Origin of the sequence: Sphingomonas sp. 7/4-4, from assembly GCF_027941955.1 — a bacterium.
Taxonomy (GTDB): Bacteria; Pseudomonadota; Alphaproteobacteria; order Sphingomonadales; family Sphingomonadaceae; genus Sphingomonas.
The window spans coordinates 2,228,277-2,285,511 of record NZ_CP115960.1; the positions used below are offsets into that span (position 1 = coordinate 2,228,277).

46 protein-coding genes, 1 tRNA gene and 11 pseudogenes (2 of these 58 only partly in view) are annotated in these 57,235 nt (G+C 65.8%); 34 read left to right on the forward strand and 24 right to left on the reverse strand.

Annotated features, from left to right (window positions below):
- Positions 1–232, forward strand: the 3' portion of a protein-coding gene (gene gshB, locus PIB19_RS11240; RefSeq protein ID WP_271237425.1) for a glutathione synthase. 728 nt of this gene lie to the left of the window's left edge; only the last 232 of its 960 coding nucleotides appear in the window; its start codon lies beyond the left edge, outside the window; its stop codon occupies positions 230–232.
- A gap of 4 nt (positions 233–236) precedes the next feature.
- Entirely contained in the window at positions 237–827 is a 591-nt protein-coding gene (locus tag PIB19_RS11245; protein WP_271237426.1) for a DedA family protein, read from the forward strand.
- On the opposite strand, the gene PIB19_RS11250 is transcribed toward PIB19_RS11245, so the two are convergent.
- The 3 genes from PIB19_RS11250 to PIB19_RS11260 form a co-directional block, all read right to left on the reverse strand.
- Positions 824–1,732: a tyrosine recombinase XerC gene (locus PIB19_RS11250; RefSeq protein WP_271237427.1), complete on the reverse strand. Its 909-nt coding sequence runs from the start codon at positions 1,730–1,732 to the stop codon at positions 824–826. The genes PIB19_RS11245 and PIB19_RS11250 overlap by 4 nt on opposite strands.
- Positions 1,733–1,868: 136 nt before the next feature.
- A complete protein-coding gene (gene fsa, locus PIB19_RS11255) occupies positions 1,869–2,525 on the reverse strand; it encodes a fructose-6-phosphate aldolase (RefSeq protein ID WP_271237428.1) in 657 nt (218 codons plus the stop codon).
- A 20-nt stretch (positions 2,526–2,545) separates the two neighbouring features.
- A complete protein-coding gene (locus tag PIB19_RS11260; protein WP_271237429.1) occupies positions 2,546–2,935 on the reverse strand; it encodes a hypothetical protein in 390 nt (129 codons plus the stop codon).
- Between the two features lie 160 nt (positions 2,936–3,095).
- Between PIB19_RS11260 and PIB19_RS11265 the strand changes: the two genes are divergently transcribed.
- The 7 genes and pseudogenes from PIB19_RS11265 (at position 3,096) to PIB19_RS11295 (ending at position 9,924) form a co-directional block, all read left to right on the forward strand.
- Positions 3,096–3,782 (forward strand): DUF2490 domain-containing protein, encoded by a 687-nt coding sequence (locus PIB19_RS11265; protein ID WP_271237430.1) that lies wholly within the window; start codon positions 3,096–3,098, stop codon positions 3,780–3,782.
- A 52-nt stretch (positions 3,783–3,834) separates the two neighbouring features.
- A pseudogene (locus PIB19_RS11270) lies at positions 3,835–5,996 on the forward strand (primosomal protein N').
- An 84-nt stretch (positions 5,997–6,080) separates the two neighbouring features.
- Positions 6,081–7,292: a hypothetical protein gene (locus PIB19_RS11275; RefSeq protein ID WP_271237431.1), complete on the forward strand. Its 1,212-nt coding sequence runs from the start codon at positions 6,081–6,083 to the stop codon at positions 7,290–7,292.
- Entirely contained in the window at positions 7,184–7,603 is a 420-nt protein-coding gene (locus PIB19_RS11280; protein WP_271237432.1) for a hypothetical protein, read from the forward strand. The genes PIB19_RS11275 and PIB19_RS11280 overlap by 109 nt, the downstream gene beginning before the upstream one ends.
- Positions 7,604–7,654: 51 nt before the next feature.
- Positions 7,655–7,819: pseudogene (locus PIB19_RS11285) on the forward strand (hypothetical protein); the annotation flags it as partial.
- A gap of 305 nt (positions 7,820–8,124) precedes the next feature.
- Positions 8,125–8,283 (forward strand): hypothetical protein, encoded by a 159-nt coding sequence (locus tag PIB19_RS11290; protein WP_271237434.1) that lies wholly within the window; start codon positions 8,125–8,127, stop codon positions 8,281–8,283.
- Between the two features lie 102 nt (positions 8,284–8,385).
- A complete protein-coding gene (locus PIB19_RS11295; RefSeq protein WP_271237435.1) occupies positions 8,386–9,924 on the forward strand; it encodes a S1C family serine protease in 1,539 nt (512 codons plus the stop codon).
- On the opposite strand, the gene PIB19_RS11300 is transcribed toward PIB19_RS11295, so the two are convergent.
- Together PIB19_RS11300 and ada are read right to left on the reverse strand one after the other, a co-directional pair.
- Positions 9,925–10,392, reverse strand: a complete 468-nt coding sequence (locus PIB19_RS11300; protein ID WP_271237436.1) for a DUF1203 domain-containing protein — start codon at positions 10,390–10,392, stop codon at positions 9,925–9,927. It lies immediately after the preceding gene.
- A complete protein-coding gene (gene ada, locus PIB19_RS11305) occupies positions 10,389–11,429 on the reverse strand; it encodes a bifunctional DNA-binding transcriptional regulator/O6-methylguanine-DNA methyltransferase Ada (protein ID WP_271237437.1) in 1,041 nt (346 codons plus the stop codon). Before ada ends, PIB19_RS11300 begins: the two co-directional genes overlap by 4 nt.
- Positions 11,430–11,568: 139 nt before the next feature.
- Between ada and PIB19_RS11310 the strand changes: the two genes are divergently transcribed.
- The 3 genes and pseudogenes from PIB19_RS11310 (at position 11,569) to PIB19_RS11320 (ending at position 15,113) form a co-directional block, all read left to right on the forward strand.
- On the forward strand, positions 11,569–13,056 hold the full coding sequence (locus tag PIB19_RS11310; protein WP_271237438.1) for an MFS transporter: 1,488 nt from the start codon (positions 11,569–11,571) through the stop codon (positions 13,054–13,056).
- Positions 13,053–14,705, forward strand: a pseudogene (locus PIB19_RS11315) (glycoside hydrolase family 43 protein). Before PIB19_RS11310 ends, PIB19_RS11315 begins: the two are co-directional and overlap by 4 nt.
- 162 nt (positions 14,706–14,867) lie before the next feature.
- The gene (locus tag PIB19_RS11320; RefSeq protein ID WP_271237439.1) at positions 14,868–15,113 is read left to right on the forward strand and encodes a hypothetical protein; all 246 of its coding nucleotides are present in this window, start codon (positions 14,868–14,870) and stop codon (positions 15,111–15,113) included.
- Between the two features lie 155 nt (positions 15,114–15,268).
- Here PIB19_RS11320 and PIB19_RS11325 read toward each other — a convergent pair whose 3' ends face one another.
- Positions 15,269–15,745: a PilZ domain-containing protein gene (locus PIB19_RS11325; protein WP_271237440.1), complete on the reverse strand. Its 477-nt coding sequence runs from the start codon at positions 15,743–15,745 to the stop codon at positions 15,269–15,271.
- A gap of 316 nt (positions 15,746–16,061) precedes the next feature.
- Between PIB19_RS11325 and PIB19_RS11330 the strand changes: the two genes are divergently transcribed.
- Positions 16,062–17,525, forward strand: a complete 1,464-nt coding sequence (locus PIB19_RS11330) for a DEAD/DEAH box helicase (protein WP_271237441.1) — start codon at positions 16,062–16,064, stop codon at positions 17,523–17,525.
- Between the two features lie 182 nt (positions 17,526–17,707).
- Here the strand turns inward: PIB19_RS11330 and PIB19_RS11335 are convergent, their stop codons facing one another.
- Entirely contained in the window at positions 17,708–18,616 is a 909-nt protein-coding gene (locus tag PIB19_RS11335; RefSeq protein ID WP_271237442.1) for a hypothetical protein, read from the reverse strand.
- Between the two features lie 182 nt (positions 18,617–18,798).
- Between PIB19_RS11335 and PIB19_RS11340 the strand changes: the two genes are divergently transcribed.
- The 5 genes and pseudogenes from PIB19_RS11340 to PIB19_RS11360 all read left to right on the forward strand — a co-directional run bounded on the left by PIB19_RS11340 (position 18,799) and on the right by PIB19_RS11360 (position 23,887).
- On the forward strand, positions 18,799–19,353 hold the full coding sequence (locus PIB19_RS11340; RefSeq protein ID WP_271237443.1) for a F0F1 ATP synthase subunit delta: 555 nt from the start codon (positions 18,799–18,801) through the stop codon (positions 19,351–19,353).
- An 11-nt stretch (positions 19,354–19,364) separates the two neighbouring features.
- On the forward strand, positions 19,365–20,894 hold the full coding sequence (atpA, locus tag PIB19_RS11345) for a F0F1 ATP synthase subunit alpha (protein WP_271237444.1): 1,530 nt from the start codon (positions 19,365–19,367) through the stop codon (positions 20,892–20,894).
- 224 nt (positions 20,895–21,118) lie between these two features.
- Positions 21,119–22,010 (forward strand): annotated as a pseudogene (locus tag PIB19_RS11350) (F0F1 ATP synthase subunit gamma).
- A 27-nt stretch (positions 22,011–22,037) separates the two neighbouring features.
- Positions 22,038–23,510, forward strand: coding sequence for a F0F1 ATP synthase subunit beta (gene atpD / locus PIB19_RS11355; protein WP_271237445.1), 1,473 nt, complete (start codon positions 22,038–22,040; stop codon positions 23,508–23,510).
- A 125-nt stretch (positions 23,511–23,635) separates the two neighbouring features.
- Positions 23,636–23,887 (forward strand): ATP synthase F1 subunit epsilon, encoded by a 252-nt coding sequence (locus tag PIB19_RS11360; protein ID WP_271237446.1) that lies wholly within the window; start codon positions 23,636–23,638, stop codon positions 23,885–23,887.
- Between the two features lie 69 nt (positions 23,888–23,956).
- Here the strand turns inward: PIB19_RS11360 and PIB19_RS11365 are convergent, their stop codons facing one another.
- Complete coding sequence (locus PIB19_RS11365) at positions 23,957–24,319, reverse strand: DUF6265 family protein (RefSeq protein ID WP_271237447.1); 363 nt, start codon at positions 24,317–24,319, stop codon at positions 23,957–23,959.
- Between the two features lie 144 nt (positions 24,320–24,463).
- Between PIB19_RS11365 and PIB19_RS11370 the strand changes: the two genes are divergently transcribed.
- Complete coding sequence (locus PIB19_RS11370) at positions 24,464–26,023, forward strand: CpaF family protein (protein WP_271237448.1); 1,560 nt, start codon at positions 24,464–24,466, stop codon at positions 26,021–26,023.
- Positions 26,024–26,078: 55 nt separating this feature from the next.
- Positions 26,079–27,221, forward strand: coding sequence for an aspartyl protease family protein (locus tag PIB19_RS11375; protein WP_271237449.1), 1,143 nt, complete (start codon positions 26,079–26,081; stop codon positions 27,219–27,221).
- Here PIB19_RS11375 and PIB19_RS11380 read toward each other — a convergent pair.
- Positions 27,218–27,427 (reverse strand): hypothetical protein, encoded by a 210-nt coding sequence (locus tag PIB19_RS11380; protein WP_271237450.1) that lies wholly within the window; start codon positions 27,425–27,427, stop codon positions 27,218–27,220. The genes PIB19_RS11375 and PIB19_RS11380 overlap by 4 nt on opposite strands.
- Before the next feature lie 29 nt (positions 27,428–27,456).
- Here PIB19_RS11380 and PIB19_RS11385 point away from each other — a divergent pair, with 29 nt between their 5' ends.
- Positions 27,457–28,275, forward strand: a complete 819-nt coding sequence (locus PIB19_RS11385; protein ID WP_271237451.1) for a class I SAM-dependent methyltransferase — start codon at positions 27,457–27,459, stop codon at positions 28,273–28,275.
- A 65-nt stretch (positions 28,276–28,340) separates the two neighbouring features.
- Positions 28,341–29,402, forward strand: a complete 1,062-nt coding sequence (locus PIB19_RS23660; RefSeq protein WP_271237452.1) for a methyl-accepting chemotaxis protein — start codon at positions 28,341–28,343, stop codon at positions 29,400–29,402.
- A gap of 146 nt (positions 29,403–29,548) precedes the next feature.
- Here PIB19_RS23660 and phaR read toward each other — a convergent pair whose 3' ends face one another.
- Positions 29,549–30,127 (reverse strand): polyhydroxyalkanoate synthesis repressor PhaR, encoded by a 579-nt coding sequence (gene phaR / locus PIB19_RS11395; protein ID WP_271237453.1) that lies wholly within the window; start codon positions 30,125–30,127, stop codon positions 29,549–29,551.
- Between the two features lie 74 nt (positions 30,128–30,201).
- Here phaR and PIB19_RS11400 point away from each other — a divergent pair.
- From PIB19_RS11400 to PIB19_RS11420, 5 genes and pseudogenes are all read left to right on the forward strand, one after another.
- Positions 30,202–31,202 (forward strand): annotated as a pseudogene (locus PIB19_RS11400) (alpha/beta hydrolase).
- A 36-nt stretch (positions 31,203–31,238) separates the two neighbouring features.
- Positions 31,239–32,411, forward strand: a complete 1,173-nt coding sequence (locus tag PIB19_RS11405; protein ID WP_271237454.1) for an acetyl-CoA C-acetyltransferase — start codon at positions 31,239–31,241, stop codon at positions 32,409–32,411.
- 46 nt (positions 32,412–32,457) lie between these two features.
- Positions 32,458–34,044, forward strand: a complete 1,587-nt coding sequence (locus PIB19_RS11410) for a TonB-dependent receptor plug domain-containing protein (protein WP_271237455.1) — start codon at positions 32,458–32,460, stop codon at positions 34,042–34,044.
- On the forward strand, positions 33,999–35,969 hold the full coding sequence (locus PIB19_RS11415; RefSeq protein WP_271237456.1) for a TonB-dependent receptor domain-containing protein: 1,971 nt from the start codon (positions 33,999–34,001) through the stop codon (positions 35,967–35,969). The genes PIB19_RS11410 and PIB19_RS11415 overlap by 46 nt, the downstream gene beginning before the upstream one ends.
- Positions 35,970–36,035: 66 nt before the next feature.
- Entirely contained in the window at positions 36,036–37,031 is a 996-nt protein-coding gene (locus PIB19_RS11420) for a 2OG-Fe(II) oxygenase (protein WP_271237457.1), read from the forward strand.
- A gap of 4 nt (positions 37,032–37,035) precedes the next feature.
- On the opposite strand, the pseudogene PIB19_RS11425 reads toward PIB19_RS11420, so the two are convergent.
- The 4 genes and pseudogenes from PIB19_RS11425 to PIB19_RS11440 all read right to left on the reverse strand — a co-directional run bounded on the left by PIB19_RS11425 (position 37,036) and on the right by PIB19_RS11440 (position 41,809).
- A pseudogene (locus tag PIB19_RS11425) lies at positions 37,036–37,988 on the reverse strand (alanine racemase).
- Between the two features lie 81 nt (positions 37,989–38,069).
- Positions 38,070–39,656: an MFS transporter gene (locus PIB19_RS11430; protein WP_271237458.1), complete on the reverse strand. Its 1,587-nt coding sequence runs from the start codon at positions 39,654–39,656 to the stop codon at positions 38,070–38,072.
- Between the two features lie 89 nt (positions 39,657–39,745).
- Positions 39,746–40,801, reverse strand: coding sequence for an NAD(P)-dependent alcohol dehydrogenase (locus PIB19_RS11435; RefSeq protein ID WP_271237459.1), 1,056 nt, complete (start codon positions 40,799–40,801; stop codon positions 39,746–39,748).
- A 24-nt stretch (positions 40,802–40,825) separates the two neighbouring features.
- Complete coding sequence (locus tag PIB19_RS11440) at positions 40,826–41,809, reverse strand: aldo/keto reductase (protein WP_271237460.1); 984 nt, start codon at positions 41,807–41,809, stop codon at positions 40,826–40,828.
- Between the two features lie 98 nt (positions 41,810–41,907).
- Here PIB19_RS11440 and PIB19_RS11445 point away from each other — a divergent pair, with 98 nt between their 5' ends.
- Complete coding sequence (locus tag PIB19_RS11445) at positions 41,908–42,801, forward strand: LysR family transcriptional regulator (RefSeq protein ID WP_271237461.1); 894 nt, start codon at positions 41,908–41,910, stop codon at positions 42,799–42,801.
- Positions 42,802–42,921: 120 nt separating this feature from the next.
- On the opposite strand, the gene PIB19_RS11450 is transcribed toward PIB19_RS11445, so the two are convergent.
- A complete protein-coding gene (locus PIB19_RS11450; protein ID WP_271237462.1) occupies positions 42,922–44,787 on the reverse strand; it encodes an ABC-F family ATP-binding cassette domain-containing protein in 1,866 nt (621 codons plus the stop codon).
- A gap of 139 nt (positions 44,788–44,926) precedes the next feature.
- Between PIB19_RS11450 and PIB19_RS11455 the strand changes: the two genes are divergently transcribed.
- Positions 44,927–45,853, forward strand: coding sequence for an alpha/beta fold hydrolase (locus PIB19_RS11455; RefSeq protein WP_271237463.1), 927 nt, complete (start codon positions 44,927–44,929; stop codon positions 45,851–45,853).
- A 168-nt stretch (positions 45,854–46,021) separates the two neighbouring features.
- Positions 46,022–46,282 (forward strand): hypothetical protein, encoded by a 261-nt coding sequence (locus tag PIB19_RS11460; RefSeq protein WP_271237464.1) that lies wholly within the window; start codon positions 46,022–46,024, stop codon positions 46,280–46,282.
- A 186-nt stretch (positions 46,283–46,468) separates the two neighbouring features.
- Here the strand turns inward: PIB19_RS11460 and metH are convergent.
- The 4 genes and pseudogenes from metH to PIB19_RS11480 all read right to left on the reverse strand — a co-directional run bounded on the left by metH (position 46,469) and on the right by PIB19_RS11480 (position 52,184).
- Positions 46,469–49,068, reverse strand: a pseudogene (gene metH, locus PIB19_RS11465) (methionine synthase).
- Positions 49,069–49,168: 100 nt separating this feature from the next.
- Positions 49,169–50,215 (reverse strand): homocysteine S-methyltransferase family protein, encoded by a 1,047-nt coding sequence (locus PIB19_RS11470; protein WP_271237465.1) that lies wholly within the window; start codon positions 50,213–50,215, stop codon positions 49,169–49,171.
- 101 nt (positions 50,216–50,316) lie between these two features.
- A pseudogene (metF, locus tag PIB19_RS11475) lies at positions 50,317–51,235 on the reverse strand (methylenetetrahydrofolate reductase).
- A pseudogene (locus tag PIB19_RS11480) lies at positions 51,232–52,184 on the reverse strand (ArsR/SmtB family transcription factor). Before PIB19_RS11480 ends, metF begins: the two co-directional pseudogenes overlap by 4 nt.
- A gap of 102 nt (positions 52,185–52,286) precedes the next feature.
- Between PIB19_RS11480 and PIB19_RS11485 the strand changes: the two are divergent.
- From PIB19_RS11485 to PIB19_RS11495, 3 genes and pseudogenes are all read left to right on the forward strand, one after another.
- A complete protein-coding gene (locus PIB19_RS11485) occupies positions 52,287–52,517 on the forward strand; it encodes a hypothetical protein (protein WP_271237466.1) in 231 nt (76 codons plus the stop codon).
- Positions 52,517–52,678, forward strand: coding sequence for a hypothetical protein (locus PIB19_RS11490; protein ID WP_271237467.1), 162 nt, complete (start codon positions 52,517–52,519; stop codon positions 52,676–52,678). Before PIB19_RS11485 ends, PIB19_RS11490 begins: the two co-directional genes overlap by 1 nt.
- A pseudogene (locus PIB19_RS11495) lies at positions 52,675–53,625 on the forward strand (aldo/keto reductase). Before PIB19_RS11490 ends, PIB19_RS11495 begins: the two are co-directional and overlap by 4 nt.
- 79 nt (positions 53,626–53,704) lie before the next feature.
- Here the strand turns inward: PIB19_RS11495 and PIB19_RS11500 are convergent.
- Positions 53,705–53,779 (reverse strand) — tRNA-Val (locus tag PIB19_RS11500).
- A 60-nt stretch (positions 53,780–53,839) separates the two neighbouring features.
- A complete protein-coding gene (gene cpdR, locus PIB19_RS11505) occupies positions 53,840–54,214 on the reverse strand; it encodes a cell cycle two-component system response regulator CpdR (RefSeq protein WP_025561237.1) in 375 nt (124 codons plus the stop codon).
- A gap of 135 nt (positions 54,215–54,349) precedes the next feature.
- Here cpdR and PIB19_RS11510 point away from each other — a divergent pair, with 135 nt between their 5' ends.
- Positions 54,350–55,174, forward strand: coding sequence for an N-formylglutamate amidohydrolase (locus PIB19_RS11510; RefSeq protein WP_271237468.1), 825 nt, complete (start codon positions 54,350–54,352; stop codon positions 55,172–55,174).
- A 189-nt stretch (positions 55,175–55,363) separates the two neighbouring features.
- Here PIB19_RS11510 and PIB19_RS11515 read toward each other — a convergent pair.
- The 3 genes and pseudogenes from PIB19_RS11515 to PIB19_RS11525 form a co-directional block, all read right to left on the reverse strand.
- Positions 55,364–55,881 (reverse strand): annotated as a pseudogene (locus PIB19_RS11515) (cytochrome b).
- 25 nt (positions 55,882–55,906) lie between these two features.
- Positions 55,907–56,686, reverse strand: coding sequence for a SapC family protein (locus PIB19_RS11520; protein ID WP_271237469.1), 780 nt, complete (start codon positions 56,684–56,686; stop codon positions 55,907–55,909).
- A 47-nt stretch (positions 56,687–56,733) separates the two neighbouring features.
- Positions 56,734–57,235, reverse strand: partial view of an FAD-binding oxidoreductase gene (locus PIB19_RS11525; protein WP_271237470.1) — the final stretch only. The gene runs 947 nt beyond the window's last position; the window shows 502 of its 1,449 coding nt (coding positions 948–1,449); its start codon lies off the right edge, out of view; it ends in the stop codon at positions 56,734–56,736.

The window sequence follows — 57,235 nt, forward strand, 5'->3', positions numbered from 1 at the left end:
GAAGACCGAATTGACCGAACGCGAGAAGCAGATCTGCGCCGCGCTCGGGCCCGAGCTCAAGAAGCGCGGGCTGCTGTTCGTCGGGATCGACGTGATCGGCGGCGAATGGCTGACCGAAATCAACGTCACTTCGCCCACGGGTATCGTCGCGATCGACAGGTTCAACGGCACCGACACCGCCGCATTGATCTGGCAGGCGATCGAACGCCGCGTCGCCGAACGCGCAGCCTGAGACGATGGGTGGCTGGCTGGACTGGGGATATCTCGGCGTTTTCCTGCTGATGGTGCTGGAGAATGTGATCCCACCTGTCCCGTCCGAAGTGATCATGGGCGTGGGCGGCATCGCCGCGGCGCAGGGCAAGATGAACTTCGCGCTGCTCGTGGCCGTAGGCACGCTCGGCTGCGCGATCGGCAATCTGTTCTGGTGGGAGATCGGCCGGCGCTACGGCTATGAACGGCTCAAGCCGATGGTCGACCGCTGGGGCCGCTGGCTGACGATGGAGTGGGAAGACGTCGAGAGGCTGCGCCGCTTCTTCGATCGCTGGGGCGGCGTGACGGTGTTCGTGTTCCGCTTCATGCCGCTCGGCCGGACAGTGATCTCGATTCCCGCCGGGCTGATGCACATGCCGTTCTGGCGCTTCCTTGCCTACACCACCGCCGGTAGCCTGGTGTGGAACACGATCCTCGTCGGCGTGGGCTTCTGGCTCGGCACCACCTTCGAGACCATCGATCACTGGATCGCGCCGGGTGTCACTGCGATCGTCGTGCTCGCGCTCGTCGCCTATGTCTGGCGCGTGCTCACCTGGAAGCCGCGCCAGCAGCGTTAGGCACGCGGATGGGCATTGCGATAGACGTCGAGCAGATGCGCGGCGTCGACCGCGGTGTAGATCTGGGTCGAGCTCAGGCTGGCATGGCCGAGCAATTCCTGCAGCGAACGCAGATCGGCGCCGCGCCCGAGCAGATGCGTGGCGAAGCTGTGGCGTAGGGCATGCGGCGTCGTCCGCTCGGACAGACCCAGCGAGGTGCGTGCCGAGCGCACCGCCTTGCGGATCATCCCCGGCGGCAGCGGCCCGCCCTTTGCCCCGCGGAACAAGGGCGCATCGCGCGACACGCCATAAGGGCAGAGCCTGGCATAGGCCTCGATCGCCGCGCGCACTTGCGGCAGCAGCGGCACGGTGCGCGTCTTGGCGCGCTTGCCGGTGACTCGCATCGTCGGCCCAAGCGGCAGTACCGCACCGGTCAGCCCGACCGCCTCGCCGATGCGCAGCCCCGCCCCGTAGAGGAGCAGCAGCACCGCCCAGTCGCGCGCGCCGATCCACGGCTCGCGCGCCTCCTCGGACACGGTCTCGGCGAGCGCCACTGCCTCGTGCGGCGCGATCGGGCGCGGAAGCCCCTTCTTGACGCGGGGACCCCGTAGCCGCGGCAGCTCGGTGCCGTCGCCGGCGGCAAATTTGAGAAAACCGCGCACCGCCGACAATTCGCGCGCGGCGGAGGCGTTGGACAGCCCGTCATTGCGGCGATGCGCCAGGAAGGCACGCAGGTCCGCGGTCTCGACCCGCGCCAGCCGCTCGCGCGTGATTTCCTCTCCCCAGTGCGACTGAAGGAATGCGATCAGCCGCACTGCGGTGGCCTCATAGGCACGCACCGTATGCACCGAGCGCCGCCGGTCGCGGGCAAGGTGCTGGCCGTAGAGGAGAGGCAGCGCGGGTTCGGTCACGCGATCAGCGTACACTTCCCTCTCCCCTTGTGGGAGAGGGAGGGAGCCGATGAAATCGGCGGAAGGGTGAGGGAGTGAGACTCAGTCCCCTCATCCTTCCCACCGCTGCGCGAGCGGGCCCCTTCCTTCTCCCACAAGGGAGAGGGAATATTCAGCCGATCTTCTGCCCGGTCTTCGCCCAATCGGCGAGGAAGCCCTCGATGCCCTTGTCGGTCAGCGGGTGCTTGACCAATTGGCGGATCACCGCGGGCGGCGCGGTCATCACGTCGGCGCCGATGCGCGCGGCCTCGAGCACGTGGATCGGATGCCGCACGCTGGCGACGAGGATCTCGGTGGTGAAATCGTAATTGTCGTAGATCAGCCGGATGTCGCTGATCAGCGCCATGCCGTCGAAGCCGTTGTCGTCGTGGCGGCCGACGAACGGCGAGACGAAGGTCGCGCCGGCCTTGGCGGCAAGCAATGCCTGATTCGCCGAGAAGCACAGGGTCACGTTGACCATCGTGCCGTCGTCGGTGAGCGCCTTGCAGGTCTTGAGCCCGTCGATCGTCAGCGGCACCTTGACTGCGATATTGTCGGCGATCTTCCGGACGATCTCGGCCTCGCGCATCATGCCCGCGTAGTCGAGCGCGACGACTTCGGCCGACACCGGCTTGCCGGGTACGATCTCGCAGATCTCGGCGACCACTTCGAGGAAATCGCGCCCCGCCTTGTGGATCAGCGACGGATTGGTGGTGACGCCGTCGAGCAGCCCCGCATCGGCAAGGTCGCGGATGTCGGCGGTGTCGGCGGTATCGGCGAAGAATTTCATGTGAGGCCCCTCAGGCGAGATCAGTAACGCACCAGCATCAGCCGTGCGCGGGTCGCCTTAAGCTTGTTGACCGAGACGCGATAGGTCCCCGGACGCAGCTTGTAGCGGACGATCTTGCGAATCGTCGAGCATTGGGGACCATGTCCGTGCGCTGCCGAGGCGAGCGGCTTGCCGCGGATCGGTGCGACATCGATCCAGCCCGGCTCGCTGAGCGCGACGCCGAAGGTTCCCGCCTTGCGGATGCGAATTGTTGTCTGGATGGAATCGCCGCTGCGGGAGAGCGTCACCGCATGACCGGTATCGAGGCCACGCCCCGATCGCTTCCATCCGATCAGCGGCGCGGGAAGCGCGGTATCGTAGGATCTGCACGTCTGCGTGGCGAGCGAGAGTGCGAGTGCGGTCAGCAACATGGCGAGTCCCCCTTGCGCCGACTCTCGCCGGCCGGGCGGAACATAAGCAGACCGGACGCCGTGTAGCAACCGCGGCAAATCCGACGAGACAGTGACACTGTTGCTAGTTTGTTGCTAGGAGCCGCCGGAGCAGGGTCCGCTGTTTCCGAGGATATCGATCGTGTTGCGCCTTCTCCTTCTATCGGCAGCCCTGCTGTTCGCCCCGGCTTTGGCCCATGCCCAGCAGGTCGATCACCAGCTGTGGCTGCAGACCAACGGCACGGTCACGATCGGCAGCCGCGAGAAAGTCACGCTGGAAGGAATCGGCCGCTTCAGCGATCGCGCTGAGGGCTTCTCGCACGCCGAGGCGGGCCTGTTGTTCACCCATACGATGGAAGGCGGCATCGAGCTGTCGATCGGCTATCGGCATGTCGAGGACTGGAATCGCGGCGTGGCTCTCCCGAACGAAGAGCGATTGCGGCAGATGATCCTGGTCCCGTTCGGCAGCGGCTTTTCGGGCAGGCTGCGGCTGGAAGAGCGGTTCAACAGCAGCGGCAGCGAAATCGGCGTGCGGCTGCGCCCGCGGCTCGGCTTCGATACGCCGCTGAATGACAAGGGCCTGAAGCTCTTCGTCACGCAGGAGCATTTCCTCAACCTCAACACCACGGCCTGGGGCCAAAACGGCGGCTATGAGCGAATGCGCAACGCAACCGGCCTTTCGTTCGGGCTCGGCGGCAAGTTGCGCGGCGAGGTCGGCTATCTCAATCAATACCGCTTCGGCCGCGACGGCCGCCGAGACCAGATGGATCACGCCGCCACCTTCACGCTTTCGTTTAACGTCGCGAGCATCGGCGACAGCGGCGATTAGGGCGCGACAAAGGGGATTCCGTTTCGCGCGGAAATGCCCATATGAGGGCGGCATGCGCGCCCGCATTCTCGTCCTTCACCCCGCGCTCGGCCCCTCGATTATCGCGTGCCGCAAGGCATGGTGGTCGAGCCCGGGTCGATCGTCGTCGTGCCGATCGGGCCGCGCCAATATGCCGGCGTGGTCTGGGAGCCCGAGCGGCTGCCCACCGAGGAGATCGGCGACAACCGCCTGCGCAACCTGATCGCGGTCGCCGACGCGCCGCCGATTCCCGAGCCGGTGCGCCGCCTCGTCGAATGGACCGCCGATTATTATCTGAGCCCACCCTCGGCGGTGCTCGCAATGGCGGTGCGCACCTCGGCGGCGTTCGAGAGCGCGCCGACAATCACCGAATATCGCGCGACGGGTGTGGTGCCCGACCGGCTGACCCCGCAGCGTGCGCAGGCGCTCGAACGGATCGGCGAGCGGCAAGGGCTGGTGCGCGAGCTCGCCACGATCGCCGATGTCTCCGAAGCCGTGATCCGCGGCCTGTGCAAGGTCGGCGCGATCGAGGCGGTGACAGTCGACACCGACAGTCCCTATCCGCTGCCCGATCCCGCTTTCGGCCCGCCCGATCTGAGCGCCGAGCAAGCGAAGGTGGCGGGCATCTTGCGGCGATCGGTCGAGGCGAAGCGGTTCCAGCCCTTCCTGCTCGACGGAGTCACCGGATCGGGCAAGACCGAAGTATATTTCGAGGCGATCGCGGCGGCGATTGCCGCGGGCCAGCAGGCGATCGTCTTGCTTCCCGAGATCGCGCTGACCGAGCCGTTCCTGACGCGCTTCACCCAGCGCTTCGGCTGCGAGCCCGTAGCCTGGCATTCCGGACTGCGCACCTCGCAGCGCCGCCGGGCATGGCGCGCGATCGCGAGCGGCGAGGCTCTGGTCACGGTCGGTGCGCGCTCGGCATTGTTCCTTCCTTATCCGAACCTCGGCCTGATCGTCGTCGACGAGGCGCACGAGACCAGCTTCAAGCAGGAGGAAGGCGTCCATTATCATGCGCGCGACGTCGCGGTGATGCGGGGCAAGTTCGAGGAATGCCCGGTGGTCCTCGCCTCGGCGACTCCGGCGATCGAGACGCGCCACCAGGTCGAGCTCGGCCGCTACGAGGAGCTCAAGCTGCCGGGCCGCTACGGCCTCGCCGAGCTTCCGGATATCGAGGCGATCGACCTGATCAAGGAACCGCCCGACCGCGGCCGCTGGCTAAGCCCCAGGCTGATCCTCGCGATCGACGCGGCGCTCGAGCGCGGCGAACAGTCCTTGCTGTTCCTCAATCGCCGCGGCTATGCCCCGCTCACGCTCTGCCGGCATTGCGGGCACCGCTTCCAATGCCCGAACTGCACGGCGTGGATGGTCGAGCACCGGCTGATCCGCCGCCTCGCCTGCCATCATTGCGGGCACATGATTCCCACGCCCGAGATCTGCCCCGAATGCGAGGAAGCCGACAGCCTCGTCGCCTGCGGTCCCGGCGTCGAGCGCATCGCCGACGAAGTGGCGGTGCTGTGGCCCGATGCCCGGACTGCGATCGTCACGTCGGACACGCTCTGGTCTCCCGCCAAGGCCGCCGAGTTCGTCCACCGCATGGAGCACGGCGACATCGACATCGTCGTCGGCACCCAATTGGTCACCAAGGGCTATCACTTCCCCAACCTCACCGTCGTCGGCGTGGTCGATGCCGATCTCGGGCTCGACGGCGGCGACCTGCGCGCGGCCGAACGCACCTTTCAGCAGATCATGCAGGTCTCGGGGCGCGCCGGGCGCGGCGAGAAACCGGGCCACGTCTATGTCCAGACGCATGCCCCCGAAGCGCAGGTGATGCAGGCACTGATCTCGGGCGACAGCGCCGCCTTCTACGCGGCCGAGACTGAGGCGCGGCGTGAGGCGGGCGCACCGCCTTATGGCCGCTATGCCGCGATCATCGTGTCCAGCGAGGACAAGGCCGCTGCGGAGGAAACCGCCCGGATGATCGGCCGCACCGCGCCGCGTCGCGACGAGATGCACGTCTACGGCCCCGCCCCCGCGCCGCTGGCGATGCTGCGCGGCCGCCACCGCTTCCGCCTGCTCGTCCACGCCCGCCGCGCCTTCGACGTGCAGGACATGATCCGCGACTGGCTGGGCGCGCTCGAATGGAGCGCCAAGGTGCGCGTGGCAGTGGACGTCGATCCCTACAGCTTCCTGTGAGCGGCGACCCTGATGTCGATTTTACTCTATTCGTGCCGCACGACCTGACTTAGCTTTCCTCCGGGGTAACTGGGGAAGATTCACATGTTTCGTAAGCTCCTGGTGCTGGTGTTGTCCTTCGTGGCGCCGTCTGCACATGCGACATGGCACGAAGCGAGCTCGAAGCACTTCATCGTCTATTCGGAGCAGAGACCGGAGAAGCTGCGTTCCTTTGCAGATAAGCTCGAGCGTTTCGACAAAGCGATGCGCGTGCTTTGGGCCAGACCGGATCCGGAGATCGGCCCGGCCAATCGAGTCACGGTCTACATCGTCAACGATGTCGCCGATGTCGGCCGGCTTTCGAACATTCGCAATGCCGCGGGCGCCTATCGGGGCCGCGCCACCGGCCCGATCGCCTTCGTTCCGCGCGCTGCCGGCACCGATGACACGGATCTCAGTGCAACTGCGATCCTGTTCCACGAATATGCGCATCATTTCATGTTCACGACCTGGCCACACGCCGCCTATCCGCTCTGGTTCGCCGAAGGCTTTGCCGAATTCCACGCGACGACGCGCTTCGAGAAGGACGGAAGCGTGGTCATCGGCTATCCGCCGCAATATCGGGCATCGGGAATATTCCAGGACAGCCTGCCGCTCGAGCGGATGCTCGCTCCCGATACGCGCAAGCTGCGCGAAGACCAGCAACAATCGCTCTACGGCCGCGGCTGGCTGCTCACCCACTATATCATGATCGAAGGCAGCCGCGGCGAACAGGGGATGGCCTATCTTAAGGCGATCAACGACGGCAAGCCGGCGCGCGAGGCCGCGAAAACCGCTTTCGGCGAGCTGCGAACGCTTGATCGCGAGCTTGATCGCTATGCCCGCGGCCGATTTGGCGCACGCAAGATCGCGGCGAAGGCCGTCGCGCCGGAGCCGATCACCCTGCGCCGACTGACTCCGGGCGAAGAAGCATTCATGGAAGTTCGGATCCGTTCCACCGCGGGTGTGAACCACGAGACCGCGCCGCGCGTCTATGCCGCCGCCAAGAAGGCTGCGGCTCCTTCCCCAACGACGCCCTGGCCCAGCGCTGGTTCGCCGAAACCGCCTTCGACGCGGGCGACTTCGCCGAAGCCGAAGCGGCCGCCGGGCGCGCCATCGCCGCCGATCCCAAGCTGGTCGAGGCCTATTGCTACAAAGCCCAGGCACAGATGGCGCAGGCGATCGGCAAGAAGGATTTCTCGGTCGAGACCTGGAAAGCGATTCGCAAGACGATCGTCGCCGCCAACAAGCTCGATCCCGAGGATCCCGAGCCGCTGATGCTCTATTTCCGAAGCTTCGTCGATTCTGGCGCTACCCCTCCCGCGAGTGCGCGCGAAGGGCTTTATAAGGCTTTCGAACTCGCGCCGCAGGATGAGGGGCTACGACTCAACGCCGCCCTTACCCGGCTGCGCGACGGCAAGATCGAGGATGCGCGCCTGACGATCCGGCCGCTGGCCTTCAATCCGCACGGCGGTGCAATGATGGAACATGCCTCCAAGATCCTGGCTGCGATCGACAGCGGCGACGCGGACGCGGCCCTCAAGGAAGCCGAGGGTTCGACCGAAGCGGAGAAGCCGGACGCAAAGTAGCGGTCCCGGCCCCACGCCCGTCCGGAACTTACCCGATCCGGGCCGCTCGAACCGCTGTCGCTTGCGATGCTACGCGGCCGCCACCGCTTCCGCCTGCTCGTCCACGCCCGCCGCGCCTTCGACGTGCAGGACATGATCCGCGACTGGCTGAGCGCACTCGAATGGAGCGCCAAGGTGCGGGTGGTAGTGGACGTCGATCCTTATAGTTTCATTTGATCTGTTCTTGCGATTGGCAGTTGACTTGGCAGTTGACAAGAACGACCGACTCACACAGATTTATTTTCTCGCGAATCTAGGAGGAATTTATGCCTTATGCCGTATATTGCATTGAATTCGACTACGGTTGCATAACCATGATTTGTAGCTACATGATGGCTGGATTTGATACTGTAACACTAGGCGGCTTTTGATAAACCCTTTGCTAATGTTGAAAAAATAACAAGCTTAGTCGTCTGTGGATTACTGAGCTTGTTTTATAAGTATGCCATATAAGTTTAGTCTTCAGCGCATCGGCGCGACAGATGCTGGCGCCGCTTGCCTATCAGCCGCATGGACGCGGCATCGCCGTCGTCGCCACTCAGCTGATCGCAATGATCGACAAGGGCGAGACCGAAAAGGCGCTCGCGACTCTCGATAAAAACCCGGACAGTGTCGACGACGAAAAGGACGACAAGAAATAGCGGCCGCTATCCTACCGGCGCCCCGATAACCCCTTTTCATCCGCGGGCGGCTGCGCCTATGCCGCGCTTGGCAATGATCGGTGCGGGCCGGAGAGCAGGTTGATGACGCGGTTTTGGCTGTTCCTCGCGCTGCTCGTCGCAACGATCCAGCCCGCGCGCGCCGACGACATCTCGGCCTCCGCCCGCGGGGTGGTGCGGATCGTCACCATCGCCGTGGTCGACGACGAAGTCGTCGGCTTCGGCCATGGCAGCGGCTTCGCGGTCGCGCCCAACCGCATCGTCACCAACGCGCATGTCGTCGAGCTGGCCGATCGCTACCCCGATAATGTCGTGATCGGCATCGTGCCTTCGGAAGGCGACAAGTCGTATCAGGGCAAGCTCATCGCGATCGATCAGCAGCGCGATCTGGCGTTGATCGAGTTCACCGGGGTCCGGCTGCCGCCGTTGACGCTCTACACCGGCGCGCCGGGCGACGGCGAGGCGCTGATCGCGCTCGGTTATCCCGGCAATGTCGATCTGGCCACCGCGCGCTCGGCCGCCGACTTCATCAACCCGCAATCGCCGGTCCGCTCGCAGGGCGGCTTCGCCGGCACGCGCTCGCTCCAGGGCACCAGCGTGCTGCTCCACACCGCCAGCATCGCGCGCGGCAATTCGGGTGGCCCGCTGCTCGACCGATGCGGCCGCGTGCTGGGCGTCAATTCGGCGATCACGCGCGCCGACGAAGGCGATTCGACCTTCGCGTTCGCAATCGCGGGCAATGAGCTCGCGGCGTTCCTGCAAGGCGCTAAGCAACCCTTCGCCACCGTCAGCGTGCCCTGCACCAGCGTCGAGGAGCAGCTGGCGCAGGAGCGCAATGCCGACGAAAAGGCCCGGCTCGATGCCGAGGCGCGCGCGCGGGCGGACGCCGCAAAGAGCGCGACCGAACGCGAGGACACGCTTTCGCAGGCGCGGGCGCGCAACATCGTCGCCCGCGAGAATCATATGGCGGGCGCGGGCCTGCTGCTCGTCCTCGGCGCGCTGGCGCTGGGCGGCGCCGGGCTATTGCTCTCGCGCGACCGGCGGCGCGAGGCGATCTGGATCGCGGTGGGCGGCGGCGTACTGATGCTCGGCGCAGTGGTGCTTTTCCTCACGCGTCCCGACTTCGACGAATCGCGCATGCTTTCAATGCCCAAGGCCAGTGCGGGCGCCGCTGTGCCCAATCAGGCTGCGGGGGGACGGATGACTTGCTCGCTTGTGCCGGAGCGGAGCCGGATCACGGTGTCGAACGCGGACAAAGTAGCGCTCGATGTTGGCACGGACGGGTGCATCAACGGACGCACGCAATATGCCGAATCGGGCACAACGTGGCAGCGCATCCTCGTGCCTGATGAGGACCAGACTGTCTCGATGCTGGTCTATGATCCGACAACCCGGACCTATACCAATACGCGCTATCTGCTCTCGTCCGATCAAATGGCGAAGGCCCGCCAGCTGCGCACCGGGGTCGAGCTCAAGACCTGCTCGTCCGATCAGGCCGCACGCGCCAATCTCGCCACCCGGCAGCAAGCGCTGCGCGCGGCGCTGCCGCCGGTCTATAACGAGAAGCTCGTCTATAGCTGCAGCGCTGCGCCTTCCAGCCCGTCCTCGGCAGCGGCCAAATAATCAGCCGCGATCCACCCGCGCGGCGAAGCAGCCGCGCTTGGCATTGTGGACGTGGAGGAACGCCACTGCCGGATCGGCGAACATCTTCTCGATCAACGGCTCGAGCGCATTTCCCTCCACCACCTCGGCGTCCGTCATCATCGCCTGCGCATCGAACGCCCGGACCGAGAGAAGCCGAATCGCGAGTTTCTCCGGTATCTCGTCCTCGAAGCGCGCCGGCGCATCGGCCCCTTCGCGCACGAAGATCGCATGGCGCGACCGGTAAGGGCTCGCATCGGGCAGGTGTTCGTAGTTGAGCAGCAGCAATGCTTCGCCCGGCTCGGCATCCTCCAGCGTCACCCGGCACGGAAAGCCGGGCTTGCTGTCCGCCGTCATCCGCACGACCTGCTCGGCGGCGAGCGCTTCGTCCGACAGGCCGTAGAAGCGCTGGAAGGGCGCGGGATCGAGCCCGGTGATGACGTAGCTCATTCCGTCACGCCTTCGCGTTTGCGCAGCACGCGCTTGCGATCGACGCCGTACGCGTAACCGCCCATGCTGCCGTCGGCTCGCTGGGCGCGGTGGCACGGGATCAGCACCGCGACATGATTGGCGCCGCACGCCGTCCCCGCCGCGCGCACCGCGCGTGGATTGCCCACCTCGGTGGCGAGCTGGGCATAGCTGCGCGTCTCGCCGGGCGGGATCGCGCGGAGCGCCTGCCACACTGCTTCCTGAAAGGCAGTGCCCTGCACGTCGAGCGGCAAGTCCATGTCGCGCCCCGGCGTCTCGACCTCGCGCACGACCCGCGCGGCGAGATTGGCCAGAGCCGCGCCGCCCGGCGCGATCTCGGCCGCCGGAAAGCGCCGCGCCAGCGCGAACTGGTCCTCGTCGAAGGCGACGCGGCACAGCCCCTTGTCGGTCGCCGCGATCAGCAGCGGGCCCAGGCTGGTCTCGGCCACCGTCCAGCGGATCGTCACCCCCGCGCCGCCGCGCTTCCACGCGCTGGGGGTCATGCCGAGCCGGGCGTTCGCGGTCTCGTAGAAGCGGCTGGGCGCGGCATAGCCCGCCTCGTAGATGGCGTCGGTCACGCGCTCCTCCTCGGTCAGCGCGGCGGCGGCGCGGCGCGCGCGCAGCCCGCGGGCATAAGCGGCCGGAGTCACGCCGGTTCCACGCTTGAACAGCCGCTGGAAATGATGCGGGGCATAGCCGACGCGGGCGGCGAGCTCCTCGAGCCCCATCGGCTCCTCGGCCGCCTCGATCAGCGCCACCGCCTCCGCCACCGCGATCCGATCACGCCCCACTTCGTCGGGCTTGCAGCGCAGGCAGGCGCGATAGCCGGCATTCCGAGCGGCATCGGCGTCGGGATAGAAGACGACATGCTCGCGCTTCGGCCGCCGCGCCGGGCAGGTCGGCTTGCAATAAATGCCGGTGGTGGTGACTGCGACGATGAAGCGGCCTTCATAGGCGCGGTCGCGCGCGTCGAAGGCCGCCCAGGCGGTATCGTCGCTGATGGTCTGCTGGTTGCTCATGCAGTCGATATAGGCCTGCCGGTCCCGCGCCACATCCCGCGACTTGCGCTCAAAGCGGATAGCGCTTGCCCTCCCGGTTTCCAGACGGCAACGTTAACGCTAACGGTCTCCGCACGCGCGGAAGGCGCGAGGAGAGATGATGGGCTTCTGGCAACGGACCCGCGCACTGCGCTGGTGGATCATCGCGATCGTGATGCTCGGCACGATCGTCAATTATCTCGTGCGCCAAACGCTAGGTGTGGTCGTCGCGACCGAAAGCTTCCAGGCCGACGTGCCGATGACCAAGGAGCAATATAGCTGGGTCACCGGCGTGTTCCAGGCGTTCATCATGCTCCAGCCGGTGGTCGGCTACATCCTCGATCGCATAGGCCTGCGCAACGGGATGGCAATCTTCGCCACCGCCTGGGCGCTGCTCACCTTCGCGCATGGCTGGGTGACGAGCTGGCAGGGGCTGGCGGTGTTGCGCGGCGCATTGGGATTCGCCGAGGGGACATCGCATACCGCGGGGCTCAAGGTCGTCTCCGAATGGTTTCCGGCACGCGAGCGCGGCATGGCCGGCGGCATCTACAATCTCGGCGCCTCGGCGGGAATCGCGCTGGCGGGGCCGATCGTCGCGATGGCGATCGTGTGGTGGAACTGGCGCGCCGCCTTCTACGTCGCCGGCGGGCTCGCTTTGCTCTGGGTGGTGCTGTGGCTGCTTTACTATCGCACGCCCGAGGAACACCCCACCGTCTCTCCGGAGGAACTGGCGCTGATCCGTTCCGGGCAGGAAGCGCATGTCCAGACGACCGGCGAGAAGCCGCGCGTGCTCTCATTGCTCGGGCGGCGGAATTTCTGGGGCATCGCCTTGCCGCGCTTCCTTGCAGATCCGACCTGGGCGACGCTCACCTTCTGGCTGCCGCTCTATCTCAGCGAAGTCCGCGGCTTCAATCTGGGCGAGCTGGCGATCGCAGTGGTGCTCCCCTTCGTCGCCGCCGATATCGGCTGCCTGTTCGGCCCGGCGCTGGCGCTGTGGCTCGAGCGGCGCGGCATCGCGCTGATCGATGCGCGGCGCTGGACCTTCACCATCGGCGCGCTGATGATGACGAGCATGATCTTCGTCGGCGGGGTCACCAGCCCCTATACCGCGGTGGCGCTGCTCAGCATCGGCGCCTTCGCGCACCAGATGCTTTCGGTCACGTGCCTCACCATGGCGAGCGACCTGTTCCGCAAGAACGAAGTCGGCACCGTTGCCGGGATGGCGGGCACGATGGCCAATCTCGGCGTACTGATCTTCACCTTGCTGATCGGCGCGCTCGTGGTCCGCATCGGCTATGATCCATTCTTCATCGCGCTGGGCGTGCTCGACCTCATCGCGGCCGCCCTGCTCTGGACGCTGGTCCGCAAGCCCGGCGAGGACCAGGGGCGCGAGAGCGGCTGGATCCCGATCCTGCTGGGCGCGATCCTGGCGGGCGGGCTGACGCTCTTTTACGCCACCAGCGCAGCCCCCGCGCCCTGCGCCCTGTTCACCAGCTTCAGCGCCTGCGACGTGCCGATCGCGATGCGCGGGATATGGGGCTTCGGGCTGGCGCTCGCATTGTTCGGCATCGTCATCGAAATTCGCGCACGGAGGAACCGCGCCGCATGATCCGCAATCCGATTATCCCCGGCTTCAATCCCGATCCCTCGATCTGCCGGGTGGGCGACGATTATTATATCGCCACCTCAACCTTCGAATGGTTTCCCGGTGTCCAGATCCATCATTCGCGCGATCTCGCCAACTGGCGGCTGATCTCTCGCCCGCTCGTCCGCGCGGCCCAGCTCGACATGCGCGGAGATCCCGACAGCTGCGGCGTCTGGGCCCCGGACATCAGCCATGACGGGACGCGCTTCTGGCTCACCTACACCGATGTGAAGCGCTATGGCCGCACCACTGTCGGCGGGGCATCGGGGGCGAGCCTGCGCGATTTCCACAATTATTTGGTGGCCTGCGACACCGTCGACGGAGACTGGTCCGATCCCGTCCATCTCAATTCGAGCGGGTTCGATCCCGCGCTGTTCCATGACAAGGATGGGCGGAAATATGTGGTCAACCAGCTCTGGGACCATCGCCCCGAACGCGATCGCTTCGCAGGCATCGTGCTGCAGGAATATTCGCCCGAAGAGCAACGGCTGGTCGGCGAACGGACCAACATCTTCGCGGGCACCCCGCTCGGCCTCACCGAGGCGCCGCATCTCTACAAAAGGAACGGCTGGTACTATCTGATCGTCGCGGAAGGCGGCACGGGCTGGAACCATGCCGTGACGATGGCGCGCTCGCGCGACCTGCGCGGCCCCTACGAGCTGCATCCCGACACCTATATCCTCAGCAGCCGCACTCCCGATGCGCCGCTCCAGCGCGCCGGCCATGCCGACCTGATCGAGACTCCCGACGGCCAGACCTTCATGGCCTATCTCTGCGGCCGTCCGCTGCCCAATCGCGGCCGCTGCGTGCTGGGCCGCGAGACTGCGATCCAGCCGATGCGCTGGGGCGAGGACGACTGGCTCTACACCGAAGACGGCAGCGACATGCCGGTGCTCGAAGCGCCCGCGCTTGATGTTACGCCCTCGCCATCGCGCGAGACCGAGGGCCGCGACGATTTCGACGGCGCCGAACTCCCGCTCGACCTGCAATGGCTCCGCACGCCCGAGCCCCACCGCATCTTCAGCCTGACCGCGCGGCCCGGCCATCTCCGCCTGTTCGGCCGCGAGACGATCGGCAGCCTGTTCACCCAGGCGCTGGTCGCGCGGCGCCAGCAGGATTTCTGCTACTCGGCGTCGTGCGCGATGGACTTCGCGCCCGAGCATTTCCAGCAGGCGGCGGGGTTGGTCGCTTATTACAACAGCGCCAAGTTCCATTACCTCCATGTCAGCCACGACGACGAAGTCGGCCGCCACATCCGGGTGATGTCGACGCTGCCCGATCTCGCCGCAGGCCGACGCCTTCACCGCATCGATCGCGATCCCCGAGGGCCGCATCGAGCTGCGCGTGGAAGTCGACTATGAACGTCTCCGCTTCGCCTACCGCGTCGAGGGGGTGACTGGGCGTGGCTGCCCGAGCAATTCGACGCGAGCATCCTCTCCGACGAAGCGACCAAGCCGGGCATGCCCAACTTCACCGGCGCGTTCGTGGGGATGGCGTGCCAGGATATGTCGGGTGCCGGACTAGCGGCCGATTTCGACTGGTTCGAATATCGCGAGCGACCGTATCGGGAAGATTCGACGCAGGAGTGCGCTGCCTCCACGCAATCGGAATGACCGAGATTGGTCGAAGGCAGTTGTTCCGATTGTGAGCACGCCCTCCTGAACGCCCCGGCAACGGCAAGTTGGGCCCGCCTTTTGATAAGGGCAACTCGTCGCGCTGCGATGGACAATATTATAAAGAGGCGACAACCTGTTCTGGGGAGGCCTTTGTAGTAATTGAAAGGGCTCAATATGCGCCTTCTTAAGCTCGTAACAGCATCGGTGCTGATGTTTGGCGTGACGACAGCACCCGTCGCTCAGGCGTCGGCATCAATGCTATCGCTGCAGCGCGCATCTACGATAAGCGAGAAATCGAGCAATCTCGACGGATCAGTGGCGATCATGCTCATCGCTGCTGCTGCTATCATCGGAACGGCTGTTTACGTGTCGACGAATGACGACGACGACCCTGACAGCCCCTAAGCGCACCCTCTGAACCTCCGGAGCCGGCGGTGCAGCCAATTGCGCCGTCGGCTTTCTCATTTTGGTTGCTGGATTGCTCTCGGCCCGCTCCCATTCCGGCGCAGTGTGCGGCGGGCGCGCCTCCTCGACGAGAGAGCGGTCAGAATAACGGAAGCCTAGTTGTCGAGGAACTGCCGGATCGCGTCGACGAGCTTCTGCTTGCGGTGGTGGCGCGATGGCGGGACCTCGGCCTTGGGCCGGTCCGGCGGCGTCGGTGCCGCGGGCTGGGTGCGCCCCAGACGCTCGCGAAGCGCGGCTTCGAGGTTGGCGAGCACTTCCTGATGGCCCTGGAACGCGCGCGCCATCTTCGATTGCGGCAGCGGCACGAGAAATTCGCAGCCGTGGCGGCCGCCGTCGCGCCAGATCACTTGCGCCTCGCGCGAGCCCGCGCCGGACAAGCCGATCGCGATCAGCGTCCCCGGCGGGAATTCGTCTTCCGAGACGAACAGGAAACCGGTGCGCGAGAAATTGTCGACCAGCACTTCGATCGGCTTGCCGTCGGCACCGCGCAAAATGCTCTCGCTCGCGACGTGGAAGCGGATCGCGCCGCGCGGATCGACTTCGCCAAGGACTTCCAGACGCGCGACGAGCACGGCGCATTCCCCAAAACTACAGGAGTGTCCGGGCTACGCGCCGAATGGTTAAGAGAGTCTTGCGATCTCGCGGTTCAGTGCGCGGAAACCAGCGCAAATGCGGGCGTGGATTGACTTAAGGCAGCTTTGCTACCATATAGCCGCCCAGCGAGGCATCATGCAGCGTGATCGGACGAAGCCTGTATTGGCCCCCGTCCCGGCTCTGCCTCGGTTATTTTCACGGCTTCCCTAGTCACGCGGGTCGTCAATTTTTTGACCCCGCCTTCGTGCGCCCATTTTCCGTGCGCGCCCGCTGGCCGTATTCGTAAGGTCCACAATGCAATTCAATCAACTCGGTCTCTCGCAGACCGTTCTCGCCGCGCTTGCCGCCAAGGGCTATACCGAGGCGACGCCGATCCAGGCACAGTCGATCCCGTCGTTGCTCGAAGGCCGCGACCTGCTCGGCATCGCCCAGACCGGCACCGGCAAGACCGCCGCGTTCATGCTTCCCTCGATCGATCGGCTGATCGCATCGGGCAAGCGCGCCCAGCCGCGCGGCTGCCGCATGCTCGTCCTCGCGCCGACGCGTGAGCTCGCCAGCCAGATCGCCGAGAGCGCCCGCGCTTATGCCAAGGGCACGCCGCTTTCGGTCGCCACCATCTTCGGCGGCACTTCCATTCACAAGAACAAGACCGATCTCGCCCGCGGCATCGACATCGTCGTCGCTACTCCGGGCCGCCTCGTCGACCTGATGGATCAGCATTACGCGATCCTGCTCGGCATCGAGATCCTCGTGCTCGACGAAGCCGACCAGATGATGGATCTGGGCTTCATCCACGCCTTGAAGCGGATCGTCCGCGACTTGCCGACCAAGCGCCAGACTCTGTTCTTCTCGGCGACGATGCCCAAGACGATCCGCGAGCTGGCCGGCCAGTTCATCAAGGACCCGGTCGAGGTCAAGGTCACCCCCGAGGCGACCACTGCCGAGCGCGTCGAGCAGCACGTCACGTTCGTGGCGCAGGCGGAGAAGCAGGCGCTGCTGACGATGGCGCTCAAGGATCCGAGCATCGACCGCGCGCTGATCTTCACCCGCACCAAGCACGGTGCCGACCGCGTCGTGCGGCTGCTCGCCGGCAACGGCATCGCGTCGAACGCGATCCACGGCAACAAGAGCCAGCCGCAGCGTGAGCGCGCGCTGGGCGAGTTCCGCAGCGGCAAGGTCAAGATCCTCATCGCGACCGACATCGCGGCGCGCGGCATCGACGTCTCGGGCGTCAGCCACGTGTTCAACTTCGAGCTGCCCAACGTGCCCGATCAGTACGTCCACCGCATCGGTCGCACCGCGCGCGCCGGGGCGACGGGCCTCGCGATCAGCTATTGCGCCGATGACGAGCGTCCGTACCTCAAGGACATCGAACGGCTGACTCGCCAGAAGCTGGTCATCCAGCCGCTGCCGGCCGACTTCATCAACGAAGCCAACAAGATCAAGTCGACGCGCTCGCCGATGCCGGTGAGCCGCGACGAGCAGAACGGGCGGAATGGCCGCGCGATGCAGCACGGCCGCCCCGGCGGCGGGCAGCGTCACGGCCAGGGTCAGGGCCAGCGCCGCGAGGGTCAGCCCCAGGGCGACAATCGCCGCCAGGGCCAGCCCGGCGAGCGCCAGGGCGAACAGCGCCAGGGCGGCGCCCCGCGCGGCGATCGGCCGGCCGGCGATGCCCCGCGGAATTATGCCCGTCCCAAGGGCAAGTTCCACGCCCGCCCGGCACGTCCCGCCAACGCCGGCGGCGGCCGCGGGCGCTGAGCTCGACTTAAGCAGACAGAGAGGGCGGCGACACGAACCGGTGTCGCCGCCCTTTCTCGTTTTGGCGGAGTACAGTGCCTCAAATCCGTTCGGGCTGAGCCCGTCGAAGCCCGGCCCTCCACAAGCCTGACGCTTTCCGAGAGCCGCCCTTCGACAAGCTCAGGGCGAACGGACTGGCAGAACTATCCCCGCCGGCGCTTCGCCCGCTCCTGCGCATCCTCGCGGCCGGCGATCAGCCGGGTCGCGCGCTCCACGCCCTCGCGGCCTTCGTTCGCACCGGCGCGTGCCGCGTCCTGATACAGCGCCACTGCCTTTTCGAATTCGCCGCGCTGCTCGGCGCAGAGGCCGAGGTTGAACAGCAGCGACGGATGGCTCGCCGCCTCCGCCTGCATCGACTCCCAGCCCGCGCATGCGCCTCTCGCATCGCGCTTGGTGAGCTTGACCATTTCCTTGAAGCGGTTCGCCGACTCCTTCGACAAGCCCTTGGTGTTCTCGCGCACGCGAATTTTGTAGGTGTCGACATGCGGCACGAGATCGCCGCGCAGCGATCCGGCGATATCGCCGATCGCGCTTTCGATCACGTCCTCCGCTGTGCGCGCAGGGCTACCCCCGCGGCACCATTCCACTTCCTCGCGGAACGGCTTGGGCTGCGAATAGAGAATGCGGCCGTCGGTGTTGCGGACGATGCGGATATCGGCCTTGATATCGATGATCCGGCGCTTGCACGAAACCTCGACCTGCTCCTCCTTGAGGCATTTGCCCTTGTCGTCCTTCGAGACGCACTGCTTCTCTTTCCTGCGAAAGTTGCTTTCGTCCACGCCCGAGGAGATGCTTCCCGAGATCGATCCTTCGGCGGTGTCGCGCCCGGCGCGGCCGCCGAGCAGTTCGAACTGGCTGCCGCCCAACGCCCGCTCGATCGCAATCTGCAGCGCCGATCCGTCGCTGCCGCCGAAGCGATCGACCGATACCGATTCGAGAAAGCTCGCCTCGCGATTGTTCGCGGGAAACTCGCCGGTGATTTCCAGCACTTCCGCCTGCGCGACGCCGGCCCAAGCCAGCACCGACGCCACGAGTAACGCCTTCCGCTTCATTTCTTCCCCCTGCTTGCATTCCCCGAACGCAAAGCAACATCTCTGCGGGCACTTGTCCAGAGGAGTCGGGTTGCATCCCTGTGACACCGATGCTAACCGCGCCGCGACCCATCGGGGCGCCCTCTGGCGTGCCCCTTTTTGCATGGGGCCAATTCCGAACCCTCCAAGAGGAACCGACACGCGTGGAGAATTCCGGCGGTATTCAGGCAAGTCTAAGCGGACGCTATGCAACCGCCCTGTTCGAGCTTGCGCGTGATTCGAAGGCTTTGCCCAAGGTCGAGGCCAGCCTTGCCACAGTGCAGCAGGCGCTCGACGAATCGGCTGATTTCAAGGCGCTGACCACCAGCCCGCTGATCGCCCGCGGCCCCGCCGCCAGGGCCGTCGCGGCGACCGCGGGCGTGCTCAAGCTCGATGCGACCACCACCAATTTCCTCGGCGTGCTCGCGCAGAACCGGCGTCTCAGCCAGCTGCCCGCGATCATCCGCGCGTTCCGCCAGCTGGCCGCAGCGCATCGCGGCGAGACGACCGCCGAAGTGATCTCCGCGCATCCGCTCGATGCCGAACAGGTCGATGCGCTCAAGGCGCAGCTGCGCACCCAGCTCGGCCGTGAAGTCACCGTCGACCTCTCGGTCGATCCCTCGCTCCTCGGCGGGCTGGTCGTGAAGATCGGCAGCCAGATGATCGATTCGTCGATCAAGACCCGTTTGAACTCCCTCGCGCACGCGATGAAAGGCTGAAGGCTAACACCATGGATATCCGCGCCGCAGAAATCTCCAAGGTCATCAAGGATCAGATCTCGAGCTTCGGCACCGACGCCGAGGTCTCCGAGATCGGTCAGGTGCTCAGCGTCGGTGACGGCATCGCGCGCATCCACGGGCTGGACAATGTCCAGGCCGGCGAGATGGTCGAATTCGCCAACGGCATTCAGGGCATGGCGCTCAACCTCGAGGCCGACAATGTCGGCGTCGTGATCTTCGGCTCGGACGCCGAGATCAAGGAAGGCGACATCGTCAAGCGCACCGGCACCATCGTCGACGTGCCGATCGGCAAGGGCCTGCTCGGCCGCGTCGTGGACGGCCTCGGCAATCCGATCGACGGCAAGGGCCCGATCGTCACCGATCAGCGTTCGCGAGTGGAAGTGAAGGCGCCCGGCATCATCCCGCGCCAGTCGGTCAGCGAGCCGATGCAGACCGGCCTCAAGGCGATCGACGCGCTCGTCCCCGTCGGTCGCGGCCAGCGCGAGCTGATCATCGGCGATCGCCAGACCGGTAAGTCCGCCGTCGCGATCGACACCTTCATCAACCAGCGCGAAGTCAACAAGGGCGACGACGAGAAGAAGAAGCTCTATTGCGTCTATGTCGCGGTCGGCCAGAAGCGCTCGACCGTCGCGCAGCTCGTCAAGACGCTCGAGGAGAATGGCGCGATGGAATATTCCATCGTCGTCGCTGCCACTGCGTCGGAGCCCGCCCCGCTGCAGTTCCTCGCGCCGTACACCGGCACCGCGATGGGCGAGTATTTCCGCGACAACGGTATGCACGCGCTGATCGTGTTCGACGATCTCTCGAAGCAGGCAGTCGCTTATCGCCAGATGTCGCTGCTGCTGCGCCGCCCGCCGGGCCGCGAAGCCTATCCGGGCGACGTCTTCTATCTCCACTCGCGCCTGCTCGAGCGCGCCGCCAAGATGTCGGACGCCAATGGCGGCGGATCGCTGACCGCGCTGCCGATCATCGAGACCCAGGCGGGCGACGTTTCGGCGTACATCCCGACCAATGTGATTTCGATCACCGACGGCCAGATCTTCCTCGAGACCGACCTGTTCTTCGCGGGCATCCGCCCGGCGATCAACGTCGGCCTGTCGGTGTCGCGCGTCGGCTCGGCCGCGCAGACCAAGGCGATGAAGAAGGTCGCCGGCTCGATCAAGCTCGAGCTCGCCCAGTATCGCGAGATGGCGGCGTTCGCGCAGTTCGGCTCGGACCTCGATGCCTCGACTCAGCGCCTGCTCAATCGCGGCGCGCGCCTGACGGAGCTGCTCAAGCAGCCGCAGTTCAGTCCGCTGCCGTTCGAGGAGCAGACCGTTTCCATCTTCGCGGGCACGCAGGGCTTCCTCGACTCGGTCGCGACGCAGGACGTAGTGCGCTACGAGGCGGCGATGCTCACCGAGATGCGCTCGAAGCATGCCGGCATCCTGACCGCGATCCGCGACAGCAAGGATCTCAAGGACGACGTCCGCGACCAGCTCAAGGCCGCGCTGACCGAGTTCGGCAAGACGTTCGCTTAAGGAGCCGAAGGGTGCGGTCGATGTCCTTCCAGGTCGCAATCGTAGCGCTTTTGGGCGCGGCGGTTGCGGGCTGCTCGAAGGAGCCTGCCGCACCAGCCCCCGTCGCGACGCAGGCCGTTGAGGTCGACATCGCGAACGACACGATGGGCTGCGGAAATCTGGACGGCAATGTCGCGACGCAAGTTGCGGATAGTGGCAATGCTACACGGGAATATTGTTAGACGATGGCAAGCCTCAAGGCACTCAAGGTACGGATCAACTCGGTCAAATCGACCCAGAAGATCACCAAGGCGATGAAGATGGTCGCCGCCGCCAAGCTGCGCCGCGCGCAGGAAGCGGCGGAAGCCGGCCGTCCCTATGCCCAGCGCCTCGAGAGCGTGGTCGCCAGCCTCGCCTCGAAGGTGACGGTGAGCGAGATCCTCGCATAAGCTCCTCGCCGGCTCCGGCAAGGATCAGGTCCATCTGTTCGTCGTCGCGACTTCGGACAAGGGCCTTGCCGGCGCATTCAACACCAATATCGCCCGTCTCGCCCGCCGCCGCGCGCAGGAGATGATCGCCGAGGGCAAGACAGTGAAGTTCTACACCGTCGGCCGCAAGGGCCGCGCGGTGCTCAACCGGCTGTTTCCGAAGAGCTTCGTGCATTCGATCGAGCCCGGCGATCTCGGCAAGCTGAAGTTCGCCGATGCCCGCGGCTATGCCGACGATCTGATCGCACGCTACGAAGCCGGCGAGTTCGACGTCGCGCATCTCTTTTATTCGCACTTCAAGTCGGTGCTGACCCAGGAGCCGACCGAGCAGCAGATCATCCCGGTCGCGCCGAGCTCGGTTCCCGAGGGCACGCCGGCCAGCACCGCGGCCCCCGCCGCCGTGATCTACGAGCCGGACGAGGAAGCGATCCTCGCCGATCTGCTACCGCGCAACGTCGCGATCCAGCTCTACCGGGCGATGCGCGAGAACGCCGCCTCCGAGCAGGGCAGCAAGATGACCGCGATGGACAACGCCACGCGCAATGCGGGCGATCTCATCAAGCGGCTGTCGATCCAGTATAACCGTGCCCGCCAGGCCGCGATCACTACCGAGCTGGTGGAAATCATTTCGGGCGCCGAAGCGCTCTAAGACCGATCAGAAGCAAGGAAGCAGACGATGGCAACCGCCGCACTCGACCGCCCCGCCACGGGCACCAATAACGTAGGCCGCATCTCGCAGGTCATCGGCGCCGTCGTCGACGTGTCGTTCGATGGCGGCGTTCTGCCCGCCATTCTCTCGGCGCTCGAGACCGATAACAACGGCAACCGCCTCGTCCTCGAGGTCGCGCAGCACCTCGGCGAGAACACCGTCCGTACGATCGCGATGGACGCCACCGAGGGCCTGACCCGCGGCCAGAAGGTCACCGACACCGGCTCGCAGATCCGCGTCCCCGTCGGCCCGAAGACGCTCGGCCGCATCCTCAACGTGATCGGCGAGCCGATCGACGAGCGCGGCCCGGTCAATGCCGAGATCACTTCGCCGATCCACGCGCCCGCTCCGCTCTTCGTCGACCAGTCGACCGAGAGCAGCATCCTCGTCACCGGCATCAAGGTCATCGACCTGCTCGCGCCGTATGCGAAGGGCGGCAAGATCGGCCTGTTCGGCGGCGCCGGCGTGGGCAAGACCGTGCTCATCCAGGAACTGATCAACAACATCGCCAAGGGCCATGGCGGCACTTCGGTGTTCGCGGGCGTCGGCGAGCGCACCCGTGAGGGCAACGATCTCTATCACGAGTTCCTCGACGCAGGCGTCATCGCCAAGGATGCCGACGGCAATGCGCAGTCGGAGGGCTCGAAGGTCGCATTGGTCTATGGCCAGATGAACGAGCCGCCGGGCGCCCGCGCCCGCGTCGCGCTGTCGGGCCTGACGATCGCCGAATATTTCCGCGACGTCGAAGGCCAGGACGTTCTGTTCTTCGTCGACAACATCTTCCGCTTCACCCAGGCGGGCGCCGAAGTGTCGGCACTGCTCGGCCGTATCCCTTCGGCGGTGGGCTATCAGCCGACCCTGTCGACCGACATGGGCGCGCTGCAGGAGCGCATCACGTCGACCAACAAGGGCTCGATCACGTCGGTGCAGGCCGTGTACGTCCCCGCGGACGACCTTACCGATCCGGCGCCGGCAACCTCGTTCGCCCATTTGGACGCGACGACCGTGCTCAACCGCGCGATCTCGGAGCTCGGCATCTATCCGGCGGTGGATCCGCTCGATTCGACCAGCCGCGTTCTGGAACCCCGCATCGTCGGCCAGGAGCATTACGAGACGGCGCGCGCCGTCCAGTCGATCCTCCAGAAGTACAAGTCGCTGCAGGACATCATCGCGATCCTCGGCATGGACGAGCTTTCCGAAGAGGATAAGCTGACCGTGTCGCGCGCGCGCAAGATCCAGCGCTTCCTCAGCCAGCCGTTCCACGTCGCCGAAGTGTTCACCGGCATCCCCGGCGCATTCGTGCAGATCGAAGACACCATCAAGTCGTTCAAGGCGGTGGTGAACGGCGAGTACGACCATCTGCCCGAAGCCGCCTTCTACATGGTCGGCGGCATCGACCAGGCGGTCGAAAAGGCCAAGAAGCTCGCCGGCGAGGCGTAAGACTGCCTTAAGCCCCTCCCCTTCAGGGGAGGGGTTGGGGGTGGGGCAGTGCCACAAGCACCCCGCCCGCGGATAGGCCCCACCCCAACCCCTCCCTTGAAGGGGAGGGGCTAGGAACTGAGAAAATGCTGCACTTCGAACTCGTCACCCCCGAACGTCTCGTCCGCTCCGAGGACGTGCACATGGTCGTCGTCCCCGGCACCGAGGGCGATTTCGGCGTGCTCGAAGGGCATGCCCCGCTGATGTCGACGATCCGCGACGGCAATCTCGAAATCTACAAGACCGGCGCCACCGCGCCCGAGACGATCCGCATCGAAGGCGGCTTCGCCGAGGTCAACGAGCGCGGGCTGACCGTGCTGGCCGAAAAGGCGGACTGACGGCCTACTTCACGCGGCGATAGCTCCACCGCATCGCCTTGCTGCCGTCGAGCAGCGAGATCTCGGCCATCAGCGCTTCCCCTCGCGCCAGTAGCGCACGCGCTGCGGATAATCGTGCGTGGCATCCTCGAAAACGACGGATCGCGCCGCCGGATCGAATTTGCGCATGGGGAAATCTGCGGGCTTCTGACCGGCGGGCTCGGCGTGGAAGACCGTTCCGGATTCGTTGACGATGATCGTCATCGCCTCGTTGGTCTTCACGAACGTGCCCGCGCGCGTGGTGCCGACGCCGTGCATCTTGCCCTTGTCCATCGGCTTCCAGGTCTCGCACGTCGTCGCGCCGTTTTTGGGCTCGGTGCACCATTCGCCCACCAGCCAGCCGAGATCGGGCGTTTGCGCGTCGAGCAGCAACGGGGCCAGTATCAGCAGCATGGGAACCTCGCCGAGAAGAGGAGCCGCAAGCTCCCATAAACGCCGCCCGGAGGCAATCGCCAGCGCTCGTGCCGCCCTTGGTTAGTCAATTCTAAAGCCTTGATGGCTACGCCTTCCTCCCATGCGGGGATTACAGGTTAACCGATGAGCGCTTTCGGACGACGCAACGGAATGGGTGGCGGGGCGGCCGGCGGACGACCCGCTTTCGGCGTCGCGCGTCCGATGCAGGGCCCAGGGCCCGCACCGCGTCCCGCCGACGCCATGCCGGGCGGCGGCGAACAATTCCCGCCGATCAGCAGCGTTCCCCTCCCCGGCGCAGCCGCCGATCCGATGGCCGAGCGCGATCCCGCCGCCGGCAGCATCGCCAACAGCGACGCGATGCAACGCCTCGCCGATCGTCAGGCGGCATCGGGCGATGCCGGCAATTCGCGCGTCGAAGGCTTCGAAGCCTCGATCCACCGCATCAAGGAACAGGTGCTCCCGCGCCTGCTCGAGCGTGTCGATCCCGAGGCGGCGGCGACGCTGAGCAAGGACGAACTCGCCGAGGAATTCCGCCCGATCATCGGCGAAGTGCTCGCCGAGCTGAAGCTCACGCTCAACCGCCGCGAGCAATTCGCGCTAGAGAAGGTTCTCGTCGACGAGTTGCTCGGCCTCGGGCCGTTGGAAGAACTGCTCTCCGATCCGGCCATCTCGGACATCATGGTCAACGGCCCCGAGCAGACCTTCATCGAGCGCAAGGGCAAGCTCGAGCTCGCCAACATCCAGTTCCGCGACGAAGAGCATCTGTTTCAGATCGCCCAGCGCATCTGCAACTCGGTCGGCCGCCGCGTCGACCAGACCACGCCGCTCGCCGACGCGCGCCTCAAGGACGGCAGCCGCGTCAACGTGATCGTGCCGCCGCTCTCCTTGCGCGGCACTGCGATTTCGATTCGTAAATTCTCGGCCAAACCGATCACCCTCGACATGATGGCGAACGGCGGATCGATGAGCACGAAGATGGCGACGATGCTCAAGATCGCCGGCGCCTGCCGTTTCAACATCGTCATCTCGGGCGGCACCGGCTCGGGCAAGACGACCATGCTCAACGCCCTGTCCAAGATGATCGACCCGGGCGAGCGCGTGCTGACGATCGAGGACGCCGCCGAGCTCCGCTTGCAGCAGCCGCACTGGCTGCCGCTCGAAACGCGTCCGCCCAACCTCGAAGGCCAGGGCGAGATCACGATCCGCGATCTGGTGAAGAACTCGCTGCGTATGCGCCCGGATCGCATCATCCTCGGCGAAATCCGCGGCTCCGAGTGCTTCGACTTGCTCTCGGCGATGAACACCGGCCACGACGGCTCGATGTGCACGCTCCACTCCAATTCCCCACGCGAATGCCTCGGCCGCATGGAGAACATGGTGATGATGGGCGACATCAAGATGCCCAAGGAAGCCATCAGCCGCCAGATCGCCGACTCGGTCGATCTGATCGTCCAGGTGAAGCGCCTGCGCGATGGTTCGCGCCGCGTGACCAACATCACCGAAGTGATCGGCATGGAAGGCCCGGTGATCGTCACCCAGGAGCTGTTCAAGTTCGAGTATCTGGACGAATCCGCCGAGGGCAAGATCATCGGCGAATATCGCTCGATGGGCCTGCGCCCCTATACGCTCGACAAGGCCCGGCAATATGGCTTCGATCAGGCGATGCTCGAGGCGTGCCTCTGATCGCTGCCGCGGAGCAGTGATTCCTGTTCGGGCATTTGCGCGTTAGGCTATGCCCGTGCTCGCTCTCCTCGCCCCTATCATCGCGCTCGCCGAGCCACAGGCGACGACGGCGCTCGATATCGACACCGAAGCGCGCTGGGTCGATTTCGAGCTGACGCCCTATAACCAGCTCCGCTTCCCGATCGCGCTCAACGGCCATACCAGCTGGGCCATCCTCGATACCGGACTGAGCGACACCATCGTCACCAGCCGTTTCGCGCGGACCGCGGGCCTCGTCGCCGCGCGCCGCCAGCGCGCGCTCGCGATCGGCGGCGGCGTCGAAGTGGGCTGGGCCGACACGGCTTCGATCCGTTTCGGCGGACTGACCCGCAGCCATGGCCGTGTCGGCATCGCCGATCCCGCGGGGCAGATCCGCTTCGGCGCCGATGTGCTGGTCGGCGCGGACATCCTCAGCTGCTGCGCACTCGACATCGACTATGACGCGCGTCGCTTCCGCATCCTGTCGAGCGGGCGGATGCCCTTTCCCGGCACCACCGCGCCCTTGCGGCGCAGGAGCCCCAATGGCGTCTACCAATCCGAAGTCACGATCGCCGGCAAGCTATTGCGGCCGATCATCGTCGACACCGGCGACGGCGGATCGTTGACGCTGAGCCGCACCGCCTGGGCCTCGACGGGAGTACGCGACGCGCGCGTCACCACTACGCTGGGCTGGGGCATGGGCGGACCCGTGGTCACCGACACGCTCGTGGCCCCGTCCCTTTCGCTCGCCGGGATGGCGCCGGTGGAAGCCGAATTGCGGATCGAAGGCGAGGGCGGTTTCTCGGCCTCGGTCGGCGCCGCAGGGCGGCTGGGGACCGGCATGCTGCTGCGTTACCGTTTGCTGCTCGATCCGCGCGCCGGCCGGATGATCCTCCAGCCGGGAAAGGCACGCGCCGCCAGGGTGCCCCGCTCGACCAGCGGGCTGCTCGTCGAATTCACCGGCACCGCGTTGCGAGTCGTCCACGTCATGCGCGGCTCTCCCGCCGAGGCGGGCGGCTGGAAGGCGGGCGACCTGATCTGCTCGGCCGACGGGGTGTCGGTGGCTGAAGACGTCAAGGACGGGCTGGTCGAATGGACCGTCGGCACGCCCGGCCGCACCATCCGGATCGGCCTGTGCGACGGCACCGAACGCAGCCTGACGCTCGCGGACTTCTATTAGCGCAGGTTGAGCGCCAGGCTCGCGAGGATCACCGCAGCGAGCATCGCCAGCACCTGGACCAACGTCCAGGGCATGAATCCGACCCGGTCCATGTCGCGCCGCCGCCGCCTGCGGTGCTCGCCGAAACCACTGGCCACCGCGACCAGCACGGCAGCCGCCGCACCGCCCCATAATTGTTGTTGCATCGTTTCGAAAAACTCCCACATGCGCTCTGCCATTCAGGCAAGGAAATGTCATGCGCCAGACTCTGACCGTGCTCGGCCTCCTTACCACTGCGATCGCAGTGGCCAGCGTCGCCGCGGGTGAGCCGCGGACGCAGCGCCACGCGATCCAGGACGCGGTTTCCGCCACCACCCGCACGCCGGCGAATGTCGCGCGCGATAAATATCGCCACCCGGTGGAGACGCTGAGCTTCTTCGGAGTCAAGCCGGGGCAGACCGTAGTCGAGATCTGGCCGGGCGGCGGCTGGTACACCGAGATCCTCGCGCCGCTCACTAGCGCCAAGGGTACGCTCTACGCCGGCGTCTCGCCCTGGCCCGATGGCGGCAAGGGCGTGCAGGCGCTTCAGGCCAAGAATCCCGCGGTGTTCGGCCAGGTGAAGCTCGCCGCTTTCCCTTGGGCTGAGGGCCAGCCAAAGGTTCCCGACGGCAGCGCCGATGTCGTCCTCACTTTCCGCAACGTCCATAACTGGCGGATGGGCTATCAGCGGAATGGGCAGGATTATGCGGCCGAGGCATTCGCGCAGATGTTCGCGATGCTCAAGCCCGGCGGCGTGCTCGGCATCGAAGACCACCGCCTGCCCGAAAGCGCGAGTGACGAGCGCGAGAAGAACAGCGGCTATATGAAGGTATCGACCGTCCGCCGGCTCGCCGAGCAGGCCGGGTTCAAGTTCGTCGCCGCGTCCGAAGTCAACGCCAATCCGCGCGACACTGCGGACTGGCCCAAGGGCGTCTGGACCCTTCCGCCCAGCTACACGCTCAAGGATGTGGACCGCGCCAAATATGCGGCGATCGGCGAGAGCGACCGGATGACGCTGAAGTTCAGGAAGCCCTGATATTTTTGTTGCGGCGCCGCAATAGTCCATGCTCCGTTAACCAATAAGCCGTAGCAATCGGGTCCGTGCCACGCCGGATCCGCTCCCTGCTGTCCGTCCTTCGCGACGAGGTCGATACTTTCGCCAGCACGAGCGAACAGATCGCCGCGCGCACCAATTTGCTGGCGCTCAATGCCGCGATCGAGGCCGCCCGCTCGGGCGAAGCCGGCCGCGGCTTCTCGGTCGTCGCGCAGGAAGTGAAGGCGCTCGCCCAGCAGGCGCGCCACGCCAGCCTCGCATTCCGTTCCGAAGTCCGCGAACGCCTCGCCATGGGCGCGGGCATCGCCGACGAAATGGTCGGCGAGATCGAGGGCACGCGTCTCGTCGAGCTCGCCCAGGCGCTGATCCTCAACGTCACGCGCCATCTCTACGATCGCAGCGTCGATCTGCGCGTGATGGCGTCCGATGCCGAAGTCATCGCCGCGACGCTCGATCCGACGCCGGAGAAGATCGTCGCCGCGCAGGCGCGTCTCGCGGAATTCACGCGAACCTCGCCTTATTATCTCAATGTCTTCGTCGCCGATCGCGACGGCCGCATCATCATCTGCTCGGATCCCCATGCGCGCGTCCAGCAGACCAATGTCGGCAATGCGCCCCAGTTCCTGAAGGCGATGGGCAGCACCGATCGCGATGAATGGTTTACCGACGAGGTCTGGCAGAATCCCTGGTCCGATCACCGCGCGGTGCTCGTCTTCGTCACCGGCATTCGCCCGCGCGATACCGCCGGCAGGCCCGCCGGCGTCTTCTATGTCGAATTCGACTGGGAATCGCGCGTTCCCGCGATCATCTCCGATCGCTCGCTGTTCGGCGAAAAGGAATGGGCGCGCACGCGGATCTCGATCGTCGACGAGGCCGCACGCATCGTTGCCGATTCCTCGAGCACCCGCTTCGGCGAGACGATCCCGCTACCGGCCAAAGCGGTGCGCGGCGCAGAGGCACGCGCCGACACCACGATCGCCTTCGCTACCGCCGGCAGCTATCACGGCTTCGACGGGCTGGGCCTGCGCTGCGTCATCGAGCAGAAGATGATCAGTCTGGACGAGATCCAGGCGGCGCTGGGCGGCCTGGGGAGGCGGACGAACATCTAAATTCCCTCCCTGATAGGGAGGGGCAAGGAGTGGGTATAGAAAAGGCGGGCTCGATACCCGCCTTTTCTATTCTTCTCACCCGCGGGAAGGGCTCGCTGACGCTCGCACCCACCCCGGCCCCTCCCTTGCAGGGAGGGGAGCAATAGCTACTTGCCCAATTTCTCGATCTTGTCCTGCAGCCGCGCCAGCTCTGCCTTCAGCGCTGCGACATCGTCGCCGCCTTCGCCCGCGGCAGCCGGCTTGGCCGCCGTCGGCGTGGCTACGCCTGCGACTCCCGCGGCCCCCGGCTTGAACGCCTCGGCGGCCGCTTCGAACATCGCCATGTTGCGTTTGGCGATCTCGGCGAAGGGCGAGTTGGCGAACGCGCCCTCGACCGCCGACTTGAACTGTTCCTGGTTGCGCCGAAAGCTGTCCATCGACGCTTCCAGATAGCCCGGCACCATTGCCTGCATCGAATCGCCATAAAGCGAGATCAGCTGGCGGAGGAAATTGACCGGTAGCATCGAAGTGCCCCGCGCTTCCTCTTCCATGATGATCTGGGTCAGCACATTATGGGTGATGTCCTCGTCGGTCTTGGCGTCGACGACCTTGAAGTCGCGCCCCTCGCGCGTCATCGCGGCGAGATGGTCGAGCGTGATGTAGGACGAGGTTTCGGTGTTGTAGAGTCGGCGGTTCGCGTATTTCTTGATGATGACCGGACCCGAACCAGTAGCAGCCTTCTTCATGGATACCCCCACGCGTGAATGGTGATACCCTAACATCCTTTGCCGCATCGCAACAAGGGCCTCGGCCGCTCCCTCTGTTTCTCGCGCTGCTGCGCAGCGAAACTGCAGCATCGCCCGAACGGCGCGCTGCTGCACTTGCGGGCTTGCGCGCCTATCAGCAGGCCCCCGTCCCGCCCCGCCTGCACCGATGCCCGCCGTCGCCAGCGCAGGCCGCGCCAGGCTGCGCGACTATGGTGGCGAAGGCCTGCCGGTGGTGTTCGTGCCCTCGCTGATCAATCCGCCGCTGGTGCTCGATCTCGACGAGAATTCGCTGCTCCGCTGGCTCGCGCGGCAAGGCGTGCGCCCGCTCCTCGTCGATTGGGGAGCCCCCACGCCCGATGATCGCGCGCAGGACGTAACGGCGCATGTCGAAGAACTGCTGTTGCCGCTGCTCGCCACGCTCGATCGCCCGCCGGCGTTGGCCGGCTATTGCCTCGGCGGCACCATGGCGACCGCCGCGGCGTCGGCGATTCGCACCGCCGGCCTCGTCACCATCGCCACGCCGTGGCGTTTCGAGGCCTATGGCGACACGCTTCAGCCGATCTCGGCGCTATGGGACCAGGCCCATTCGACCTGCGAGCAGCTCGGGCTGGTGCCGATGGAGGTGCTGCAGTCCGGCTTTTGGCAGCTCGATCCGAAGCGCACGGTCGCCAAGTTCGAGCGCTTCGCCCGCCTCGCGCCTGACAGCGACGAGGCCCGCGCCTTCGTCGCGCTCGAGGATTGGGCCAATGGCGGCGCCCCGCTCAGCTTCGCTGCCGGTCGCCAATTGTTCGACGATTTCTTCGTGGCGGACCTGCCCGGCAGCGGCCGCTGGCAAGTCGCCGGCCGCAGCGTCGATCCCGACGCGCTCGACGTTCCCGTGCTTTCTTTCGTCTCGACCACCGACCGGATCGTTCCGGCCGCGAGCGCCGCGCGCATCGGCACGGTGCGCGAGCTGGCGATGGGGCATGTCGGGATGATCGTCGGCGGCCGCGCGAAGGACGCGCTGTGGCAGCCGCTTGCGGACTGGCTAACCGCGCTTGCCGCCACTAGATAGCCGCCAAACATTCGACACGCGCAGGAGCCCCATTACATGACCGACATCGTCATCACCGCCGCCAAGCGCACGCCGGTCGGCAGCTTCCTCGGCGCCTTCGCCGCGACGCCCGCGCACGAATTGGGCCGGATCGCGATCGAGGCGGCGCTCGAGCAGGCCGGCGTGAGGGGCGAGGAAGTCAGCGAAGTCATCCTGGGGCAGGTGCTCACCGCCGCGCAGGGCCAGAACCCCGCGCGCCAGGCATCGATGGCCGCCGGCGTTCCCAAGGAAGTCCCCGCCTGGGGCGTCCAGCAGGTCTGCGGCTCGGGCCTTCGTGCAGTCGCGCTCGCTTACCAGGCGATCAAGACCGGTGACGCGACGATCGTCGTCGCGGGCGGGCAAGAGAGCATGTCGATGAGCACGCACGCCCAGTCGCTGCGCCCCGGCACCAAGATGGGCGATCTCAGCCTGGTCGACACGATGATCAAGGACGGCCTGACCGACGTGTTCAACGGCTATCACATGGGCATCACCGCCGAGAACCTCGCCGAGCAATATCAGGTCACGCGCGGCGAGCAGGACGCATTCGCGGTCCGCTCGCAGAACCTCGCCGAAGCCGCGCGCGCGGCGGGCAGGTTCAAGGACGAGATCGCCCCCGTCACGATCAAGGGTCGCAAGGGCGACACCGTGGTCTCGGACGACGAATATATCCGCGCCGGCGCCACGGTGGAGAGCGTGTCGGGCCTGCGCCCCGCCTTCAAGAAGGACGGCACCGTCACTGCCGCCAACGCCTCGGGCCTCAACGACGGCGCCGCCGCGCTCGTCGTGATGAGCCGCGAGGAGGCCGAGAAGCGCGGCGCGCCGATCCTCGCCACCATCAAGAGCTGGGCAAGCGTCGGCGTCGACCCGTCGATCATGGGCATCGGCCCCGTTCCCGCCTCGAGGAAGGCGCTGGAGAAGGCCGGCTGGACGATCGCCGATCTCGACCTGATCGAAGCAAACGAGGCCTTCGCCGCGCAGGCTTTGTCGGTCGGCAAGGAGCTCGGCTGGGATGCCGACAAGGTCAACGTCAACGGCGGCGCGATCGCGATCGGCCACCCGATCGGCGCCTCGGGCGCACGCGTGCTCACCACCCTGATCTACGAGATGCAGAAGCGCGACGCCAAGAAGGGCCTCGCCACTTTGTGCATCGGTGGGGGCATGGGCATTGCGATGTGCATCGAGCGGTAATCGCTGGCCGCAATAATCCGGGCATTGGTCGTAAAAGCGCCACATATTGGCGCAGTGCCGTACTATAACAGCGACGCACTCACCTTACATTATTGCGTTATGCTGCAACACAGCGCAACAACCCGAAAACTCCTGTAGCATATCTGCAACAGGCGGGTGGCTAATTAATCTGCAGTTCATAAACGGCCTTGCGCGGCAAGGCTCGAATAAGGCGTCATGGGGCAAATCGGGCATCAAGCCCGAGGGGGCCCCGAACATGAAAATCAGCCGACTTCTCGGCGCGACCGCCTTGGCGAGCGCCGCGTTCCTCTTTCCGCACGTTGCGCTCGCGCAGGCCGCGGACCCGCAATGCGTTGATTCGGATCCACAAACCGAGGGCTGTCAGGAAGAGGCGACGGGAGACACCGTCGTCGTCACCGGTTCGCGCATTCGTCGTCCGAACCTCGAATCGACGGTTCCGATCACCTCAATCGCCGGTGAGCAGTTCTTCCAGCAGGGGCAGACCAGCGTCGGCGATATGCTGAACGACCTGCCGCAGCTTCGCAGCACCTTCGCCCAGCAAAATCCAGGTCTCGGCATCGGCATCGCGGGCCTCAACCTGCTCGATCTCCGCGGCCTCGGCACGCAGCGCACGCTCGTGCTGGTCAACGGCCGTCGCCACGTGCCGGCCGACATTCTCAACAACGCAGTGTCGGTGGACGTCAATACGATCCCCAACGATCTCATCGAGCGCGTCGACATCGTCACCGGCGGCAACTCGGCGATCTACGGTTCGGACGCGATCGCGGGCGTGGTCAATTTCGTGCTGCGCCGCGATTTCGACGGCATCCAGGTGCGCGGTCAGGCCGGCATCACCGGAGAGGGCTTTGGCGCCAGCCAGTATATCTCGGCGATGGCGGGCCGAAACTTCGACGGCGGTCGTGGCAACATCACGCTGCACGGCGAATATTCGCGTGCCGATCGCGTGTTCGCATCGGATGTCGATGCGTTCCGCACCAACCAGAACTTTGCGATTATCGACGCAGACTCCGGCACCGGTGTGGTCAACGGTGGAGACGGTTTCCCCGATCGCCAGTTTTTCAACAACCTCAGCAGCACAACGATCCACTATGCTGGCCTGGTTCCGATCAACCAGCGCAACGCGCCGAACGCCGGCGCCTGCGGCAATGCGACAGCAGCCAATTTCGGCCCGCCGAACACCGCCGGTCCGGCATTCAGCTGCACCTACATCTTCACCGACGCCGGCCGGCTGGTACAACAGACGGGCACGCGCTTCGGCACCGGTCTCAACAGCGGAATCATCGGCGGCAACGGCCAGACCGGCCGCGAAGGCAAGACCGTATCGGTCCTGCCGTTCAATGAGCGCTACAACTTCAACCTGCTGGCGCACTACGAATTCTCGCCCGCGATCGAAGCGTTCGTCGAGGCCAAGTGGAATCGAGTCAACGCGGTCGGCAACAATGCCGGCCCGTCGTTCAACCAGGGCACGGGCGGCACGAGCGACTTCCGCGAGCGGCCGCGGCTGGACAACCCGTTCCTGAACCCCGCCGATCGCACCACGCTGGCCAATCTCATCCTTGCATCTAATTGCAGATCCGATTTGCAGGTGACCTGCCCCTTACGACGAACATAGGCACTGCGGCGAACCCGATCCTCATCCCGGGAAACCTCACGGCTGCAGACCAGCTTGCAATCGCAAATGGCAGCTACCGCTTCGTCAATGCCCGCAACCTGCTCGACGTCGGGTTGCGCGACGAACATTTCCAGCGCGACACGTGGCGTGTCGTCGGCGGCCTTCGCGGGACGTTCAACGACGATTGGAGCTACGAACTTTCGGTCAATTACGGCAAGTTCCGCGAGAGCGTCACCAGCAACGGCTATATCGATCGGCAGCGCTTCGCACTGGCGATGGACGCCGGCCGCAACCCCGTTACCGGCGCGATCCAGTGCCGGTCGCAATTCGATCCTGCCTCGGCGGTGAAACTGGTCGGCTTCGGCCCATCGGACCCCACAGCCTTGGCGCAGTATAATGCCGCGCAGACGGCGCGGCTGGCAGCGGACATCGCCGCCTGCGTGCCCTACAATCCGTTCGGCACGGCGGACAACGGAGCTTCGGTCGACTATTTTGCGCGGACCTTCACGGTCAAGTCGGGGCTGACCCAGTTCGTGGCCTCAGGCTTCGTATCGGGCGACTCCAGCCAGATCTTCGAACTGCCCGGCGGCCCGGTCAGCTTCGCTCTGGGTGCCGAATATCGGAGCGAGACCGCGTTCTACGAGCAGGACAAGTTCGTCACCGACGGCTTCACGAACGGCGTCTCCATTCCTTCGTTCCAACCCGATCCGTTCCGGGTGAAGGAAGCGTACGGCGAAATCCGGCTTCCGCTGCTGAAGGACGTGCCCTTCTTCCATGAACTGACTCTCAGCGGCGCCGCTCGCGTCGCGGGATATCAGGGCAGCGTCGGCACGGTCTATTCGTACAACGCTGGTGGCGACTGGGCGCCGGTCCAGGATATCCGCTTCCGCGCCAATTACGGCCGGGCGGTTCGCGCACCCAACGTCTCGGAGACCGGATTCCCGCTGGTGCCGAACTTCTTCAACAACTTCACCGATCCGTGCAATCCGTCGGTCATCGGAAGCGGGGTACGCGCCGCCAATTGCGCTGCCGATCTGGGTTCGTTGCTCAGCAACCTGAACAACATCACCCAGTCGCTGCCGATCGTCAGCGGATCGAACCCGAACCTGAATGCCGAAACCTCGGATTCCTACACTTATGGTGTCGTTCTCCAGCCACGCTGGACGCCGGGCCTGAGCCTGTCGATCGACTATTACAACATCACGGTGAACGGGATCATCGCGACCGTTTCTCCGCAGACGATCGCCAATCAATGCTATGATTCACCGACGCTCAACAACATTTTCTGTTCTCAGTTCACTCGCTGGCGTGGGCCCGGTAACGGTCCGCTCGGAGAAGTTCCGGGCCGCATTCTGGGCAATTCGCTCATCAATGCCCCACTCAACTTCGCCAAGCGCACGCGGCGGGGCATCGATGTCAACTTCGCCTATCGCCACAGCTTTGGCGAGTTCGATTTCAACACCAACCTGATCTACACGCACAATCTGGAGATCAGCAACTTCCAGGATCCCACCAATCCGAACTTCGAGACCCGGGTCCTGGGGCAGCTGGGCGATCCGGAAGACGAGTTCCGGTGGGACTTCGACTTCGGCGTGGGGCCGGTGACGTTGGGATACCGGGCGCACTATATCGGGCCGCAATACTACAATACTTACGCCACGCTGTTCGCGCTCAATGGGCAAACCCCGACGGACGTCGACGCGTTTCCGAGCACGAAGTACCAGGCGATCACGTATCATGATCTCCGCATCGACCTCGACGTCGCCAAGGACGGCAACGGTCGCGCGATCAAATTCTACGTGGGCGTAGACAATGTGCTGAATCAAGGCGTGCCGCGCGGCGCAACCACCGCAACCGGTGCCGGCAGCGCGATCTACAGCTTCCGCGGCCGCAATTTCTACTCCGGCTTCCGCGCACGGTTCTGATCCGACGTGGCAAGTGTTAATCTGAGGGGCGGAGGAAACTCCGTCCCCTTTTTGATCGGAGCGGCGGTGTCGGATCCTCTGCAGGCTGCGGCGCGAAGTGTCGAGCAAGGGCGCGTCGAAGAGGCGCTTGCCACGCTTCACCGGGCCGGCGACGCCGGCAATGCGGACGCGCTGACGCGGCTGGCGACCTGGTATCTGAGCGGGACCATCGTCGCGCGGGATCTTCCCGCTGCCCGAACCTTGCTCAGGCGAGCGGCAGAACTCGGCCATGCAGACGCCGCATTGGTCGAAATCGCCCTCACCGCCAACGGCAGCGGCGCGGAGCCGGACTGGAAAGCGGCGGTGCAACGATTGGGGCATGCCGCGCTGAGCGATCCGCTGGCCGCCCAATATCTCCAGCTGCTGGAACAAATGTCGCTTCGCGAGGACGGCACGCCTGAGGATCTGCCGCGGCCGACGATGCTCCACCCGGAACCTCGCATCCAGCGCTTTGCGCAATTCTGCACGCCGGACGAGTGCGTCCATATCGCCTCGCTGGCAGCTGCCTCGCTGCAGCCGGCGACCGTATTCGACCCTGGTTCGGGCAAGATGATCGCCCACCCCGTGCGCAATTCGGATAATGCCGTGGTCGGTCCCACGCAGGAGACGCTCGTCGTGCAGGCGATCAACCAGCGCATCGCCACCGCTACCGCCACCCGGATAGCCCAAGGCGAGCCGCTCGCCGTGCTACGCTATGGCCCGGGCCAGCAATATCGTCCCCATCTCGACACGCTGACCGGCGAGCCGAACCAGCGGATCCGCACCGCGATCCTCTATCTCAACCATAATTATACCGGGGGTGAGACCGCATTCCCGCTGCTCGGCCTCAAGATCGTGCCACGTGTCGGCGATCTCCTCGTCTTCGACAATGTCGACGCGCGCGGCGCATCCGATCCGAACAGCCGCCATGCCGGGCTACCGATAACGAGCGGTACCAAATGGATCGCGACAAGGTGGCTCCGCGCCGAGCCGACCAGCCCCTGGTTGCTTTCCGCCCAGGCCCGCGCCGCCGCACAGGCCTGACCGATCAGCCCCACACCCGGTCGAATCGATCCCCCAGCCCCGTGATCAGCTCATATTGCGACAAGCCGCTCAGTGCCGAAGTCTCGGGCAGTGCATAGTCCAGCGTCACCCAGTCGCCCTCCGCCAGCTCGGGCGCGGCGTCGACTGCGATCGCGGTGAGGTCCATCGATACCCGCCCGATCACCGGCAGCACCGCGCCGCCCGCCCGCGCGCTGCCCTTGCCCGAGAAGCAGCGCAGATATCCGTCGGCATAGCCGAGGTTGAGGATCGCGACTTCCATGTCGGCAGGCGCGGTGAAGGTGGCATTGTATCCCACGATCCCGCCCGCCGGCACGCGCCGCCGCTGGAGGATCTGCGCCTCGGGTGTCACGACCTGCCGGATGCCGTCATGCCCGGCGTGCTGGCGGCCGCCATATAGCGCGATCCCCGGCCGCGTCAGATCGAAGGCATAATCGGCGCCCAGCGCGATTCCGGCCGAATTGGCGAGGCTCATGCGGCTGGCCGAAGTCCGCCCGGCAAGCGCCGCGAACGCCCCGCGCTGCTGCTCGTTGAGCGGCACATCCTCGTCGGCGCAGGCGAGATGGCTCATCAGCGTGTCGACCGAGAGCCCGTCGAGCAGGCCGCCCGCGACATCCTCGGGCGCGATGCCGAGCCGGTTCATGCCCGTATCGACCATCACGTCGCACAGGCCCCTCCGCTGTCGCGCCAGCGCCGCACCTGCTCCACTGTGTTGAGCACCGGCCGCGCAGTTGCGGGCCGATCGGCCATGTCGGCGTCGCGCACCCCGTGCAGCACCGAAACCGAAACGCCCAGATCGGCGACCGCCCGCGCCTCGCGCCACGTCGCGACGAAGAAGTCGCGGCATCCTGCCCCGGCCAGCCGCTGCACGACCTCGCGCGCGCCCAGACCATAGCCGTCGGCCTTGATCGCGGCGCCGCACGCCGCGCCGCCGCTCATCTCGCGCAGCAGCCGCCAGTTGGCGACCAATGCGTCGCCGTCGAGCCTCAGCCTGAGGGGGAGTGCGTCATGCCGTTGCGGTTAGCGTCTGGCGGCTCCCTGCGCCACCGTCTCCTTCAGGCCCCATGCCGTAACTGCCAGCGCCATCGCCACCACGGCGAAGGTATACCAGAGCCCGGCATAGGGATCGCCGGTCCGCGCGACGATATACTGGCTGATCAGCGGCAGGAATCCGCCGAAATAGCCGGTGCCGATATGATAGGGGATCGACATCGAGCTGTAGCGGATTTTCGACGGGAACATCTCCGACAACAATGCCGCCACCGGCCCATAGGTCGCCCCCGAAAGCCCCATCAGCGCGAGGATCGCGAGCACGATGATCGCGATATTGCCCACCGGGGGCACGGTCGGCGCGAGGTTCCACCCCGCTGCCGCCAGCGCCACGTCGAGGCCCGCCGGGCTGGTGTCGGCCACCGGCTGGCCGCCGATCGACACCGTCACCGCCGGTGCCGGAACGGTCCGGTACGCCACGCCCTTTTTCGAGAAATGATCGAGCAGCTTGCCGCACTCGTCGGCCTGTTTCGCCGCGAACGGATCATAACCGCAATGCGGGCCCGACACGATCACCGGCGCCCGCCGCGCCGCCTCGGCCAGCCCGGGATTGGCCGCGCTGCCGATCACCCAGAAGAGCGGAAACATCAGCACCAGCGTCAGCGCATAGCCTGCGACGATCGGGATCTTCCGCCCGATCCGGTCGGAGAGATGTCCGAAGAACAGGAAGAAGGACAAGCCGATGATCGCCGATCCGCCGGTGATCAATTGCGCCGCGGTGGGTTCGAGCCGCATCGGGCCCTGCAGGAACGACAGCACCGAGAACATCGACGTGTACCAGATCACCGTCAGCCCGGCCGAGATGCCGAACAAGGCGACGAACAGCCTCTTGCCGTTGCCGGGATAGGTGAAGCTTTCGAGGAACGGATTGGCCGCGGTCTCGCCCGATTCCTTCATCGCCTTGAACACCGGGCTCTCGGAGAGTTTCAATCGCATCCATAGCGACACTGCGAGCAGCAGGATCGAGAACAGGAACGGCACGCGCCAGCCCCAGCTCGCCCAGACATCGGCGAGCGCGAACTTGGAGAGCAGCACCACCGCAAGGCTGAGGATGAACCCGCCGACCACGCTCGCCTGGATGAAGCTGGTATGGAAGCCCGCGCGTCCCGGCGGCGAATGTTCGGCGACATAGATCGCTGCGCCGCCATATTCGCCGCCCAGCGCGAGCCCCTGGCAGATGCGCAGCAGGATGATCAGCACCGGCGCGGCCATGCCGATCGCGGCATAGCTGGGCACGAGGCCCACGCCCGCGGTCGCCACGCCCATCAGCGTGATCGTGACGAGGAAGGTGTATTTGCGCCCCAGCTTGTCGCCGAGATAGCCGAACAGCACCGCGCCCAGCGGCCGGAACCCGAACCCCACTGCGAACCCCGCCCAGGCGAGCAGGGTCTGCAGCACTTCGTTGCCGGCGGGAAAGAAGGTCCGCCCGATGATCCCCGAAGCGGCGAGCGTTCCGTAGATGAAGAAGTCGTACCATTCGAACACGGTGCCCAGCGACGATGCGCTGATCACCAGCCGCATGTCCTTCGCGCTCGGTTCGGCCGCTGCACTGGCCATCTTGCCCTCCCTGTTTGACGGGAAGGTGTAGCGTGCCCGCGCGCCGCGGCAAGGGCGCCGGGCCAGATCGGCCGGCGCCCCCGCTTGTGTCAGCCCGCCAGCGTCGAGTTGTCGATGACGAAGCGATACTTCACGTCGCTGCGCAGCATCCGCTCATAGGCCGTGTCGATGTCCTGCGCGGCGATCATCTCGATATCCGAGACGATGCCATGCTCGGCGCAGAAATCGAGCATCTCCTGCGTCTCGGCGATCCCGCCGATCAGCGAGCCCGCGATCGCGCGCCGCTTGAAGATCAGCGCCGACACGTCGGGCGAGGGATGCGCATGCTCGGGCACCCCGACGAGGCAGAGCGTCCCGTCGCGCTTGAGCAAGGCGGTGAACGCATCGAGATCATGGCTGGCCGCGACGGTGTTCAGGATGAAGTCGAAGCTGCCGGCATGCGCCGCCATTTCGTCCGCATTGCGCGACACGACGACTTCGTCCGCGCCCAGATCGAGCGCATCCTGCCGCTTGCTCTCCGACGTGGTGAACGCGACGACGTGCGCGCCCAATGCATGCGCGAGCTTGACGCCCATATGGCCGAGCCCGCCGATGCCGACGATCTCCACCTTCTTGCCCGGGCCCACATTCCAGTGGCGCAGCGGCGACCAGGTGGTGATCCCCGCGCACAGCAGCGGCGCCACGGCGGCGAGTTGCTCGGCCTTATGGTTGATCCGCAGCACGAACTTGTCGTCGACCACGATGCGCTGCGAATAGCCGCCCAGCGTGTGCCCCGGCGCGTCCGCGGTCGGCCCGTTATAGGTGCCGACGAACCCCGATCCGGTGCAATATTGCTCCAGCCCTTCGGCACATTCCGGGCAATGCTGGCAGCTGTCGACCATGCAGCCGACGCCCACGGTGTCGCCCACCGCGAACTTCGTCACGTCGCTGCCCACCGCCGAGACGTGCCCGACGATCTCGTGCCCCGGCACGCAAGGGTACAGCGTCCCGCCCCATTCGGAGCGGACGGTGTGCAGGTCCGAATGGCAGACGCCACAATAAGCGATGTCGATCTGCACGTCGTGCGGGCCGGGCGCGCGGCGCTCGATCGCGATCGGCTCGAGCGGCTTGTCGGCGGCGTAGGCGCCATAGGCCTGGACGGTCATAGGGGTTCCTTCAAAGTAGATGGTTCAGCGGTTCACTGCGGCCTGGAGGTTCGCCGGATAGCGGTCCCCCGCGACCGGGATCGCATCCAGCGCGGCACCGATCTCGTTCAGATCGTCGGCGGTCAGTTCGATCGCAGCGCCGCCGATATTCTCCTCCAGCCGATGGAGCTTCGTGGTGCCGGGGATCGGCACGATCCACGGGCGTTGCGCGAGCAGCCAGCCGATCGCGATCTGCGCAGGTGTCGCCTGCTTCGCCGCGGCGATCTCGCCGATCCGGTCGACCAGCGCCTGGTTCGCCGCGCGTGCCTCAGCGGCGAAGCGCGGGATCTTGTTGCGGAAGTCGTCGCTAGCGAGCTCGGTGTCGGCAGTGATCGCGCCGGTCAGGAAGCCGCGCCCCAGCGGGCTGAACGGCACGAAGCCGATCCCAAGTTCCTCGAGCGCCGGCAATATCTCGCGCTCGGGCTCGCGCCACCACAGCGAATATTCGCTCTGCAGCGCCGCCACCGGCTGGACGGCATGCGCGCGGCGGATCGTGTCGACGCCCGCCTCGGACATGCCGAAATGCTTAACCTTGCCCTCCGCGATCAGCGCCGCGACGGTGCCCGCGACCTCCTCGATCGGCACGTTCGGATCGACGCGATGCTGGTAGAGCAAGTCGATGCGGTCGGTCCGCAGCCGCTTGAGCGCCGCCTCGGTCACCGCCCGGATATTCTCGGGCCGGCTGTCCAAGCCGTCCGCCGGCACGCCGCCGGCGAAGCCGAACTTGGTGGCGATCACCACCTGGTCGCGAACCGGCGCCAGCGCTTCGCCGAGCAGATCCTCATTGGCGAACGGGCCATAGGCCTCGGCCGTGTCGAAGAAGGTCACGCCGCGCTCGAACGCGCCGCGCAGCAGCCGGATCGCGTCCGCGCGCTCAGGGGCGGGACCATAAGCATAGCTCAGCCCCATGCAGCCCAAACCGATCGCCGAGACTTCGAGGCCGCTGCGGCCGAGTATGCACTTCTGCATGGGACTGCTCCGTTCATTGGGGAGCCTCCCAGATAGGCATTGGGTCCGCGCGCGATTAGGCACTAATAAGTACATGTAGTCATATCGGAGATTCATCAATGCGGCGCGAGGAACTGGCCGATCTGGCCGCCTTCATGGCGGTTGCCGAGGAGCGCAGCTTCACCCGCGCCGCCGCCAGGCTCGGCACGTCGCAATCGGCGCTGAGCCACACGGTCCGCCGGCTCGAGACGCGGCTGGGCGTCCGGCTGCTCGCCCGCACCACGCGCAGTGTCGTCGCCACGCAGGCAGGCGAGCGCCTGCTGGCGACGCTGCGTCCCGCCTTCGACGATATCGACGCCCAGCTCGCCGCGCTCACCGAATTGCGCGACAAGCCCGCCGGCACGGTCCGCATCACCTGTACGGGGCAGGCCGCCCGCGACGTCCTCTGGCCGGCGCTGGAAAAGCTGCTCCCCACCCATCCGGACGTACATGTCGAGATCAGCATCGACTCGTCACTGACCGATATCGTCAGCGAACGGTTCGATGCGGGGATCCGGATCTGGGAGCAGGTGGCGAAGGACATGATCGCAGTGCGCGTCGGGCCGGACCTGCGCATGGCCGCGGTCGGCTCGCCTTCCTATTTCGCCCGCAATCCGCCCCCGCGCACGCCGCAGGATCTCCCCGCGCACGACTGCATCAACATGCGGCTGCGCACGTCAGAGGGTCTCTACGCCTGGGAGCTCGACAAGGACGAGCGCGAGCTCAAGGTACGGGTCGAGGGGCAGCTCGTGCTCAACGACGTCGACATGATCGTCACCGCGGCGGAGGCCGGCTTCGGCATCGCCTTCCTGCCCGAGGACCATTTCCGCGAGTCGCTCAAGGCCGGCCGGCTGGTGCGCGTGCTGGAGGACTGGTGCTCGCCCTTCCCCGGCTATCACCTTTATTATCCCAGCCGCCGCCAGATGACTCCCGCCTTCGCGCTGCTGGTCGAGGCGCTGCGCTATCGGGGTTAGGCTAGAATAACACCCGTTCGTGCTGAGCCTGTCGAAGCACCGTCTTCCCTTCGTCCGAAGAAAGGACTGCCCTTCGACAAGCTCAGGGCGAACGGAGTGGGTCTAACGGCCTAGATTTCTCTACGCGTCGATGCCTTCCAGCGCTTCGCTCGCCTCCAGCCATGCAGCCTCGGCGGCATCGATCTTGTCGTTGAGCTCGGCGCGGCGCTTCATCAGCTCGGTCATGGTCAGCCTGGTGAGCGCTGCATCCGCGGCCGATGGATCGAACATCGCCAGCTCCACCGCGGCACGCTGCCCGGTCAGCTTCGCCAGCTCGGCTTCGGCCGCCTTGGCGACCTTGCGCAGCTCGGTGCCCTTCTCGCGCGCCTCGGCGGCCACGCGGCGCGCCTCCTTCTTGTCGGCCTTGGAGAGCTTGGGCCCCTGCCCGTCCTTGCTGAGCACGAAGGCGATATAGTCGTCGAGCGACCCGTCGAAGTCCTTCGCCGTCCCCTGATCGACCAGCACCAGCCGATCGGCGGTCATCTCGAGCATGTGGCGATCGTGGCTGACCAGCACTACCGTGCCGGTATATTCGTTCAGCGCCTGGATCAGCGCCTCGCGCGCGTCGACATCCAAATGGTTGGTCGGCTCGTCGAGGATCAGCATGTGCGGCGCATCGCGGGTGATCAGCGCCAGCGCCAGCCGCGCGCGCTCGCCGCCCGAAAGCTTGCCGACCTCGGTGGTGGCCTTCTGCCCCGAAAAGCCGAAGCGTCCCAGCTGGCCACGCACCGCACCCTGAGTCGCACCCTTCATGAGCGACGTCATGTGCTGAAGCGGCGTCTCCGTCCGGTCGAGCTCCTCGACCTGATATTGGGTGAAATAGCCCACGCGCATCTTGCCGCTGGCGTTCATCGCGCCTTCCATCGGCGTCAGCTGCGCCGCGAGCAGCCGTGCCAGCGTGGTCTTGCCGTTGCCGTTGCGCCCTAGCAGCGCGACCCGGTCGTCCGGATCGATGCGCAAATTGAGCCGCTTGAGGATCGGCGTCTCGCCATAACCGACGGTCGCGAGGTCGAGCGTGATCAGCGGCGGACGCAATTCGTCGGGATTGGGGAAGTCGAAGGTCAGGGTCGGATCGTCGAGCAGTTCGGCGATCGGCTGCAACTTCGCCAGCGCCTTCTGCCGGCTCTGCGCCTGCTTGGCGGTAGAGGCACGGGCCGAGTTCTTCGCGATATATTCCTGCAGGTGCTCGCGCTGCGCCTGCTGCTTCGCCCGCGCCGAGGCGATCTGCGCCTGCCGCTCGGCCCGCTGGCGCTCGAATGCATCATATCCGCCCGGATAGAGCGTCAATTTGCCGCGATCGAGGTGGAGGATGTGATCCACCACATTGTTGAGGAAGTCGCGCTCGTGGCTGACCAGCAGGATCGTCGCCGGATAGCTTTTGAGGAAGTCTTCGAGCCACAGAACCGCTTCGAGATCCAAGTGGTTCGAAGGCTCGTCGAGCAGCAGCATGTCGGGCTGCGAGAACAACAGGCTCGCCAGCGCCACGCGCATCTTCCACCCGCCCGAGAAGCTGTCGAGCGGCTGGTGCTGCATGTCTTCGTCGAAGCCGAGCCCGACCAGGATCTGCGCCGCGCGGCTCGGCGCGGTATAGGCATCGATCGCCATCAGCCGCTCATAGACTTCGCCCAGCCGATCCGGATCCTGGCTGGTCTCGCTCTCCTCGAGCAAAGCCGCGCGCTCCAGATCGGCGGCGAGCACCGTCTCGAACGGTGTGGCGTCGCCATGCGGCGCCTCCTGCGCGATATAGCCGAGCCTCGCCCCGCGCGGCATCTCGACGCTGCCGCCATCGGGCTCGAGCTGGCTGGCGATCACCTTGACCAGAGTCGATTTGCCCGCGCCGTTGCGGCCGATCAGCCCGATACGGCCCTTGGGCGGCAGCTTGGCAGTGGCGGCGTCGATGATCGTACGCCCGCCGAGGCGCACCGTGATGTCGGTCAGGTTGAGCATGATGGCTGGCCCCTACCACCGGCGAGCCCGCGGCCCAACCCCCGACAAGCCCTTATTCCGCAATGCAACAATTATCGAGGGCGGAGGAGGCTTTGGGTGTACGATGCACGCGCGGCCACTCGTCGCGGGAGAACGTCCCATGCGCATGCTGATGCCCCTGCTCGCCTTGCTCGCAATGACGCTTCCGGCACAGGCCCAGATTCCCGATTATCCCGCGACCTTCCAGACGCAGGAGATCGTCGCCAACGGCACGACGCTCCACGTCCGCATCGGGGGCAAGGGACCCGCAGTGCTCCTTCTCCACGGTTACGGCGAGACCGGCGACATGTGGGCGCCGCTCGCCGCCGCGCTGATGCGCGATCACCGGGTGATCGCCCCCGATCTGCGCGGCATGGGGCTCTCCGCGGTCGCCGCCGGCGGCTATGACAAGAAGACGCAGGCCGCCGACATGGCGGCTTTGCTCGATACGCTCAAGATCGCCAAGGCCGATGTCGTCGCGCACGATATCGGCAACATGGTCGCCTTTGCCTTCACCGTGCAGCATCCCCAGCGCGTGACGAAGCTGGTACTCATTGACGCACCCGTCCCCGGTATCGGCCCGTGGGAGGAAGTCCTCAAGAACCCGCTGCTCTGGCATTTCCGCTTCGGTGGCCCCGACATGGAGCGGCTCGTCGCGGGACGCGAGCGCATCTATCTCGATCGGTTCTGGAACGAATTCTCCGCCGACCCAACGCATTTCGACGAGGCCTCGCGCGCCCATTATGCCGCGCTCTACGCCCGCCCCGGCAACATGCACGCCGGCTTCGCGCAGTTCGCCGCCTTCGATCAGGACGCCGTCGACAATCGCGGCTTCCTTGCCGCCAACGGCAAGCTGCCGATGCCGGTGCTCGCGCTCGGCGGCGAGAAGAGCTTCGGGCCGATGATGGCGACGGTCATGCGCTTCGCCGCCACCAACGTGACCGAGGGCGTCGTGCCGGGCTCCGGCCACTGGATCATGGAAGAGAACCCCCAGGCCACGGTCAAGCTGGTCCGGGACTTTCTCGTTGCAAGTAATCCGCAGCCTTGATCAAACTGCCTTCGAATTCGCGCGCCGGCTGGCCCAGTCCAGATTGCAAGTGACACAAATAAAGTAGACCCTGTTGTCACGCGAATCGCTTCTATGCATCGCGGTCAACAATGGGGGAGATGACAAGTGGCTGGAGATAATCCTAATTTTCCGATCGGGACTGCTGCCGTGAGCTGGCTCGACAGTTCAAATCAAATCCATATCCGCGTCTATTCGACCGACGGCTACACCCTGACCGAACGCTGCTGGGACGGCGGTGGCTGGATCGCGGGCGGCTTCAACGCGCCCGGCGGCGCAGTCTCGGCGACGAGTTGGCAGGCCTCGGACGGCGTTCACATCCGCGTCTACGCCACCAATGACGACGCCACGATCGAATGGTGTTTCGATCCCGGCAGCGATTGGACGCAAGGCCAATACACCACCAGTTGAGCCACCCGGCGCCGCCGGCGCGTGTCGGCGGCGCCACGCCCTTTCAATGTAGGATTTGGTGTGAAACACTCTTCCCGCTCTTTGAAAGCGGTGAAGGAACGCGTGGCCCTGGCGCAATTTCGTTACACGAATGCGCAACGAAATTAGCGAAACCGCGGGCAAAGTGCGAAGCTAAGCCCCGCCGACTCAGTCGAGGTTCGGCCGAAGATACCGCGTCGCGAGATCGAGCGGGATCCCGCGCCGCGCCGCATATTCCGCGACCTGATCCTGCCCGATCCGCGCGACGCCGAAATATTCGGCCTGCGGGTGCCCGAAATAGAAGCCCGACACCGCCGAGGTCGGCAGCATCGCGAAGCTCTCGGTCAGCGAGATGCCGGTGCGCTTGTGTGCGTCGAGCATCTTGAACAGGATCGGCTTGAGGCTGTGCTCGGGGCAGGCGGGATAGCCCGGCGCGGGACGAATGCCGCGATACTGCTCCTTGATCAGCGCCTCGTTGGTCAGCTGCTCGCCCTCGGCATAGCCCCAGAGCGACGTGCGTACGAACAGGTGGAGCCGCTCCGCGAACGCCTCGGCAAGACGGTCCGCCAGCGCCTTGAGCAGGATGTCGCTGTAATCGTCGATCGCGTTCTTGAAGCGCGCGAGGTGCGGCTCGATCCCGTGGATGCCCACTGCGAAGCCGCCGATCCAATCGCCGTCGTGATCGATGAAGTCGGCAAGGCACATGTTCGCCCGGCCTTCGCGCTTGGCGATCTGCTGGCGCAGCATCGGCAGTGTGACATGCTCCTCATCCTGGACATGGACGATGATGTCGTCGCCCTTGCGTCGGCACGGCCACAGCCCAGCGACGCCGCGCGCGGTCAGCCACTTCTCGGCGATCAACTTGTCGAGCATCGCCTGCGCATCGGCGAACAGCGAGCTCGCGCTTTCGCCGACCACCTTGTCTTCGAGGATTGCGGGGTAGTTGCCGGCCAGCTCCCAGGCGCGGAAGAAGGGTGTCCAGTCGATGTATTTCCGCAGGTCGTTCAGATCCCAATCGAGGAACTCGTGCACGCCCGGCATGCGCGGCTTGCCCGGCTTGAGCGCCATGTCGGCCTCGAACGCATTGTCGCGCGCCTTCTCGATCGGCAGCAATTCGCTCTGCCCACGCCCCGCCCGCGCAACGCGCACCTGCTCATATTCGGCGGCGATCTTGGCGACATAATCGTCGCGGATCGTCTCGGAGACCAAGGTCGTCGCGACGCCCACTGCGCGTGATGCATCGAGCACATGAACGACCGGCCCCTTATACGCCGGCTCGATGCGCAACGCGGTATGCACCCGGCTCGTCGTCGCGCCGCCGATCAGCAGCGGCATCGTCATCTCCAGCCGCTGCATCTCCTCGGCGACAGTGACCATCTCATCGAGCGACGGCGTGATCAGCCCGGAAAGCCCGATCATGTCGGCGTCGTTCTCGTTCGCCGCCTCGATGATCTTCGACCACGGCACCATCACGCCCAGATCGACCACGTCGAAGCCGTTGCACTGCAGGACCACCCCGACGATGTTCTTGCCGATATCGTGGACGTCGCCCTTGACGGTCGCCATGATGATCTTGCCCTTGCCCTTGGCGCCGGGCTCCTTGCTCGCCTCGATGAAGGGCAGCAGATGCGCCACCGCCTTTTTCATGACGCGCGCCGACTTCACCACCTGCGGCAGAAACATCTTGCCCGATCCGAACAGGTCACCGACGACGTTCATCCCGTCCATCAGCGGACCTTCGATGACTTCGATCGGGCGCGCAAAGGCGAGGCGGCACTCCTCGGTATCCTCGACGACATGCGCGTCGATGCCCTTGACCAGGGCGTGTTCCAGCCGCTTGGCGACGGGCCAGCCGCGCCATTCGGCAGCCTGCTTCTCGGCGACCGCATCGGTGCCGCGGAAGCGCTCGGCCAGCGCCACCAGCCGCTCGCCCGCATCGGGATCGCGATTGAGGATGACATCCTCGCAGGCAGTGCGCAGCTCGGGCTCGATCTGGTCGTAGACGTCGAGTTGGCCGGCGTTGACGATCGCCATGTCCATGCCCGCGGGGATCGCATGGTAGAGGAACACCGAGTGCATCGCCTTGCGGACGACTTCGTTGCCGCGGAAGCTGAACGACAGGTTCGATAGCCCGCCCGAGATGTGGACATGCGGGCAGCGCGCCTTGATCTCCTTGCACGCCTCGATGAAATCGACGCCGTAATTGTTATGCTCCTCGATGCCCGTGGCGACGGCGAACACGTTGGGATCGAAGATGATGTCCTCGGGCGGGAAGCCGATCCCGACGAGCAGGTTATAGGCGCGAGAGCAAATCTCGACCTTGCGCTCCTTGGTGTCGGCCTGGCCGACCTCGTCGAACGCCATGACGACGACCGCGGCGCCATAGGCCATGCATTTCCGCGCATGCTCGAGAAACTGGTCGACGCCTTCCTTCATGCTGATCGAATTGACGATCGGCTTGCCCGAGACGCACTTCAGCCCCGCCTCGATCACGTCCCATTTGGACGAATCGACCATCACCGGAATCCGCGCGATGTCGGGCTCCGCCTGGATCAGCTTGAGGAAAGTGGTCATCGCCTCGTGCGCGTCGAGCAGGCCCTCGTCCATGTTGACGTCGAGCACCTGCGCGCCGGCCTCGACCTGCTGCAGCGCGACTTCGACCGCGGCGGCATAATCCCCGCCATCACCAGCTTCTTGAAGCGGGCCGATCCGGTGACGTTGGTGCGTTCGCCGATATTGACGAAGCTGGTGGAGGAGGCGGTGGTCATTATTGATCCTAATTCGTCATCCCGGCGAAAGCCGGGACCCAGGGTCACGGGCGACGCCGCTCTTGGCTCTGGGCCCCGGCTTTCGCCGGGGTGACGGCGGCTACGCGGCCATCGTGAACGGCTCGAGACCCGCCAGCCGCGTCCGCACCTCCGGCGTGGGGATCGCGCGCGGCGGCAGGTCCTTCACCGCTTCGGCGATCGCCGCGATATGCGTCGGTGTCGATCCGCAGCAGCCGCCGAGCACATTGACCTGGCCCGCATCGGCCCATTCCTTGACCAGCCCGGCAGTCGTCGCCGGCGCTTCGTCATAGGCGCCGAGCTCGTTGGGCAGGCCGGCGTTCGGATAGACCATGATCAGCGTGTCGCACAGCGCGGCGAGCGTCTTGACGTGCGGGCGAAGCTGCTCCGCGCCGAACGAGCAATTCAAGCCGATCGTCACTGGCCGCGCATGCCGCACCGCGTGCCAGAACGCCTCGACGGTGTGCCCCGAGAGGTTACGCCCTGAAAGATCGGTCAGCGTCATCGACAGCATGATCGGCAGGTCACGACCGAGATCGTTGCCCGCCTCGATCGCCGCCATGATCCCCGCCTTGGCGTTGAGCGTATCGAACACCGTCTCGATCAGGATGAAGTCCACCCCGCCCTCGACCAAAGCGTCGATCTGCTCGCGGTACACGTCCTTGAGATAATCGAAGTCGATCTCGCGATAGCCCGGATCGTTGACGTCGGGCGAGAGCGACAGCGTCTTGTTGGTCGGCCCCAGCGCGCCTGCCACGAAGCGCGGACGGCCGTCCTTCGCCTCGAACTCGTCGGCGATGCTGCGCGCCAGCTTCGCGCTCTCGACATTGATCTCGCGAACCAGATGCTCGGCGCCGTAATCGGCCTGGCTGATCCGGTTGGCCGAGAAGGTGTTGGTCTCGGCGATGTCGGCCCCGGCCTCGAAATAGGCGCGGTGGATCGACGCCGGCACCTCGGGCTTGGTCAGCGCGAGGATGTCGTTATTGCCCTTCTGGTCGTGGCTCAGCCCGAGATCGCCGGCATAGGCTTCCTCGCCCAGCTTCCAGTTCTGGATCTCGGTCCCGAACGCACCGTCGGTGATCAGGATACGCTTGGCGGCTTCGGCCAGCAGTTTCTCGCGTGCGCTCACTTCAACTTCCTTCTTCGTCATCCCGGCGAACGCCGGGACCCAGGGTCACAGGCGACGCCGCTTGTGGCTCTGGGCCCCGGCTTTCGCCGGGGTGACGTAAATCAAGCAGCCACCAGCTCCGCCCCGACCTTCGGCCGCAGCCCCAGCAGATGGCAGATCGCGTAGCTCAATTCCGCGCGGTTGAGCGTGTAGAAGTGGAACTGCCGCACATCGCCCGCATAGAGCTTCCGGCACAATTCGGCGGCCAAAGTCGCCGCGACCAGCTGCCGCGCCGCGGGATGCTCGTCGAGCCCTTCGAACAATTTGCCCATCCATGCCGGCACCGCCGTCCCGCACATCGCCGACATGCGCTGGACGCTGGCGAAGTTCATCACCGGCATGATTCCCGGCACGATCTCGGCGGTGATCCCCGCCTTGGCGGCATCGTCGCGAAAGCGGAAGAAGGTCTCCGGCTCGAAGAAGAACTGGGTGATCGCGCGGCTTGCGCCCGCATCGATCTTGGCCTTGAGATTGTCGATGTCGGCAGTCGCATTGGGCGAGATCCGGATGGCATTCGGGATAGGCCGCGACCGAAATCTCGAACGGGTGGAGCTTCTTCAGCCCCGCCACCAATGCCGCGGCATTCTCATAGCCGCCCGGGTGCGAGACGAACTTCTCGCCCGCGCGCGGCGGATCACCGCGCAGCGCGACGATGTGCCGCACGCCCGCCGCCCAATATTCCTCGGCGACCTGATCGATCTCCTCACGGGTCGCCTCGACGCAGGTCAGATGCGCCGCGGCCGGGATCGCGGTTTCGCGCGCGATCCGCGCCACCGTGTTGTGCGTCCGCTCCCGCGTCGTCCCGCCCGCGCCATAGGTCACGCTGACGAAGCGCGGCCCAAGCGGCGACAGCGTCTGGATCGACTCCCACAAGGTCTCTTCCATCTTCTCGGTCTTGGGCGGGAAGAATTCGAAGCTCACCTCGATATCGCCGGCCACGTCCGCGAAAAGCGGGGCTGCCAGCGGGTCCACGATGCTCATGCCGCCTTCACTTCCTTCGATTCCATGCCGGTCTTGCGACCGAGCCATAATTTGACGGTCAGTTCGCCGCCCTCGAGCGTCTCGATCTGCGCCGGGGCTAGCCCCGCGCCGGCGAACCAGCCGAGGATCTGCTCGTCCGAGAAACCCAGCCGGGTATGCGCGTCGCGCGAGCGCAATTCCTCACGGTCGTGCGGCGCGAAGTCGACGATCAACAGCCGCCCGCCATCGCTCAAAACCCGTGCCGCTTCACCGATCGCCGCGCCCGGCTGCTGCGCGAAATGGAGCACATGGTGCAATATCGCCGCGTCGGCGCCGCCGTCCTGCAGCGGCAGCGCATAAAGATCTGCCTGGCGGAGCTCGGCATGGGCCAGTCCGCGCTCGGAGAGCTTAGCGCGTGCCAGCCGCAACATTTCGGAGGAGCGATCGATCCCCAGCGCGTTTCGGGCAAGCGGCGCGAACAGTTCGAGCATCCGCCCGGTGCCGGTGCCGATATCGATCAGGCAGCCGAGCGGCGTATCGCCCAGCGCTTTGGCCATCGCCGCCTCGACTTCGCTCTCCGCGACGTGGAGCGACCGGATCGCGTCCCACTGGCCGGCATTGGCTTCGAACCATTCGGCCGCGGCGCTCGCCCGATCGGCGCGCACCGCCGCCAGCCGCGCCTCGTCGGCGACGGTCCAGTGATCGGCTTCGTTCCAGCTGTCGAGCGCGGCGAGGATCGGCTGGACCTTGCCGAGCGCGCCGAGCGCGACGAACACCCAGCTCCTTCCTTGCGCCGCTCGACTAGGCCGGCGTCGCACAGGATCTTCACATGTCGGCTGACGCGCGGCTGGCTCTGCCCGAGCACCTGCGCCAGCTCGCCCACCGACAGCTCCATCGAGCGCAACAATGCGACGATGCGCAGCCGGGTGGAATCGGCGAGAGCGCGGAAGATGGCGAGAGCCTGGACCATGGGGAATGTAGATATAAAGATATCTTTATATCAGGTCAACGCAGTTGCGCAGTCCGCCCCCGCTGTTTAGCCCTTTGCGAGGTTAAACAAGAGGCTCAACCAATGCGCAAGACCCTGCTCCTCCTCCCCGTCGCCCTGCTCGCGCTTTCCGCCTGCGGCGGCGCGAAGAACGAGGCCGCCGAAGCCAACGAGACCGTCACCGGCGACAGCAACACGATGGGCGAAGCGGTCAGCGACGTGAACGCCGCCAATGCCGCCACCGACGCCGCCTTCACCGAGGCCGAGAACAGCTACGCGGGCAACGCCGCCGTCGGCAACGAGATCGAGGAATGATGCGGGGCCTGCCGCTGCTGCTGATCGCGCTGGCGCTCGCCGGCTGCGGCGGGCCCGACGACGACGCACCCTCCGCCGACGAAGCGCGCCAGCTCAACGAAGCGGCCGCGGCGACCGACATCAATGCCAGCGTCGCCGACAACGGATCCATGCCGCAATGACCAGCTTGCGCGAACTCGGCACTTCCGGCCTCATGACACCACCCCTGGTGCTGGGCGGCAATGTCTTCGGCTGGACGGCGGACAAGGCCATCAGCTTCCGCATTCTCGACCGCTTCGTCGAGCGCGGCGGCGTGATGATCGACACCGCCGACGTCTATTCGAGCTGGGTCCCCGGCCACCAGGGCGGCGAGATCCGAGACGATCATCGGCGAATGGCTGCGCAATTCGGGCAAGCGCGACAAGGTCTTGATCGCCACCAAGGTCGGCATGCTCGACGGCGAAGGCGGTTCGAAACTCGCGCCCGCACGCATCGCCGCGGCGGCCGAGGCCTCGCTCCGGCGGCTCGGCGTGGACACGATCGACCTCTATTTCGCGCATCAGGATGACGAGGACGTTCCCCAGGAAGACGCGCTCGCCGCGTTCGACACGCTGATCAAGGCCGGCAAGGTCCGCGCGCTCGGGGCCTCCAACTTCCATGCCGGGCGGCTCAAATCGGCGCTCGAAGTCGCCACGCGCGAGGGGCTCCCGCACTATCGCGTGCTCCAGCCCGAATATAATCTTGTCAGCCGCCACAAATTCGAGGGCGAGCTACAGGACCTGTGCATCACCCATAATATCGGCGTCGTGCCCTATTACGGCCTCGCCTCGGGCTTTCTGACCGGCAAATATCGCAGCGAAGCCGATTTCGGCAAAAGCGTGCGCGGCGGCCGGATGGCGGCGTTGCTCGAAGGCAAAGGCAGCGCGGTGCTCGCGGCGATGGACGAAGTCGCCGCCGAGACGGGCGCCAGCCTCGCCCAGATCGCATTGGCGTGGCTCGCCGCGCAGGAGGAGTCACTGCTCCGATCGCCAGCGCCACGTCGATCGAGCAACTCGACGAGCTGGCCGGCAGCTGGGATCTCGCGCTCACCTCCGAACAACTGGGCAGGCTGACCGCCGCGGGCGCGTGAGTCCCGCCCCGGTCGCGGTCAGGTGATCCGGAAAGAAAAAGCCCGCGGAGCCGAGGGGCTCAACGCGGGCTTCCTTTAATGGTGGGCGTGGCAAGGATTGAACTTGCGACCCCTGCGATGTCAACACAGTGCTCTACCACTGAGCTACACGCCCCCAAGGAGGGCGGGCTTTAGCGAGGCTTTCGGCCGCGCGCAAGCGCCTCCGAACGCTAAATCAATTGAAGCCGGCATTCTCCGATTCGAACATGCGATCGACCTCGAGAACCAGGTCGCGCAGGTGGAAGGGCTTGGAGAGCACACGCGCCTGCGGAACCTGCTTGCCGGCCTTGAGCGTGACCGCCGCGAAGCCGGTGATGAACATCACCCGCATCTCCGGAGCCATCTCGCTCGCGCGCTGGGCGAGCTCGATCCCGTCCATCTCGGGCATGACGATATCGGTGAGGAGCAAGTCGAATCGCTCCGCCTCGAGCAGCGGTATCGCTTCGGTGCCGCGATCGACGGCGCTGACCGCATAGCCCGAACGTTCGAGCGCCCGGGTGAGGTATTCCCGCATCACGCGGTCATCCTCGGCCAGCAGAATCCGGATCATCACTACCCCAAACCAATTTCAGGGGGCCATCCTATGCGCAAAGCCTTTAAAAATTCCAGCGACATTGCATCGGGATGATTGCTGGCGAGGCGCCCCGTGCCTAGTCAGGGACAAGTGACGTCAACGCCTTCCTTTGTGCGCCATGGGCCGCTCGAACCGCTCACTCCGGTTATTCTGTCGGTGCCGCATGCGGGGCGCGACTATCCGTTGCCGCTCAGATCCTCGATCCGCGTGCCGCTGGCGGCACTCAAGGGACTCGAGGATCGCTATGCCGACGCGCTGGGCCTCGATGCCCGCGGTGCCGAGACCTTGTTCGTGGCGCAGCGTGCCCGCGCCTGGATCGACCTCAATCGCGCCGAGCACGAACGCGATCCGCGGCTGGACGACGGCGCGGTCACGATCGGCCATCCGCAATCGGCCAAATTGCGCAGCGGGCTTGGGCTCGTGCCGCGCCGAGTCGGCAATTCGGGCGATATCTGGCAGCGCCGCCTGTCCGCCGACGAGGTCCAGATGCGGATCCACACCGATCATCGGCCTTATCATGCGGCGATCGCGGCGGCGCTGGCGTCGGCGCGGGTGCGATTCGGCGTCGCGGTATTGATCGACATCCACTCGATGCCGTCGCTCGGATCGCCGGCCAGCGCGCCGCGACTCGTGCTCGGCGACCGGTTCGGCAAGTCCGCCGCGGCGCGGTTCATCGGCCGGATCGAGGGCGTGGCACGCGCCCATGGCGCGGCAACCGCGGCGAACGCTCCTTATTCGGGAGGGCATATCCTCGAGCGCCACGGCGAGCCGCGGCGCGGGGTACATGCGATCCAGCTCGAATTCGATCGCGCGCTGTATCTGGATTCGGCGCTCGACGGCCCCGGCCCCGGCCTGCCCGCCGCCACGCAATTGCTCCGCGCGATCATCGACGCAGTCACCGACGAAGCGCTCCCCACCGCGATTGCCGCCGAATAGCGGACAAGAAAAACCACCTCGTGCACTAGGCACGAGGTGGCCAAGGTTCAGGGAGGAGACACGCCCGAAGGCGTGCCGCACGGCCTCGCGAAAGGGGGACACGACGCCGTACAAGGGGAAATATAGTCGAGGGACCAAGGAGTTCAAGGCCTCGCTTCGAACGGGCGCGGAAGCGTGCCGCAGCGGCGGTCAGCCGTTGCGAGCGGCCCAGGGGAGCATCCGCTCCAGCACGCGATCGCGCAGCGCGAAATGGTGGCGCAGCGCGGCGGCAATGTGAAGGATCACCAGCCCGGCCATCAGCAGGCCGAGCAACTCATGGGCCTCATGCGCGGCAGCGGCGATGTCCCGCGTCACCGGCAGGAGAGGCAGATCGAACAACCCGAACCAGCTGACCGGGCGCGGGCGCTGGGGGTTGGACGAGAACATCCAGCCGGTCAGCGGCATCACGATCAGCAGCGCATAAAAAGCCAGTGCAGACCCCTGGCGAACGCTTTCTCCCGAGCTTTCATATTCTCCGGGAAGTGCGGCGGGCGATGCGTCAGCCGCCAGCCGAGGCGGCCGATACTGAGCACCAGCACCGTGGCGCCGATCGCCTTGTGCAGGGGCATGATGCGAAGCCCTTCCAGAAGCGATTCGTGGAAGAGCCCGATGAAGAGATTGACGAGGACCAGCGCGGCGATCGTCCAGTGGAAGGCGATCGCCCCCAATCGTAACGATCGCCGCGTGGAAGCATCAGGCCGGAGTGACGAGCTGCGGCTGCGGCATCTTGCCCATGCGGACCTGGCGACCGAAGACGTCGCGCATCAGCGCCAGCGAGAAGAGATGCGCATAGATCAGCGGCAGCATGCCGTTCTGGACGATTTTCCGTAGCTGATCGCCGCGCAGCTCGTTGAGCTTGTTCTCGTCGATCATCATGAAGCCGCGATAGACGAAGGGCTGCTCATGGCCTTCCTGCTGGATGGTCACTTCGCCGTCTATCAGCAGCGCGAGCTCCTTGAGGTCCTTCATGAACATCGCGGTGCGCGCGCCGGCCTGCTCGAACTGCTCGTTGAACTGCAGGATGTTCTTGGTGGTCTCGGTCGGCTCGCCATTCTCGAACAGCTTGTCGCCTTCCTCGAACGCGCCGATCGCGTCGGACGACGGATCGAAGCAGAGCGACAGCTCGTCGGTATCGGGACGCAGGCGCGCGAGCAGATACGGATAGCGGCGGATATAGGCCGGAACGTAGAAGTTCGGATCGATCAGCCCGCCTTCCTCGTCGAAAAAGGTGTTCACGCCCTCGTTCAGCCCCATCAGCGCGAGCGGAACGGGATCATCGCCGACCGAGAAGACGATCGGCAGGTAGCGCTGGACGAGCGGGAATTCCTCCACCGTCACCGGCACGGCGTGCTGGCTGGCAAGGAACGGCGCCTTGTCACGGACGCGGATGCGGAAATCGGCGTGCGTCTGGCTCGAAAGCGGTTCGAGTTGGTTGTAGAACAACGGAAGCGACTGTTGTGGCGCGCTGGCCATCCGAAACTCTCCTGAAAAATGCTGAATCTTGAAATTCGGAGGCAGGTCTATGGAGTCGCGGCGTCAGGTGCAAGCGTCACCAGTTTCCCCGGATTGAGAATATTCTTCGGATCCAGCGCAGACTTGATCGCTCTCAATACGGTCATCCGCGAAGGCGCGCTCAATCGTTCCAGTTCGGCACGCTTCATCTGGCCGATGCCGTGCTCCGCCGAGATAGACCCGCCCGCCGCGACGACCATGTCGTGGACGTGCCGCGAGATTCGCGGCCCCTCCTGCGCATACCAGGTGCCGGGATCTGCACCCGCGGGCGCGCGCACGTGGAAATGGACATTGCCGTCGCCGAGATGGCCATAGGCCACCGCTTCGGTTCCCGGAAAGCGCGCCTCGGCCTCGGCACCGCCCTCGACCATGAAGCGCGGCATATCCTCGACCGGCACCGAGATGTCGTGCTGGACGGCGGGCCCGCCAGCGCGTTCCGCCTCCGAGATCGAATGGCGGATGCGCCAGAAGCCCTCCGCCTGCGCCTCGCTCGCGGCGATGACCGCGTCG

What these genes read in the sequence shown, in the direction of transcription:
- PIB19_RS11245 (WP_271237426.1), top strand. Translation starts at nt 237, where the DNA reads ATGGGTGGCTGGCTGGACTGGGGATATCTCGGCGTTTTCCTGCTGATG.
- fsa (WP_271237428.1), bottom strand. Translation starts at nt 2,525, where the DNA reads ATGAAATTCTTCGCCGATACCGCCGACACCGCCGACATCCGCGACCTT.
- PIB19_RS11260 (WP_271237429.1), bottom strand. Translation starts at nt 2,935, where the DNA reads ATGTTGCTGACCGCACTCGCACTCTCGCTCGCCACGCAGACGTGCAGA.
- PIB19_RS11275 (WP_271237431.1), top strand. Translation starts at nt 6,081, where the DNA reads ATGTTTCGTAAGCTCCTGGTGCTGGTGTTGTCCTTCGTGGCGCCGTCT.
- PIB19_RS11280 (WP_271237432.1), top strand. Translation starts at nt 7,184, where the DNA reads ATGGCGCAGGCGATCGGCAAGAAGGATTTCTCGGTCGAGACCTGGAAA.
- PIB19_RS11290 (WP_271237434.1), top strand. Translation starts at nt 8,125, where the DNA reads ATGCTGGCGCCGCTTGCCTATCAGCCGCATGGACGCGGCATCGCCGTC.
- PIB19_RS11295 (WP_271237435.1), top strand. Translation starts at nt 8,386, where the DNA reads ATGACGCGGTTTTGGCTGTTCCTCGCGCTGCTCGTCGCAACGATCCAG.
- PIB19_RS11300 (WP_271237436.1), bottom strand. Translation starts at nt 10,392, where the DNA reads ATGAGCTACGTCATCACCGGGCTCGATCCCGCGCCCTTCCAGCGCTTC.
- ada (WP_271237437.1), bottom strand. Translation starts at nt 11,429, where the DNA reads ATGAGCAACCAGCAGACCATCAGCGACGATACCGCCTGGGCGGCCTTC.
- PIB19_RS11310 (WP_271237438.1), top strand. Translation starts at nt 11,569, where the DNA reads ATGGGCTTCTGGCAACGGACCCGCGCACTGCGCTGGTGGATCATCGCG.
- PIB19_RS11330 (WP_271237441.1), top strand. Translation starts at nt 16,062, where the DNA reads ATGCAATTCAATCAACTCGGTCTCTCGCAGACCGTTCTCGCCGCGCTT.
- PIB19_RS11335 (WP_271237442.1), bottom strand. Translation starts at nt 18,616, where the DNA reads ATGAAGCGGAAGGCGTTACTCGTGGCGTCGGTGCTGGCTTGGGCCGGC.
- atpA (WP_271237444.1), top strand. Translation starts at nt 19,365, where the DNA reads ATGGATATCCGCGCCGCAGAAATCTCCAAGGTCATCAAGGATCAGATC.
- atpD (WP_271237445.1), top strand. Translation starts at nt 22,038, where the DNA reads ATGGCAACCGCCGCACTCGACCGCCCCGCCACGGGCACCAATAACGTA.
- PIB19_RS11360 (WP_271237446.1), top strand. Translation starts at nt 23,636, where the DNA reads ATGCTGCACTTCGAACTCGTCACCCCCGAACGTCTCGTCCGCTCCGAG.
- PIB19_RS11365 (WP_271237447.1), bottom strand. Translation starts at nt 24,319, where the DNA reads ATGCTGCTGATACTGGCCCCGTTGCTGCTCGACGCGCAAACGCCCGAT.
- PIB19_RS11370 (WP_271237448.1), top strand. Translation starts at nt 24,464, where the DNA reads ATGAGCGCTTTCGGACGACGCAACGGAATGGGTGGCGGGGCGGCCGGC.
- PIB19_RS11380 (WP_271237450.1), bottom strand. Translation starts at nt 27,427, where the DNA reads ATGTGGGAGTTTTTCGAAACGATGCAACAACAATTATGGGGCGGTGCG.
- PIB19_RS11385 (WP_271237451.1), top strand. Translation starts at nt 27,457, where the DNA reads ATGCGCCAGACTCTGACCGTGCTCGGCCTCCTTACCACTGCGATCGCA.
- phaR (WP_271237453.1), bottom strand. Translation starts at nt 30,127, where the DNA reads ATGAAGAAGGCTGCTACTGGTTCGGGTCCGGTCATCATCAAGAAATAC.
- PIB19_RS11405 (WP_271237454.1), top strand. Translation starts at nt 31,239, where the DNA reads ATGACCGACATCGTCATCACCGCCGCCAAGCGCACGCCGGTCGGCAGC.
- PIB19_RS11430 (WP_271237458.1), bottom strand. Translation starts at nt 39,656, where the DNA reads ATGGCCAGTGCAGCGGCCGAACCGAGCGCGAAGGACATGCGGCTGGTG.
- PIB19_RS11435 (WP_271237459.1), bottom strand. Translation starts at nt 40,801, where the DNA reads ATGACCGTCCAGGCCTATGGCGCCTACGCCGCCGACAAGCCGCTCGAG.
- PIB19_RS11440 (WP_271237460.1), bottom strand. Translation starts at nt 41,809, where the DNA reads ATGCAGAAGTGCATACTCGGCCGCAGCGGCCTCGAAGTCTCGGCGATC.
- PIB19_RS11445 (WP_271237461.1), top strand. Translation starts at nt 41,908, where the DNA reads ATGCGGCGCGAGGAACTGGCCGATCTGGCCGCCTTCATGGCGGTTGCC.
- PIB19_RS11450 (WP_271237462.1), bottom strand. Translation starts at nt 44,787, where the DNA reads ATGCTCAACCTGACCGACATCACGGTGCGCCTCGGCGGGCGTACGATC.
- PIB19_RS11455 (WP_271237463.1), top strand. Translation starts at nt 44,927, where the DNA reads ATGCGCATGCTGATGCCCCTGCTCGCCTTGCTCGCAATGACGCTTCCG.
- PIB19_RS11485 (WP_271237466.1), top strand. Translation starts at nt 52,287, where the DNA reads ATGCGCAAGACCCTGCTCCTCCTCCCCGTCGCCCTGCTCGCGCTTTCC.
- PIB19_RS11490 (WP_271237467.1), top strand. Translation starts at nt 52,517, where the DNA reads ATGCGGGGCCTGCCGCTGCTGCTGATCGCGCTGGCGCTCGCCGGCTGC.
- cpdR (WP_025561237.1), bottom strand. Translation starts at nt 54,214, where the DNA reads ATGATCCGGATTCTGCTGGCCGAGGATGACCGCGTGATGCGGGAATAC.
- PIB19_RS11520 (WP_271237469.1), bottom strand. Translation starts at nt 56,686, where the DNA reads ATGGCCAGCGCGCCACAACAGTCGCTTCCGTTGTTCTACAACCAACTC.